The organism is Microthrixaceae bacterium (assembly GCA_023957975.1).
Taxonomy (GTDB): domain Bacteria; phylum Actinomycetota; class Acidimicrobiia; order Acidimicrobiales; family Microtrichaceae; genus JAMLGM01.
Window position 1 is genome coordinate 516,700 of sequence record JAMLGM010000001.1, and the last position, 57,671, is coordinate 574,370.

General features: G+C 63.2%; 48 protein-coding genes and 3 pseudogenes (2 of these 51 only partly in view). 29 read left to right on the forward strand and 22 right to left on the reverse strand.

Features of this window, described 5'->3' with window-relative positions; genetic code table 11:
• The 3 genes from M9952_02520 to M9952_02530 form a co-directional block, all read right to left on the reverse strand.
• Positions 1 to 227, reverse strand: the 5' end (the start) of a protein-coding gene (locus tag M9952_02520) for a DUF2889 domain-containing protein (protein MCO5311794.1). 835 nt of this gene lie to the left of the window's left edge; 227 of the gene's 1,062 nt are visible here — the first part of the coding sequence; its start codon is at positions 225 to 227; the stop codon falls past the left edge of the window.
• Between the two features lie 36 nt (positions 228 to 263).
• Positions 264 to 1,493, reverse strand: a complete 1,230-nt coding sequence (locus M9952_02525; GenBank protein MCO5311795.1) for an acyl-CoA dehydrogenase family protein — start codon at positions 1,491 to 1,493, stop codon at positions 264 to 266.
• Positions 1,494 to 1,607: 114 nt separating this feature from the next.
• Complete coding sequence (locus tag M9952_02530; protein MCO5311796.1) at positions 1,608 to 2,096, reverse strand: glutathione peroxidase; 489 nt, start codon at positions 2,094 to 2,096, stop codon at positions 1,608 to 1,610.
• Between the two features lie 69 nt (positions 2,097 to 2,165).
• Here M9952_02530 and M9952_02535 point away from each other — a divergent pair, with 69 nt between their 5' ends.
• Entirely contained in the window at positions 2,166 to 3,032 is an 867-nt protein-coding gene (locus M9952_02535) for a hypothetical protein (GenBank protein ID MCO5311797.1), read from the forward strand.
• Here the strand turns inward: M9952_02535 and M9952_02540 are convergent.
• Entirely contained in the window at positions 2,992 to 3,822 is an 831-nt protein-coding gene (locus M9952_02540; protein ID MCO5311798.1) for an SDR family oxidoreductase, read from the reverse strand. The genes M9952_02535 and M9952_02540 overlap by 41 nt on opposite strands.
• Positions 3,823 to 3,970: 148 nt before the next feature.
• Here M9952_02540 and M9952_02545 point away from each other — a divergent pair, with 148 nt between their 5' ends.
• Both M9952_02545 and M9952_02550 read left to right on the forward strand, forming a co-directional pair.
• The gene (locus tag M9952_02545) at positions 3,971 to 5,689 is read left to right on the forward strand and encodes an amidohydrolase family protein (protein ID MCO5311799.1); all 1,719 of its coding nucleotides are present in this window, start codon (positions 3,971 to 3,973) and stop codon (positions 5,687 to 5,689) included.
• Positions 5,690 to 5,780: 91 nt separating this feature from the next.
• Positions 5,781 to 7,595 carry an ATP-binding cassette domain-containing protein gene (locus M9952_02550; protein MCO5311800.1) on the forward strand — a complete coding sequence of 605 codons (1,815 nt, stop codon included), beginning with the start codon at positions 5,781 to 5,783 and terminating at the stop codon, positions 7,593 to 7,595.
• A gap of 104 nt (positions 7,596 to 7,699) precedes the next feature.
• Here M9952_02550 and M9952_02555 read toward each other — a convergent pair whose 3' ends face one another.
• On the reverse strand, positions 7,700 to 8,947 hold the full coding sequence (locus tag M9952_02555; protein MCO5311801.1) for an MBL fold metallo-hydrolase: 1,248 nt from the start codon (positions 8,945 to 8,947) through the stop codon (positions 7,700 to 7,702).
• Between the two features lie 231 nt (positions 8,948 to 9,178).
• On the opposite strand from M9952_02555, the gene M9952_02560 reads away from it, so the two are divergent.
• A complete protein-coding gene (locus M9952_02560; protein MCO5311802.1) occupies positions 9,179 to 10,069 on the forward strand; it encodes a hypothetical protein in 891 nt (296 codons plus the stop codon).
• Positions 10,070 to 10,176: 107 nt separating this feature from the next.
• Positions 10,177 to 11,370, forward strand: a complete 1,194-nt coding sequence (locus M9952_02565) for an acyl-CoA dehydrogenase family protein (GenBank protein ID MCO5311803.1) — start codon at positions 10,177 to 10,179, stop codon at positions 11,368 to 11,370.
• 40 nt (positions 11,371 to 11,410) lie between these two features.
• Here M9952_02565 and M9952_02570 read toward each other — a convergent pair whose 3' ends face one another.
• Together M9952_02570 and M9952_02575 are read right to left on the reverse strand one after the other, a co-directional pair.
• Positions 11,411 to 12,673, reverse strand: coding sequence for a magnesium transporter (locus M9952_02570; protein ID MCO5311804.1), 1,263 nt, complete (start codon positions 12,671 to 12,673; stop codon positions 11,411 to 11,413).
• A 56-nt stretch (positions 12,674 to 12,729) separates the two neighbouring features.
• Complete coding sequence (locus M9952_02575) at positions 12,730 to 14,166, reverse strand: hypothetical protein (GenBank protein MCO5311805.1); 1,437 nt, start codon at positions 14,164 to 14,166, stop codon at positions 12,730 to 12,732.
• 174 nt (positions 14,167 to 14,340) lie between these two features.
• Here M9952_02575 and M9952_02580 point away from each other — a divergent pair, with 174 nt between their 5' ends.
• From M9952_02580 to M9952_02605, 6 genes are all read left to right on the forward strand, one after another.
• Positions 14,341 to 15,459 (forward strand): nitronate monooxygenase family protein, encoded by a 1,119-nt coding sequence (locus M9952_02580; GenBank protein ID MCO5311806.1) that lies wholly within the window; start codon positions 14,341 to 14,343, stop codon positions 15,457 to 15,459.
• 42 nt (positions 15,460 to 15,501) lie between these two features.
• Positions 15,502 to 16,236 carry an endonuclease/exonuclease/phosphatase family protein gene (locus tag M9952_02585; protein ID MCO5311807.1) on the forward strand — a complete coding sequence of 245 codons (735 nt, stop codon included), beginning with the start codon at positions 15,502 to 15,504 and terminating at the stop codon, positions 16,234 to 16,236.
• A 94-nt stretch (positions 16,237 to 16,330) separates the two neighbouring features.
• Positions 16,331 to 17,179, forward strand: a complete 849-nt coding sequence (locus M9952_02590) for an SDR family NAD(P)-dependent oxidoreductase (GenBank protein ID MCO5311808.1) — start codon at positions 16,331 to 16,333, stop codon at positions 17,177 to 17,179.
• On the forward strand, positions 17,160 to 18,005 hold the full coding sequence (locus tag M9952_02595) for a DUF3499 family protein (GenBank protein MCO5311809.1): 846 nt from the start codon (positions 17,160 to 17,162) through the stop codon (positions 18,003 to 18,005). Before M9952_02590 ends, M9952_02595 begins: the two co-directional genes overlap by 20 nt.
• A 521-nt stretch (positions 18,006 to 18,526) precedes the next feature.
• Positions 18,527 to 19,384 (forward strand): phospholipase, encoded by an 858-nt coding sequence (locus M9952_02600; GenBank protein ID MCO5311810.1) that lies wholly within the window; start codon positions 18,527 to 18,529, stop codon positions 19,382 to 19,384.
• A gap of 228 nt (positions 19,385 to 19,612) precedes the next feature.
• Positions 19,613 to 20,227 carry a hypothetical protein gene (locus M9952_02605; protein ID MCO5311811.1) on the forward strand — a complete coding sequence of 205 codons (615 nt, stop codon included), beginning with the start codon at positions 19,613 to 19,615 and terminating at the stop codon, positions 20,225 to 20,227.
• A 129-nt stretch (positions 20,228 to 20,356) separates the two neighbouring features.
• Here the strand turns inward: M9952_02605 and M9952_02610 are convergent, their stop codons facing one another.
• The 5 genes from M9952_02610 to M9952_02630 form a co-directional block, all read right to left on the reverse strand.
• Positions 20,357 to 20,695, reverse strand: coding sequence for a transposase (locus tag M9952_02610; GenBank protein MCO5311812.1), 339 nt, complete (start codon positions 20,693 to 20,695; stop codon positions 20,357 to 20,359).
• Positions 20,696 to 20,765: 70 nt separating this feature from the next.
• Positions 20,766 to 21,812: an IS110 family transposase gene (locus tag M9952_02615; GenBank protein ID MCO5311813.1), complete on the reverse strand. Its 1,047-nt coding sequence runs from the start codon at positions 21,810 to 21,812 to the stop codon at positions 20,766 to 20,768.
• Positions 21,813 to 21,963: 151 nt separating this feature from the next.
• Positions 21,964 to 22,899, reverse strand: coding sequence for an ISL3 family transposase (locus M9952_02620; GenBank protein MCO5311814.1), 936 nt, complete (start codon positions 22,897 to 22,899; stop codon positions 21,964 to 21,966).
• 138 nt (positions 22,900 to 23,037) lie between these two features.
• Positions 23,038 to 23,859: an acyltransferase gene (locus M9952_02625; protein MCO5311815.1), complete on the reverse strand. Its 822-nt coding sequence runs from the start codon at positions 23,857 to 23,859 to the stop codon at positions 23,038 to 23,040.
• Positions 23,856 to 24,710, reverse strand: a complete 855-nt coding sequence (locus tag M9952_02630) for a glycosyltransferase family 4 protein (protein ID MCO5311816.1) — start codon at positions 24,708 to 24,710, stop codon at positions 23,856 to 23,858. The genes M9952_02625 and M9952_02630 overlap by 4 nt, the downstream gene beginning before the upstream one ends.
• A gap of 828 nt (positions 24,711 to 25,538) precedes the next feature.
• Between M9952_02630 and M9952_02635 the strand changes: the two genes are divergently transcribed.
• The 4 genes from M9952_02635 (at position 25,539) to M9952_02650 (ending at position 31,543) form a co-directional block, all read left to right on the forward strand.
• Entirely contained in the window at positions 25,539 to 26,054 is a 516-nt protein-coding gene (locus M9952_02635) for a hypothetical protein (GenBank protein MCO5311817.1), read from the forward strand.
• A gap of 766 nt (positions 26,055 to 26,820) precedes the next feature.
• The gene (locus tag M9952_02640; GenBank protein MCO5311818.1) at positions 26,821 to 27,609 is read left to right on the forward strand and encodes a WxcM-like domain-containing protein; all 789 of its coding nucleotides are present in this window, start codon (positions 26,821 to 26,823) and stop codon (positions 27,607 to 27,609) included.
• Positions 27,610 to 27,692: 83 nt separating this feature from the next.
• Positions 27,693 to 28,718, forward strand: a complete 1,026-nt coding sequence (locus M9952_02645; protein ID MCO5311819.1) for a DegT/DnrJ/EryC1/StrS family aminotransferase — start codon at positions 27,693 to 27,695, stop codon at positions 28,716 to 28,718.
• A gap of 1,058 nt (positions 28,719 to 29,776) precedes the next feature.
• A complete protein-coding gene (locus M9952_02650) occupies positions 29,777 to 31,543 on the forward strand; it encodes an ABC transporter ATP-binding protein/permease (protein ID MCO5311820.1) in 1,767 nt (588 codons plus the stop codon).
• A 36-nt stretch (positions 31,544 to 31,579) separates the two neighbouring features.
• On the opposite strand, the gene M9952_02655 is transcribed toward M9952_02650, so the two are convergent.
• The gene (locus tag M9952_02655; GenBank protein MCO5311821.1) at positions 31,580 to 33,139 is read right to left on the reverse strand and encodes a CpsD/CapB family tyrosine-protein kinase; all 1,560 of its coding nucleotides are present in this window, start codon (positions 33,137 to 33,139) and stop codon (positions 31,580 to 31,582) included.
• Positions 33,140 to 33,461: 322 nt separating this feature from the next.
• Between M9952_02655 and M9952_02660 the strand changes: the two genes are divergently transcribed.
• Positions 33,462 to 34,451 carry a glycosyltransferase family 4 protein gene (locus M9952_02660; protein ID MCO5311822.1) on the forward strand — a complete coding sequence of 330 codons (990 nt, stop codon included), beginning with the start codon at positions 33,462 to 33,464 and terminating at the stop codon, positions 34,449 to 34,451.
• Positions 34,452 to 34,497: 46 nt separating this feature from the next.
• Entirely contained in the window at positions 34,498 to 35,934 is a 1,437-nt protein-coding gene (locus tag M9952_02665; GenBank protein MCO5311823.1) for a hypothetical protein, read from the forward strand.
• 454 nt (positions 35,935 to 36,388) lie between these two features.
• Here the strand turns inward: M9952_02665 and M9952_02670 are convergent, their stop codons facing one another.
• From M9952_02670 to M9952_02685, 4 genes and pseudogenes are all read right to left on the reverse strand, one after another.
• Entirely contained in the window at positions 36,389 to 36,631 is a 243-nt protein-coding gene (locus tag M9952_02670) for a hypothetical protein (GenBank protein MCO5311824.1), read from the reverse strand.
• A 5-nt stretch (positions 36,632 to 36,636) separates the two neighbouring features.
• Positions 36,637 to 37,924: pseudogene (locus M9952_02675) on the reverse strand (IS256 family transposase).
• Between the two features lie 272 nt (positions 37,925 to 38,196).
• A pseudogene (locus tag M9952_02680) lies at positions 38,197 to 39,538 on the reverse strand (IS1380 family transposase).
• A gap of 89 nt (positions 39,539 to 39,627) precedes the next feature.
• On the reverse strand, positions 39,628 to 40,002 hold the full coding sequence (locus tag M9952_02685) for a hypothetical protein (GenBank protein MCO5311825.1): 375 nt from the start codon (positions 40,000 to 40,002) through the stop codon (positions 39,628 to 39,630).
• A 172-nt stretch (positions 40,003 to 40,174) separates the two neighbouring features.
• Here M9952_02685 and M9952_02690 point away from each other — a divergent pair, with 172 nt between their 5' ends.
• The 7 genes from M9952_02690 (at position 40,175) to M9952_02720 (ending at position 45,447) form a co-directional block, all read left to right on the forward strand.
• Positions 40,175 to 40,861 carry a hypothetical protein gene (locus M9952_02690; protein ID MCO5311826.1) on the forward strand — a complete coding sequence of 229 codons (687 nt, stop codon included), beginning with the start codon at positions 40,175 to 40,177 and terminating at the stop codon, positions 40,859 to 40,861.
• A 52-nt stretch (positions 40,862 to 40,913) separates the two neighbouring features.
• A complete protein-coding gene (locus M9952_02695) occupies positions 40,914 to 42,164 on the forward strand; it encodes a cupin domain-containing protein (protein ID MCO5311827.1) in 1,251 nt (416 codons plus the stop codon).
• A 95-nt stretch (positions 42,165 to 42,259) separates the two neighbouring features.
• Positions 42,260 to 42,757, forward strand: coding sequence for a hypothetical protein (locus M9952_02700; GenBank protein ID MCO5311828.1), 498 nt, complete (start codon positions 42,260 to 42,262; stop codon positions 42,755 to 42,757).
• A 332-nt stretch (positions 42,758 to 43,089) separates the two neighbouring features.
• A complete protein-coding gene (locus M9952_02705) occupies positions 43,090 to 43,344 on the forward strand; it encodes a 2OG-Fe(II) oxygenase (protein MCO5311829.1) in 255 nt (84 codons plus the stop codon).
• Between the two features lie 71 nt (positions 43,345 to 43,415).
• Positions 43,416 to 43,877, forward strand: a complete 462-nt coding sequence (locus M9952_02710; protein ID MCO5311830.1) for a hypothetical protein — start codon at positions 43,416 to 43,418, stop codon at positions 43,875 to 43,877.
• A gap of 87 nt (positions 43,878 to 43,964) precedes the next feature.
• Positions 43,965 to 44,378, forward strand: a complete 414-nt coding sequence (locus M9952_02715) for a redoxin domain-containing protein (protein MCO5311831.1) — start codon at positions 43,965 to 43,967, stop codon at positions 44,376 to 44,378.
• 88 nt (positions 44,379 to 44,466) lie between these two features.
• A complete protein-coding gene (locus M9952_02720) occupies positions 44,467 to 45,447 on the forward strand; it encodes a hypothetical protein (GenBank protein MCO5311832.1) in 981 nt (326 codons plus the stop codon).
• A gap of 425 nt (positions 45,448 to 45,872) precedes the next feature.
• Here the strand turns inward: M9952_02720 and M9952_02725 are convergent, their stop codons facing one another.
• The 3 genes from M9952_02725 to M9952_02735 form a co-directional block, all read right to left on the reverse strand.
• Entirely contained in the window at positions 45,873 to 46,223 is a 351-nt protein-coding gene (locus M9952_02725; GenBank protein MCO5311833.1) for a hypothetical protein, read from the reverse strand.
• A gap of 38 nt (positions 46,224 to 46,261) precedes the next feature.
• The gene (locus M9952_02730; protein ID MCO5311834.1) at positions 46,262 to 46,885 is read right to left on the reverse strand and encodes a hypothetical protein; all 624 of its coding nucleotides are present in this window, start codon (positions 46,883 to 46,885) and stop codon (positions 46,262 to 46,264) included.
• Positions 46,886 to 47,291: 406 nt separating this feature from the next.
• The gene (locus tag M9952_02735) at positions 47,292 to 47,780 is read right to left on the reverse strand and encodes an IS110 family transposase (protein MCO5311835.1); all 489 of its coding nucleotides are present in this window, start codon (positions 47,778 to 47,780) and stop codon (positions 47,292 to 47,294) included.
• A 305-nt stretch (positions 47,781 to 48,085) separates the two neighbouring features.
• On the opposite strand from M9952_02735, the pseudogene M9952_02740 reads away from it, so the two are divergent.
• From M9952_02740 to M9952_02760, 5 genes and pseudogenes are all read left to right on the forward strand, one after another.
• Positions 48,086 to 49,373 (forward strand): annotated as a pseudogene (locus tag M9952_02740) (IS256 family transposase).
• A gap of 5 nt (positions 49,374 to 49,378) precedes the next feature.
• Positions 49,379 to 49,621 carry a hypothetical protein gene (locus tag M9952_02745; GenBank protein MCO5311836.1) on the forward strand — a complete coding sequence of 81 codons (243 nt, stop codon included), beginning with the start codon at positions 49,379 to 49,381 and terminating at the stop codon, positions 49,619 to 49,621.
• A gap of 227 nt (positions 49,622 to 49,848) precedes the next feature.
• Positions 49,849 to 50,649: a phytanoyl-CoA dioxygenase family protein gene (locus M9952_02750; GenBank protein ID MCO5311837.1), complete on the forward strand. Its 801-nt coding sequence runs from the start codon at positions 49,849 to 49,851 to the stop codon at positions 50,647 to 50,649.
• Positions 50,650 to 51,459: 810 nt separating this feature from the next.
• Positions 51,460 to 52,494, forward strand: a complete 1,035-nt coding sequence (locus M9952_02755; protein MCO5311838.1) for a methyltransferase — start codon at positions 51,460 to 51,462, stop codon at positions 52,492 to 52,494.
• Complete coding sequence (locus M9952_02760; protein ID MCO5311839.1) at positions 52,491 to 54,827, forward strand: hypothetical protein; 2,337 nt, start codon at positions 52,491 to 52,493, stop codon at positions 54,825 to 54,827. Before M9952_02755 ends, M9952_02760 begins: the two co-directional genes overlap by 4 nt.
• 802 nt (positions 54,828 to 55,629) lie before the next feature.
• Here M9952_02760 and M9952_02765 read toward each other — a convergent pair.
• Both M9952_02765 and M9952_02770 read right to left on the reverse strand, forming a co-directional pair.
• Entirely contained in the window at positions 55,630 to 56,409 is a 780-nt protein-coding gene (locus M9952_02765; GenBank protein ID MCO5311840.1) for a class I SAM-dependent methyltransferase, read from the reverse strand.
• An 810-nt stretch (positions 56,410 to 57,219) separates the two neighbouring features.
• Positions 57,220 to 57,671, reverse strand: the 3' portion of a protein-coding gene (locus tag M9952_02770) for a hypothetical protein (GenBank protein ID MCO5311841.1). It continues 241 nt past the right edge of the window; only the last 452 of its 693 coding nucleotides appear in the window; the start codon falls outside the window, past its right edge — the gene reads right to left on this strand; its stop codon occupies positions 57,220 to 57,222.

Consider the following 57,671-nt stretch of genomic DNA (forward strand, 5'->3'; position numbering starts at 1 on the left):
ATCGCGTCGGTCTCGGCACTCAGGGTCACCGTCGCCTCGACGACGGGTTGGCGATCTGTGTCGATTCGCACGGATCGTGCGACGGCCTCGCAGCGCACCGGCGCCGATCCGAGCCCATTGGGTGAACTCGAATCGGCGTGGAACGTCCATCGGGTCCACCCTGGAGCGAGGACAGGGGTGGACCGAAGTGGATTCTGCGGTCCGTTGCGTCCGACGGTGAACCCCATGGGAACCTCCTACCGCCTCGTTGCGGACCCGTGGTTTCAGCTGTTCAGCAACGCGCGGGCGACAGCGATCGTCTGTTGTTCGTCGGTGCCGGCGTAGATCTGCAGGACCTTCGCGTCGCGGGCGAGTTGTTCGACCTGGAACTCGCTCATGTAGCCGTTGCCGCCGAAGAGCTGCACCGCTTCGAGCGCGACGGCGGTCGCCTGCTGGGCCGAATAGAGCTTCATCGCCGAGGCCTCGGCAAAGGTCATGGTCTTACCCGCTTTGGCAAGTTCGATGATGCGAAACACCAGGTTCTGCACGTTCATGCGCGCCACCTCCATGAAGGCCAGCTTCTGTTGGATGAGCTGGAAGTCGCCGATGCGTTGGCCGAACTGCTTGCGTTCCTTGGCGTAGTCGATCGACAGGTCGAGGCACTGCTCGATGATGCCTAGCGCCATTGCGGCGACCCCGGAACGTTCCTGCTGGAAGGTCGCCTTGGCCCCTTCGCGGCCGCCCTTCGCGACGTTCTCGGTCTCGCCGATGAGGCGATCGATGCCGACACGGACGTCGGCGAGGAAGAGTTCGCCGGTGGGGGAGGAATGCATTCCCATCTTGCGCAGCGGCTTGGACTGCTCGAGGCCCGCCATGCCGGAGTCGAGCACGAAACTCAGCACCTTGCGGTCCTTCGGGTCGTTGCCCTCGTCGAGCTTGGCGATAAACACGATCGTGTCGGCGTAGGGGCCGTTGGTGATGAACGTCTTGTTGCCGTTGAGGACGTATTCGTCACCGTCGCGCCGAGCGGTGGACAGCATCGAACCGAAGGCGTCGGAGCCGGCGTTGGGTTCGGTGATCGCCCATGCTCCCACCTTGCGCATCGTCAACAGGTCGGGGACCCAACGCTCCTTTTGCGCGATCGTGCCCTTCGAGCTGATGGCCGCGGCGGTGAGGCCGGTGGAGACCCCCATCGCGGTGACGATGCCGGGGCAGTGCCGACACAGCTCGATGATGGGAATCAGTGTGAACCCGGGATCGCTCGTGGCATCCCGCACCGGCTTGTCGGCCTCGGAGGCTTCGCCGGCTGCCACCTGCCTTTCGAACTCGATGCGCTTGGAGAACGTCGCGTCGGCCATCGCATCCATGCCGAAGGTTGAATACATCTTGCGCATGAACTCGTAGGGGGGCAGGTCGCCGTGTTCGAGTTCCTCTTTGATCGGCAGGAGTTCCTTGGCGAGGAAGTCGCGCATGGCGCCCCGAAGCATGAGGTGTTCTTCAGACCATTCGTACATGCGGGGATTGTACCTGACGGACTTGACCGACCGGTCAAGTCCGTCAGGTCCGTCAGGTCAGGGAATGCCGTCGGCTGGATTCGAGCCGAGGCTCGGGCTGGGCCCAGGTCGGGTTCAGGCGAGTTCTGCTTCGATCGCTGCGATCACCGCGGGGTCGTCGGGGGCCACCGTCGGAGCGAACCGGGCGACGACGTCGCCGCTGGGGTTCACGAGAAACTTCTCGAAGTTCCATCGGACGTCCCCGGTGTGTCCGTCGGAAACATCGGCCGATCGTTCGAGTTCGGCGAACAAGGAGTGCTGCGATTCGCCGTTGACGTCGATCTTTTCCGACAGCGGGAACGTCACGCCGTAGTTCACCTGGCAGAACTCGGAGATCTCATCGGCGGTGCCGGGTTCCTGCTCGAGAAACTGGTTGCACGGGAATCCGACAACGGTGAAGTCCTCGTCGCCGAAGCGGTCCTGAAGGCCCTGGAGCTGTTCGTACTGCGGGGTCAGGCCGCACTTGGACGCGGTGTTCACGAACAATGCCGTCTTGCCGGCGATGTCGCTCATGAGATCGGGCGTACCGTTCAACGCGGAAATGGTGTGGTCATAGGCGGACATCGTGACTCCTCGTGTGGTCATCGGTCGGGCAACGTGTTCCCAACAGCAGTATTCCCTACGCTTGCACCCATGATGTGGCGACACCGAACTGCTCGTCCCCTGGGGGCCACGAACCGAGGGGCAGCGTTCGCGACGGCGCTGGCCGCGATTGCGATCGTGGGCGCTACGGGGTGTGCCAAGAGCCCGATGCAAGCGTTCGAGGACCTGCAGGTCGAGGAGACACCCGTCGAGGTGGTTGCCTCGTCGCTGCTGCGCCTCGATGGACGCGTCGCGCTGGGACCAGATCTCACGCGCACGCTCTTGAAGGTCCAACTCGTTCCGGAGGGGTACTCGTGGGCCGACGCCGACTGCGCGGTCGATGCGGTGATTGGTGTGATGGGAGCCGAAGCCTTCGCGGTGGTCCCGGCGGGAAAGATCCGCGCGATCACCTGGGACTATCCGGGTAGCGACGAAGCCGCGTTGGCGTGTCGCTCGTCGGAGACCGAGGCCCGTCGAAATCACTCGGTCACCAAATCCGACATCACCATCGCCGACCCACAGCCCGGCCCCGACCCGGATCCGGCGGCGGTTCGTGAGCTCCAGGCCCGCGGGTTCTCGTTGGGTGCCGAACGCGCCGGGCTGACGCTCGAGGAACGGGAATGCATCCTCAAACCGGTGATCGGCGATTGGACCGACGCCGACTACGTCCTGCTCGCCCAGCGCTCGAAGCAGATACGCCAAGACGACGTCGTCGCTGCGGTCGACGAGTGTCTCGACGACGACCGCGCCGCCGAGGCGGCGACAACAGCGGTGCCGTCGCTGTTGGCCGCCAACGAATGGGCACAGGAAGAATCGGACCGGGTCGACGCGCTGAAGACCGCCGCAGGTATCGACCCGGACAGCGGTGAACCGATCGTTACAGATCCGGCAGCGGCATCTCCAGATTCGGAGAAGTGAGCCCCCCATCGATCTCGAGGATCTTGCCGGTCATGAACGACCCGGCGGGTGAGCACAGGTAGAGAACTCCGAGTGCGATGTCGAGCGGGTCGCCGAGACGGCGCAGCGGTGTGCCCGACTCGAGCGCAGTCCGCAGGTCATCGTTCTCGATCACCATTTCCAGCGCGCTCGTGGCGGTGGAACCGACGGCGATTCCGTTCACCCGAATCCGCGGGGCGCACTCGGTCGCCATTAACCGGGTGAGGTGACTCAGCGCCGCCTTCGCGGTGCCGTAGGCCGCCATGCCGCGATCGCTCAGCCGGCCGATCGCGGAACTGATGTTGACGATCGACCCGCAAGCCGCATGAGTACCGGGGTCGTTGGCGTCGCCACCGATGGTCGGTTGTTGAAGCATCGCCGGGATCGCCGCCTTGGACAGCTCGAATGCAGTCGTGACGTTGAAATGGAAGGCCTGCTCGAGCATCCGACTCGACGTGTCGAGCAGGGGTTTCGGGAAGCTTCCGCCCACGTTGTTGACGACGATGTCGAGGCGGCCGAACTCGTCGAGCGCGACGTCGACGAGGCCCCGCACGGCGTCGAGGTCGTTGAGGTCGGCGGGCACGCACACCGCGCGCCGGCCGCACGCCGTAATCCGATCTGCAACCTCGTCGAGTTGTTCTGGCGACCGGGCGGAGATGACGACATCGGCCCCGGCCTCGGCGAGTGCCATGGCGCTTGCGGCGCCGATGCCTCGTCCGGCTCCGGTGACGATGGCGACCTGGTCGGATACCAGGAAATGGTCGGTGATCATGATGTCCCCTCTCGTCGCCCACACTTTCGCGCATCGGAGATGCTCGCCCGCTCACTCGCGGCGCCGAGTTGCTTGACCGGTCGAATCGGGGCCGGTCTACTGATGGGGTGCGACCCGGGGGATCGAGGCCGCCGGTCAGGGGTGTGCCATGCATGATGTCGTGATCCGCGACGCCACAATCGTCGACGGCTCCGGAGCCAGGTCGTTCACCGGCGACATCGCGATCGAGGGCGAGCGAATCGTGGCGGTCGGGGTCGTCGAGGGAACCGGTCGACGTGAGATCGATGCAGCCGGGCTGCTCGTCACCCCGGGATGGGTGGACATCCACACCCACTACGACGGACAGGTCACGTGGGATCCGGAGGTCACGCCGTCGGGCTGGCACGGCGTCACCACCGTCGTGATGGGCAATTGCGGTGTCGGTTTCGCTCCGGTCGATCCGGCACGGCGCGACTTTCTCATCCAGTTGATGGAAGGGGTCGAGGACATTCCCGGAACGGCACTTGCCGAAGGGATGAGTTGGAACTGGGAGACCTTCGAGGAGTACCTCGACGAAGTCGCATCGATGCCGCGGGTGATGGACGTAGCGGCGCTCGTTCCTCACGGGGCGGTTCGCGCCTACGTGATGGGCGACGACGCGGCGGTGCACGATGCCGCCACTCCCGAACAGATCGACCAGATGCGTGCCATCGTCGCCGACGCACTCGCCGCGGGCGCGGTCGGGTTCTCGACGACCCGCACGATGCTGCACCGGGCAAAGGACGGCGAACTCGCGGCGGGCACGTTGGCGGAGGTCGACGAACTCGTCGGCATCGGCCAGGCGCTGGCGGACACCGGCGCCGGATTGTTCTCGGTCGCCTCCGACATGTTCGACGCCCGCTCGGAGTTCGAGTGGATGACCACGGTGTCGCGCGAGTCCGGTCGGCCTGTGACCTTCGGGTGTCTGCAGAGCCCGGTGCAGTCGGACAACTGGGTCGAGTTGTTGGATCTGGCCCGAAGCGCCACGGCTGAGGGAGCGCGCATTGTGCCTCAGGTGGCTGGCAAGCCCGCGAGCGTCATGTTCGGTTTCGAGTCGTCGTTGCACCCATTCCTGCATCACCGCGCGTACAAGGCGATTGCGCATCTCCCGTTCGCCGAACGAATCGCCAAGCTGAAATCGCCGGAGGTGCGTGAGGCGATCCTCGCCGAACGGGTCGAGTATCGGGGATTTCAAGCGATCCTGTTCGAGGGGTTCGAACGGCTCTATCCGCTCGGTGATCCGCCGCAATACGAGCCGGAACCCGAGGCCAGCGTCGCGGCGATCGCCCGTCGAACGGGTCGCCATCCCCGCGAGGTGGCCTACGACCTCATGTTGGAATCCGACGGGAGAGCCTTGTTGTATTTCCCGCTGTTGGGTTATGCCGACGGCGACTTTGGAGCCATCGAGGCGATGTTGCGCGACCCGGACACGGTGCTCGGCCTCGGCGATGGCGGCGCCCATTGTGGGGTGCTCTGCGACGCAAGCCTGCCCACCTACATGCTCACCCACTGGGCGCGGGACCGGACCCGCGGAGCGCGGCTGAGTATCGAGGAAGTGGTGCACCATCAGACCCGCCGCACCGCCGCGCTCTACGGGTTCGACGATCGGGGGCTGGTCGCCCCCGGGTACCTCGCCGACCTGAACATCATCGACTTCGACGCACTGAGGATCGCTCCCCCTGAGATGGTCTACGACCTGCCCGCCGGTGGTCGGCGGTTGATCCAGCGTGCGGAGGGATACGTGGCGACCATCAAGAGCGGTGTCGTCGTGCGCGAGCACGACGAACCTACCGGCGAGCGTCCAGGACGCCTGTTGCGCGGCGGCCAACCGGCGCCGAGCCGCATCTGAACCGTCGTCGACGACGGCGCAACGGTTCGGGCAGCGCCCCAAGGCTGAACGGTTCTCGACGGGAAGCCCGCGCCGGTAGCGTGGACTCACGATGATCCTGGTCGACCTCGTCAAGGTGGGCGCCTCTCGCCCCGGAAAACCGCTGTTCGAGGACCTGTCCCTCACGATCAACACCGGCGACCGCCTCGGCATCGTCGGCATCAACGGGTGCGGAAAGTCCACGCTCATGCGGGCGATGGCCGGCATCGAATCGCCGGAGTCGGGCGCAGTTCGCTTTGGCAACGGTGTGCGAATAGCGGCTCTGGATCAAGAGCCGCGGTTCGAGGGCGGAACGGTGCACGAAGCCGCCGGTGCGACATGGGAATCCGACGCGGTGCTCGATCGGCTCGGCATGGGGGCGTACCTCGACGTGTCGGTCGATCGGCTCTCCGGCGGGCAATCGAAACGCGTGGCCCTCGCCCGTGCGCTGGTGGCCGAGTCGGACCTGCTCATCCTCGACGAGCCGACCAACCATCTCGACATCGACGCCATCGCCTGGCTCGAGGAGCGTCTCGAGGCCTACAACGGCGGTCTCGTGATGGTCACCCACGACCGTCACGTGCTCGATCGTGTCACCAACCGGGTGCTCGAACTCGACCGGGGCCGGGCCTATCTTCACGACGGCGGCTACGACACGTATCTGGAGAACAAGGCAGATCGCGCCGCTCAGGCCGCACGAGCCGAGGAAGTGCGTAAGAACCTCGCGCGCACCGAGTTGGCGTGGCTGCGGCGTGGGGCCCCTGCGCGTACTTCCAAGCCGAAGCACCGTATCGCCACGGCAACGGCCATCGTTGAGGGCAGGGCCCAGGCCGAGGCGCGAACCGGAGACCTGCCGCTGCACTTCGGCACGCCGAGGCTGGGCAATGAGGTCGTGGAACTGCATGACGTCGGGCATCGGTGGGATGAGGGCTCGCCGTGGCTATTCGAACACGTCGATCTGTTGTTGGATCCGCGTGAGCGGCTCGGCCTCGTCGGCCCGAACGGCACGGGCAAGTCGACCTTGCTCGAAATCGTCGCGGGCCGAATCGATCCGACTGCGGGACGGGTGAAGGTCGGCCAGACCGCGAAGGTCGGCTATTTCGACCAACGAGGACGTTCCCTCGACCCCGAGGCTCGGGTGCGTGAGGTCGTCGCCGGTCCCAACCGAACGCCGGACTACACCGACGCCGCGTTGATGGAGGCGTTCTGGTTCGACGGGGATGCCCAATACGCCCCGGTTCGCTTGTTGAGCGGCGGCGAGCGTCGCCGCCTGCAGTTGCTCGTCACCCTCGCCGAGAAGCCGAACGTGTTGCTGCTCGATGAGCCGACGAACGATCTCGACCTCGACACCTTGCGGGCACTCGAGGACTTCCTCGATGAGTGGCCGGGGGCGCTCATCGTGGTCAGCCACGACCGTGCCTTTCTCGAGCGCACGGTCGCCGACGTGATCGTCATGGACGGTACCGGCTTCGCTGGCCGTCGTCCGGGCGGGTACGCGGCCTACGAGGAGGAGCGTCGAGCCGCCCCGAGGCGCCGAGGTTCGGTCGCCGCAGCGAGAGCCGCCAGTACGACGGGTGGAGGGGGCAAGGCGAGAGCGTCGAGCGAGACGAAGGCGAGCCGGTCATCGGGCAGCGCCGAAGGTGGCGAGAAACTCCGCAGCCCCTCGACGTTGCGGCATCGGTTCCGAGCGGTGGAACGCGAGACAGAGACGCTTCAGGCGGAGCGTGATCGGATCAACGCCGAACTGGTGGAACATGCATCGGATCACGTGCGTCTGGCAGGGCTGGCGGCCGAGTTGCAGGCGGTCGTCGAGGCCCTCGAACCGATCGAGGAGGAGTGGCTGGAGCTGGCCGCCGAGGCCGAGGAACGAGGGCTCGACCTCAGCTGAACCCCGCTGAACCGCGCCCGCCCCGCCCGCCCCGCCTGTTCTCCGATAACCAGTGGTCGTGATCACGACCACTGGTTATCGGAGAACAGGCGTCTGGGGTGGGCTCAGGTGTCGGGGTTGGACTCCTTGGCCGCCCAGGAGAACACGCCCTTGGCCATGGTCGATCGCTCAACCTCGGCCCGGCGACCGAAGATCGCGGCGCGGGCGCGGCGCACCTCGACTGAATCCGGCGCGGCGAGCGAGGCCGTTTCGATGAGGTGGCTGGCGAGGCGGAACTCGTCCCCTTCAGCGAGTTCGAGCGCTCGCTCCACGAGGCGGTCAGCGCCGCCGGCGAGCGCCGCGATCTCCGACGCGACGGCAGCGTCGGGCGCCGGTTTCAGGTTCGCCGGGTTCCCGTCGTACCAGCCGCCGTAGAGACGCCAGATGTTGCGAACGATGAACTCCGGCTCGTCGTAGACGGGTTGCAGCCAGGGCCGATCCTCCAGATCGGTGGGTGGCCGAACGGTGGCCAGGATGTCGGTGAGGCGCGCCCCGGCGTTCATCATCTCGATCGTCTGATCGAACAGCGACTCGAGGTAGCGGGCGGTGTCCTCCAACACCGTTCGAACCCGTGCGGCTCCGGCGATCGGCAACCCATGGCCGGGAAGCAGATACTCCGGCTCGAGGGCCGCCATCGCCCGAAGCGCAACCGCCCACTCGTCGCAGAAGCGCTGGACCTTCTGGGGGTTTCCGCAGTTGGGGCTGGCCCAGATGAACAGATCGCCGGTGCACAGCACCTTCTCCTCGGGAATCCACACCCAGGTCGAATCGTCGGTCTCGCCGCGATCGTGACGCAGTTGGAGATCGACCGATCCCACCGACGTCGAAGTCGTCGACCGGTAGGTCTCATCCGGATAGCGGTAGTCGCCCGGGAAGAACGGCGCATCGAGCTGGAACTGACGCTGATTGATGACGCCGTTGTACCCGTTGGTGAGGTCGTAGCGACGAAAGCGATCGGCGACGGCCTCGTGTGCGATGACCTTCGCCGACCCGTTGCCCTCGGCCTCGAAGAGCTTCACGGCATAGATGTGGTCGACGTGGCCGTGGGTGAACACCGCGGTGCGTAGCGGGTTGGGTGTCCAGCGTCGGGTTGCGTCGACGATGCCCGGCGCATGCAACGGGCTGCCGGCATCGACGATGCCGAGTTCATCGCCGTCGCGAATGGCGGTGACGTTGGCGAATGTCTCCATGAACGCAACACGATCCGAGATCGGTTCCAGGGTCGTTTTCGAGGCGATCGACACCGGGTGGTGTTCGGCGATCGACAAGCGCCCGTCAAGGATCTTCTCCGACGTCTCGAACAAGCTGGTCATCGTGATACCCCCACGTCGCGTCGTAGCGGTGCCGCGACGACGGTGACCCTAGCGCTGTGGCTGGACACTTGTCTGGCCTCGGAATCAGTACCTGCGCCGCCGGACGAACCTGTGGGCCATCTTGCCTAACGCAGGCCGAACCCTTGAGAGCACGGCGTTCGAACGGTACGGTGGAACCGGCTCGCGTCTGTCCCTCAGGCTTGTGTGCGGGCCCGTTCTGGGAGTTGGTTGATGAAGCAGACACATGCGGCCGTGGCGGGAATCGTTGCGGTGACGGCGTCGTTGGCGTTCGCCGGAGTCGCCGGCGCTCAAGACGGAGACGGGGCGCAGACCGTCGAGAGCACCACCGTCGAGAGCACCACCGTGGAGTCCAGCACGCCCGATACCACGGCACCCGAGCAGTCGACGTCGTCGACGACGCCCGAGTCGACGGTGCCCGAGCCTGCCTCCCCGATCGAGGTGCCCGCCGATGAAGCCCCTCCGGCCGATCCCTTCGAGGTGCTTCGCGGAGTCGATCTCCCAGGTGTGGCGGTGACCTCCGGAACGTTGTCGTTTCAGGTGTCGTTTTCCGACCAGCCGGCCTCGAGCTGCGGTGGCAACCTCGCCATGTCGGGCGGCGGGATGAACGTCGCGTACGACGAAGCTGGCGGAGTGGGCGGAGCCTACGGACTGGTGGAGACCGGGTCTGGCACGTTCGGCACCCTGTTCGTCGGGTTCGGTCCGATTCCGGTCGGCGTCGGCATCATCAGCGTCAGCGACGAGAATTGCGAATTCGACGCCGTCGGCATCGGGACCTACTCGGCCTCGGCTTCGACAGCGGAACTCGCGGGTGTTGGAATCGGGATCCACCCGGGCGCGTATGAGACGGGCGATTACGTGAGCGAGTTCACCATCACCGCAGGCGTCGGCGCCACAGGTGGTGAGGCCACACTCGATGTCGATCGGCTCGGCGCGTTCCTGTTGCGCGATCGTCCTGGACTGAATCTGGCGTTGCCAGGATCGCCCTCGGTTCCTGCCACCCCGCCAATGCCTGAGACCCCGGCTGAAACCCCGGTCGTGCCGGGCGAGCCTCAGACGCCCACGTCGGCCGAGCCGCCAGCCACCGCACCGACCGCACAGTAAATGGTGGGCGCCGCTTCCCGGTGACCCAACGTCTCGACGGGCCAGGGAGCCCGTGAGCCGCACACACGTGCAGGCCCAATTCGGTTTCGCGTTATGGTGCCATCTCTATGGACTTCGATGATTCACCGGAACAGGCGGAGTTTCGTCGAGAGGCCCGCGCCTGGCTCGACGCGAACGCGGAGGTGCGCGATGGCGAGTCATCGATGTGGCGCGCGCTCCGCCCACAGAACGATGCCGACGATCGCTGGGCGTTGCAGCGGGCGCGGCAGTGGCAGGCGACCAAGTACGGGGGCGGCTACACCGGGTTGCACTGGCCGGTTGAGGTTGGTGGTCGCGGGCTGAGCCCCCACATTGCGGGTGTGTTTAAGCAAGAGGAGTCCCGCTACGACGTTCCGGCGAACGCGTTTCAGGTCGGCGTGGACATGGTCGGGCCCACGTTGATCCGCCATGCGTCGAAGGATCTGTGCCGCCGCCACCTCGACACGACGCTGCGTGGCGATGACTTCTGGTGTCAGCTCTTCAGCGAGCCCGGGGCGGGTTCGGATCTGGCCGGTCTGACCACCCGTGCGTTTCGAGACGGAGACCGCTTCATCGTCAACGGTCAGAAGGTCTGGACGACGACCGCCCACTGGGCAACCCACGGTCTTCTGTTGGCCCGGACCAATCCTGAGGCACCGAAACACAAAGGGATCACCGCCTTCGTGGTCGACATGTCGACGCCGGGAATCGACATTCGGCCGCTACGTCAAGCCGACGGCGCGGAGCACTTCAACGAGGTGTTCCTCACCGACGTGGAGATCCCCGCCGACAACGTCGTCGGAGCGGTTGACGATGGCTGGGCGGTGGCCCACACGATGTTGTCGAGTGAACGGTCGGCGATCGCTGGTGGGGGCATGGTCCAGTTCGACGAGATCTTGATGCTGGCGCGAGACCGCGACCGCGGCGAGGACCCGCTCGTTCGACAGGACCTCGCGCGCCTGTATTCATATTTCGAGATCTCTCGATTCCTCGGCTATCGGGTGCAGACGGCGCTGAGCCACGGACGCACACCTGGCCCGGAGAGTTCGGTGATGAAGTTGCACATCAGCCGCCAATACGAATTCGGCGGAGATGTGATGATGTCGATTCTCGGAGCTGCCGCCATGTCCTGGGGCGACAGCGCTCCGTTCGGCGGGTTCTTCCAAGGGGTTTTCATGGCGCAGTGGGCGCCGAGAATCGGGGGCGGAACGGACCAGATTCAACGCAACATCGTCGGTGAGCGAGTACTCGGACTGGCGGGGGAGCCGCGTCGCGATCGTTGAGAGGCGCCCGAGAGGCGCCCCAGATGCGGTCGGCGAAGCGCTACAGCAACCCGAGCGCAACGGCGGACACGACGAGTGCCATCGTTCCGACAAAGTCGACCGAGGCGGTGACCAACGGTGTCCCGTAGGTATCGGGGTCGACGTTGAAGCGCCACGCTCCGACGGTTGAGTAGTACGCGAGGGTGGCGACGAACGCGAGGGTTGCGACCGACGCCAGGCAACTCGTGAGCAACAACCACCAGAAGCCAGGCGCAGCAGCGTGGCCGGAAAGGTTGGTTGCGAGCCAGGCTCCGAACACGTTGAACACGAGCAGCGGCACGGCGAGCCCGAAGATGGAGGAGGCATCGAGTCTGGCCTGTGTGCCGGGCATCAACGTCGGTGAGACGAGGCCGATGTGGAGGTTGGTGGCGATGCGGCCACAGAGAATCCCGCCGAGGGCTCCCGCCGATGACACGAACGCCGGCTGCAGAACGCCGATGGCGGGAACGATGGCCAGCAGGTTCTCCTGGCGCTGCAACACGACGCCGGCGAACGCGCTCAGGATCAGTGCGAAAAACAACACCGGAAGCGACTCGCGAAACACCTGACGGGTCAGGTCGAGCGCCGAGCGCCATGTCCAGATGCCGATAACAACCGCGGAAACGATGATGAGAAGTCCCAGGAACGAGTCGACGTTGTGGCCACCGACGAGTTGTGCGGCGAGCCACAACGCCGGAATCGTGATGCCGTCGCCGAGGGTCGACACCGTCGGCGCGACGAGGTAGTCGAGGTCCCACTCGTAACGAACGGCACCGATGGTCAACAGGACGGTCGCGGCGGCGACGACGATCGACCCGAGCAGTCCACCGATACCCGACACCATCGTGAGCTCGAGCATCGAAATGTCCTGCGATGTACCGAGGGCCAGCCCGAGCACCTTCGCAATCGCGGCCAGCACGACGCTCATCACCAGCGTCAGGCTGAACGACACCAACAGGTTCTGGCCGAGTACGGAATCCCGCTTGAACGACACGCGGAAGGTGCCGGTGTGGATCGCGGTCGACAGACGGTTGCCGAGGGTTGAAAACACGTTGCCGCGAAGCCCGATTGCGGCCGGAACCATGATCAAAAGCGGTGACAGGTTGTGCCAGGTGTCCTGAAAGCCGACGAGCATCGCGCCGGCGGCGAAGCTTGTCGTCGAGTTCAGGGCGAGCGCGGAGACGCTTTGGCGCGCGGCGCCCCCGGTCGGACCGAGTAGGTCGACCAGCCGCCGGGCGAGGCGATCAGGGCGCAACGCCCCCAGTGATCCGTCGGAACGCGCCATGGTGCCGCGATGACGTTAGACCCGGCGCGCCGACCGATCGCGCCAGCGGCGCTTCGTCAGCGCCAAGTCAGCACGGTGGCGCGCTCGGCATTGGAGGCGGACAGAAACAGCGAACGGCCAGGAGATGCTCGCGGGGCTCGAAACTCGACGACGGTGGTGTCGTCGGCCGCTGCTGGAGGGAGGCGACACGCGACGGCATCGCCGGGTTCGGCAGCGGCACACGACGTCCCGTCCTCGCCGGCACCGTCGGTCGCTCCGCTCAATTCGACAGAATCTGCGGCCTGGGTGGCCGATGGCGTCTGCAGACGAACCGAGACGGTTGCGGCGTCGCTCGACGCTGACTCGATGAAGCCGACGACGTTCCACGGGGGCCGCTGGATCACCTCGACGGCCGCAGGGTAACGCTGCTGCCATCCGGCGTCGGCAGTTCCGAACACCCCGGCGCTGGCCTGGGTGCAGGGCCGGTCGGCGAGCGTGATTCCGAGGTAATCCCACCCGATATCGGCGGCGCCCGTGGTGGGGTCGTACCGGTGGGTGGAGAGCCGAGCCAACACCCGATAGGACACGCCTTGGTCCAAATCGAAGGTTCGCTGTCGTGCCTCGCTGTCGTAACCGTCGAGTTCGTAGACCACGTCGTCGTTGACCAGCGCGCTGGTGGTCGGGCCGACTGCGACGTAGGCCGCATCGCCGAGACCGGCCGCGCACACCTTGTAGGTGCCAGAGGTCGCCGGCGTGATTTCGGTCAACCATTCATAGGAGCCGACAGCGCTGGATCGCATCGCGTCGGAAAAGCGCTCCAGCACCCGCTCGGAATTCGGATCGAGCGGGGGACTTCCGCTGGTGCCACAGCCGCTGCTCGGTGATGCCATGTTCGGGCTCCGGGCATCGAGCGCCCAGCAACTCAGGAGCGGGCTACCGGTGATTCCGTACCCGAGTGCCCAAGAGCGCTCGCGGATCTCGCCCGCGTTCAGGTCGGCGAGTTGGCTGACCGGAGCGAGGAAGTAGCTGTCGCGTGCTCCCACGGCTGCGCCGGGGGAGGGCACCGAGAGTCCGACGGTGACGGTGCGTGATTCGCCGCTGCCGAGCGATCCGACCGGACAGATCACCTGCCCGACGTTGAGTTCGCACCCAGCGCTGGACGTTGCACGATCGAACACCACATCGTCGCCGAGCTTGAAACGCATCACGACATCGTCGACGGTGCCTCCGCCGCGGTTCCGCACCACAGCGGAGGCTTGTCGTGTCGCCCCGTCGCGCAGGATCACAGCACCGCTGACGTCTTCCAGGATGAGATCTGACGTGTCGATCGGTGGGACGAACCGTTGGGCGGTGACGCCCCCACCGCCGGTGTCGGTGACGTTGTCCGCGGACTCCTCGGTTGAGGCCGAGTTGAAGGGGCGGGCGAGCACGACCAACGCGAACGTGCCGACGGCGACGGCGGATACGGCGCGTCGGGCTCGGCGGCGCCGACATGAGGTTGAGATTTCGACCACCGGCGCACTCCTCGGGGGCTTCGTCGTGTCGCAGGTTGCAGTCAAGCGTTGTCGAGGTCGATTGACCAGTTCGTTGGGCGATATTGCCTATCAAGTCGGACCAAACGGCGCCTCTTGAACGTGCGTTCAACAATTATGGGAACGCGTTCTAGTTCTGTGGTATTCCTTTTCCATATGAAGAACGAGCTCTGCGAACGCCTCGGGATCGAGTTCCCGATCTTTGCCTTCACTCACTGTCGCGACGTTGTCGCTGCCGTCTCCAACGCCGGGGGTCTCGGCGTGCTCGGCGCCGTGGGCTACACACCTGAACAGCTCGAAACCGAGCTGGCGTGGATCGACGAACACGTCGGTGACAAGCCCTACGGCGTCGACATCGTCATCCCGATGAAGTACGAGGGGATGGACGCCGACATGGATCCCGACGCGCTTCAGGACATGTTGCGCGACATGATCCCCGCCGAGCACCGGGCGTTCGTCAAGAAGCTTCTCGCCGATCACGACGTCCCAGAGCTCCCCGACGGCGAGTATCCCGAACTGATCGGTTGGACCGAGGCGACCGCCGGCCCGCAGGTGGAGATCGCGCTGTCGCATCCCAAGGTGAAACTCATCGCCAACGCGCTCGGAACCCCTCCCGCCGACATCGTCAAGGAGATCCAAGACAGCGGCCGTCTCGTCGCCGCGCTGTGCGGTTCGGTCAAGCACGCGATCGGCCACAAGGAAGCCGGCATCGACATCGTCATCGCCCAGGGCGGCGAGGGCGGCGGGCACACCGGCGACGTCGGTTCGATCGTGTTGTGGCCACAGGTTGCGGACGCGATCGCCCCGACCCCGATGCTGGCGGCGGGCGGCATCGGTTCCGGTCGCCAGATGGCAGCTGCCATGGCGATGGGCGCAGCTGGTGTGTGGACCGGATCGTTGTGGCTGACCGTCGAGGAAGCCGACCTCCCCCCGGCGCAGATGCAACAGCTCCTCGACGCGACCAGCCGTGACACCGTGCGCAGCCGCAGCTTCACCGGCAAGCCGTGCCGGATGCTGCGCAACGAGTGGACCGACGCGTGGGAGAACCCCGAGAACCCGCAGCCACTCGGCATGCCGCTGCAGTTCATGATCACCGGTGAGGCGGTCGCCCGAGGGCACCACTACCCCGAACAGGCGGCGAAGGTGCAGTTCAACCCGGTCGGCCAGGTCGTGGGCATGATGAACAAGGTGCGCCGTACCCGCGACGTCATCTTCGAGATGGTCGAGGAGTACATCGATGCCTCCGGCCGTCTCCAGGAGTCGTTGTCGGAGTAGCCGGGCCGGGTGGCCTCCACGCCGGTGGCTACCATGCGCCTCATGACGTCGCAGCGCCCCGCCCTTGGCAACGTAGCGACCTACAACATCCACCACGGTGCCCCACCAAAGCTGATGGCGGCGCGCCCTGGTTGGCTGCGAGCCGTGCGCGGCCTCGACGCCGACATCCTCGCCGTGCAGGAGGTCGACCGCTTCAACCCTCGGAGCGGATTCGTCGATCAGGTCCGCCTGATCGCGCGCGCCACCGGCCTGTGCCCAGTCTTTGCCCGAACCCGCCGGATGTTCGGCGTTGGGCAATACGGACATGCGCTGTTGTGCCGCGAGGCACCGAGCGCCGTCGAACTCGTCAAGCTGCCGGAGTTCGGCGGGGAGCGGCGGCTGGCGATTCTTGCGGCGCTCCGGCTCGCCGGCGCGCCGATCAGCGTCGCCGCGGTGCACCTCCACAATGAACCCAGGGTGGCCTCAGCCCAACTGGAGGTCGTCGTGGAACGGCTGTTGCGACGCCCCGGACCACATCTGCTGATCGGAGATCTGAACCTCGGCCCCGGTCGGATCGGCGGCCGCCTGCAACTGGCCGGGTTGAGCGCGGTCGGGAGCCCGCACACCTTTCCGAGTTGGGAGCCGAAGCGGCAGATCGACTGGATCGTCGGCTCCGGACTCGACGTCGGACCGGTGTGGGTGGGGGCGGCGGCGACGAGCGATCACCTGCCGTTGCTCGCCGAGGTACGCAAACACGATGCCTCTGACGTGCCCTCAGACCTCCTCGGGGGTCCTTGATCGCGGGGGTGCCCATCTTTATGGTGGGGCTTCGGGCAGGTCGCGCACGCCGCGACGCTGTGATCGAGAGGTGATGATGGGGTCGTCGGAGACGGTGCGCGCAGAGATAGTCGACGTCGTGGAAACGGGCGCGACGCGTTCGTCCGAACGCGTCATCCTCGATCTGCGAAACGAAGGTGGCGCACACACCCCCGAAGCGGTCTCGGCGACCCAGGCCGCGACCCGCGCTGCCACGATGGAACCGGCGACGGGCGCCGATGTCGCGGAGATTCGCCGGCGACCGTCCGCGTTGCGCGGCAAGGTGGCTGTCGTCACCGGGGGGTCGAACGCGACCGGCCGCAGTATCGCGCTGCAACTCGCCGCCGAGGGTGCACGCGTCTGCGTGATCGGAGGCGACGTCGCCGAACTGCGTGCGACCGTGGGGATGGCGGGCAGCGATGCCGCAATGGTGTTCCTGCAGTGCGACGTCGGAAGTGCGGCGGAAATCGACGGCGTCGTCGACTTCATCCACCGGTTCGATCGCCCCGTCGACCTTGTCGTTCACGCCGAGCAGGTGAGCGTTGCCGGTTCGCTCGAGCGGGGGTCGGTTTCGGACCTCGACGAGCAGTATCTGGTCAACGTGCGTGCCCCGTTCCTGTTGACCCAGCGACTGCTCGGGCGTCTGCGTGAAGCGCGTGGCCGAGTCGTGTTCCTGAATACGGCCTGCGGCGACGGTAACGGTCAGCATCGTCTCATCTCGGGCTCGGTGCGAGCGTTGGCCGACGAGTTGCGTGACGAAGTGGGCGACGTGATCGCTGTGACGACGGTGACGAGCGCCCCTGGCGTCGCCGCTGATGATCTCGCCCGGGTCATCGTCGACGCCGTGGCGTCACCGGCACACCTCGAGGTCGGCGAGATTCGTCTCCGGGCCAGGGTGAGTGGCCATGACCTTGTTCCTGGCTGAACCGGTCGACACCGTGCCCTCGCGACGTCGCGGCGACGCGATTCCCTGTCGCCGTCCCGGATGCGGGCGTCCGTCGACCGTATTGATTCGCTACGACGCCGCAGGCGGTCAGGTCGTCATCGACGCGGTGACGAGCGCTCACTCGCAAGCGGAGGTCGAGACGTTGTCGCCGGCCCAACCGCTGTGTGACGAACACGGCGAACGTCTTCGCGCACCGCAGGGATGGGTCGTTGTCGATCACCGACGCCCCGCGCGGTTGTCGGAGGACGGGGCGCCGGGTCGGCCGGCGTCGAGTGCCGCGAGCCCATCGGCGAACTCGGCGAGTTCGGAACTCGGTCCCGACCAGCGGCGCAGGTCGCGTCGGTGGGGGGAGTTCGGACGCATGCCGAGCGAGCGTCAGGTAACGCCGACGGAGCCGGTCTTCATGACCGACGCCTTCGCCGCGGCGCTGGCCGAACCCGCTCCCGAACCCATCCCCGAACCGATGGCGTCTGGCCCACCGAATGCGTCGCCGCAGCCGGCCGGGTCGGAGTCTGCTCCACCCTATGAGAACGCGCCCTATGAGAACGTGCCGGAGCGGATCATGCCCGAACCGACGGTTCAGGAGGCACCGCCTCGCCCGAGCCGTCGCCGACCGGCGGCGAAGCGCTCCGAGCAATCCGGCGACGAGCCCGACATCCTCAAGCCGAAAGGTGGGATGTTGGCTCGGGCGTTCGGGGCGTCGGGGGAGCAACGTTCGGTGCTCACCGAACCCCTGGGCAAGCCGTCGCCCGACGAGGCCGACCAGACTGACCAATCCGACCCGCCAGGCGAGTCTCGGCCGTAGTCGCTGGCGTAGTCCGGCCGGGAGCTTTGCAGGGTATGGGTAAGGGACATGTTCTGAGCGTCTCAGGTTTGGGGGCAGGATCTTTGAACGAACGTCGACCGACCATTCATGGCCCGCTAAATTGTCCAATATTCAGACTTGCGAAAGGGCGGAGTTCCTGAATGATAAAGAAGCCAGCGACTATGCTGGCAGCGTTGGTCACGTGTTTCCTGACGCCGATGGCTAACGCGGCTGCGGAAACAATCCCAACAACAGCGCCACCAGCAATCATAACAACAGCGCCGCGGGCGGGAGATAGCGAACCGATAGCGGAGGAGAGTCCAACGTGCTCGCCGTCGGTCACGTTCAATGGGCCGACCGAATCAGCACGACAGTTTGGAAGGACTGATTCTCAGCGTGGCGCTGTTGCAGCACGCCTAGTCGATCAGACCGAGAAATCTTCTAGCCCGGGCGCAGATGTGCTCAAAGTCGCCCCGTCTGCGCCAGACGATACTTCGTTCGCGACCGTTAGAGGCAATGGAGTGCTTCAGGTTATTGGGCAGGTCGAACCTCAGACTGATTCGCTCCAGGTTGAATTCGCTCATCACTCCACCTGCGGAGCAGAGCCAGAGGTAGTCGTGGCCCCGGATGGGCGATCGGCGACTGTCCGAGTAGCGGACGACCAGCCCGCGGTCTACGTGGGTGCGCCTTGGGCCATCGACGAGACAGGTAAGGAGTTGCCTACGACCTTTACGTCCAAAGGTGCATCGCTGATCCAGACCGTGGACACAAGTCAAGCAATCGGTCTTGTGGTGTTCGATCCGACTTATAGTTCGATTTCATGTTCCGGCCACTGGTCGGCATTGGATGCGTATACTTACCTGGACTTGAATACCGATGGCATGGCACATTGCCCGGTGTTCGCGATGCTCCGGGCTTGGGCGATGGCCTACAACACCGAGGGCGGCGACTACCTACCGGTTTGGGCGCATGAGACTAACGTAGCAAATGATTTCGGCCCGGTCGCAGTCAAACAAGCTGGCGGATGCTCATTCTCCCCTGATACCGGTTGGGCATGGGACTTTCAACTCCCATGCAAGGCTCACGACTATTGTTATGATCTTCGGCGCGCGGCATTTTCAGGCACCGTTTCCGATAAGGACTGCGATGATGCCTTCCTATTTCTTATGGAGGCGCACTGCAATGACCGGGTATTCTATGCTGACTGTCGGATCATACGCGACATTTTCTACGCGTTTGTGAGAGACGCGACGGTGGTTGCCTATGCCAATCCTGGCAAGGTCAAAGTTGTCAATCGACAAACAGGAAGTGTGTCGATGTCGAAGGGCCATCGAGTGCAGACGGCGCACCGCTTCAGCAGTGGTCATGCCTTGCGGTGACCAATCAGATTTACCGAATCTTCCCTGGCGGTCAGGCGGGAATGTTCAACTTCCATATTCCATTCTCGGGAGAATGTGCCGGAGCAGTTTTCACGGTTGGCCAGCTGCCATGCAGTACCCACCGTGATTACTTGGACATGCAGATCCGAGGTGCGCTGAACATAGACAGGTACTCGATCCGGCCAAGGTTCAACACCGGCAGTTGTTGGAGGGTTCCGCTTTCATCTGGTGACGGCGTTGATCTTCAGAATATTGCTCCGTGCGACGATACAAACAATTGGTACCTTTGGAGGATCGATGCGACGCTATAGAGCGATGGCGCTGACTGCCTGCACCCTCTTGCTGTCAGCGGGGTGTGGTTCAGCCGATAACGACATCAACACTGGGTCACCGACGCCTTCATCGGAGACCGCCGTTCCGGCGCAAAGCGTTCCTGATGCGGAGGTTCCCTCTCAACCGGAGGACGACGCGTCCGCCGAAATCGATTGGGGTGCGGTCGTCTCGAGGCCGAACCCCTATACGCCGGATGGTGCGGGAGGAAGTCTGTGTTGGGCCGCGTCCGAGCTTGGCCGGTTGGCGATGACGGTTCAGATGGTCCCCGAGAAGTACGACAGCGCCGCCCTCGCTGCGATTGTTCCGGAGATGCGGGCGCAACTGGAGCGTGCCCGGACGTCGAATGTGATGGAAGACCCGACTGCTGCGCAAATGCTCAACTCGTCCTCCAACGTCGTTGACAATCTCGCCAACGCCGTCCAACAAGGAGCAACGAGCGCTGATCAGATCTTTGAAGTTATGAAGGGCTTCGAGACCCCTTCCACTAATACCGGCTTCCAATGCTCATGATCCTGGCCTCTGCCGGAACCTCGTAGGCAGCGCGATTGATGGCCTTGAGGGCGCTGGAACTCACCGACGTGACGTTCGTTAGTGGCGGTCGAGTGGTGTCAAATCCGGCTCTCCTGACGTAGGTGTGGGTCATGCTGTGGGAACGGTTGTTCGTTCGTGTGGGAGTTTGAGGTGGATGGGTCCGGCTCCGAGCATGACGAGGGCGAGGGCGGCATCGGCGGAGTGGAAGCCGTAGGCCCGTCGGGTGATGAGGCGGACTTTGGTGTTGAGGCCTTCGACTCGGCCGTTGCTGATGCCGTGTTCGATGGCGTTCAGGATGAGGTCTCGGCGGTGACGCATCGTCTTGGCGGACTTGATGAACGGGGCGAGACGGGATCGCTGTGCGCGGGCACACCACCGGTCGAGCAGTTCGGCGGCTTCGTCGCGGGTGAGGTCGCCGGCGAAGATCGCCCGGAACTGTTCCTTCATCTCATATGCCCGCCAGATCCCGCCGCGGGTCCGTCGGATCTTGGCGAGCTGGGCAGCTTGGGTGATGCTCCTATGTCAATCGGGCGAGGTCGTCGAGGAGGATTCGGTGGAATCGTCGGGCGAGTGCTCGTTTGAGGCAGCGCATGATTTCTGTGCGTGAGAGGCTTTCGGCGGTGCGTCGGGCGGCGTAGGTCTTGGTCTCGGGGTGGTGGGCGAGGCGGACGAGTGCGACGGTCCAAAGTGCGTTGTTGGCTTGGCGGTCACTGCCACGGTTGAGGCGATGGCGGGTCGTCTTGCCTGACGAGGCCGGGATGGGGCTGACACCGCATAGGGCGGCGAATGATGCTTCGGTCGCGCAACGACCGGGATTGTCGCCGGCGGCGACAATCAGCTTCGCGGCCACGTCGGGGCCGACACCGAACTCGTCGAGCAGTGTCGGAGTCGCGAGGTGCACGAGGCGGTCGAGTTCGGAGTCGAGCCGGTCGATTTCAGCGGTGAGTTCGAGCCATCGTTTGGCGAGGGACCGGATCGCGCGGCGGGTTGCCGAGACCGGGTCGGTGTCGTCACCGGGACGCCAGCGTGTAGCCCGCTCGGCGCGTTGAGGGGCTTTGAGGTCGCGGAGATCGTCGCGGATCGCGTCGGGCGCGGTGAGGACCAGATCACGGATCTGCAGCGTGGCTTGGGTGCGGGCCTTGATCGCTGAGCGGCGCACAACCTGGGTGACCCGTATCGATTCCACGATCCCGTCACGGGCCTTTGGTGTCGCGGTGGCCTCACCGGACAATACCGCCTTGGCTGCGGCGTGAGCATCAGTGGGGTCACTCTTGCCGTGACGACGTCGGTGTTGACGGTTCGGGCGGTTGACTTCGATCACTTCTATCCCATCTGCAGCCATAGACGCTGCGAGCCCCGCGCCGTAGGTGCCGGTGCCTTCAACCCCGGCCCGCCGGACGTCACCGAACTGGCGGGCCCAGGTGCAGAGTTGGCGGTAGCCACGGCGGGTTGTGGGGATCTCGAGTTCGCCGAGAACGCGACCGACATGGTCGATCGCCACGGCAACGTGGATCTCTGCGTGGGTGTCGACACCGACGATGACTTCGGTGATTGGTTCTGACATTGTGGTGGGGCTCCTTCTGTAACGAGTGGGGGCACCACCGGCCGGGACGGCGGACAAGACATTGATGGCGTAGCTGTCGAGGCTCCTATGAGGTCACGTTCGTCCGACCGGTCGGTGCGCGTTCTGGTTCGGTGCGAGGCCGACAGATCACTCAAAAGGCATCACGCCAGTCAGTGGCAGGGTCAGACCCCGCACCGAACCGGAACCAGGCCATCCTGATCTCAATGTCAGTGAGGTCGTCGGGGTTCTTCAGTAGCGCCCAGCGGGCCCCTTTGAAGTCTTTCGCCCACCGGTCATCGGGTAGGCGGCGGAGCTGTTGCCACAGGTCGCGGCGGACCTCGTCGAGGGCGTCACCGACGAGTTTCACGACATGGAATGGATCGGCGCAGATCACCGCGTTCGGGGCGTGCCCGTCGGCTTTGACGGACTTGATGAACGCGGGGCCGAGATCGAGCGACACGGCCTCGAGCTGTTTGCTGCGCTCAGTTCCGAGCTCGGTGAAGAACTCATCGAGGGTCGCCGAGTCCTTGCCTTTGGCTCCCCACACGACGCACCCTCGGTCGTGATCGATGACCAAGGTCAGGTACTTGTGGTGGCGGCGCCAAGAGATCTCATCGACCCCGATACGAAACAGACCATCGAGACGGTGCGGATCCAGCTCGGTGGCGACCACGCGTTCACACGCCCGCCCGACGGTGCGCCACGACACTCGACACAGCCGGGCCACCGACGTCTTGTCCGTGCGGGTGGCCAACCATGCCAGCAGATCGTCGAAGTCCGACGTGAGATGCGCTCCGGGTCGGGCGAACGGCACTGCTTCGACCACCACCCCGTGGGTCGGGCAACACAACCGACGCAGAGTCGCTCGGATATGAACACGCCACACCCCGAGATCGAGATGACGCCAAGACGACGGAGATGGTCTGGTGTCGTAACGGAAACGTGTCTCGTGGCCACAATGCGGGCACACCAGCCTCCGTCGTTTCAACGCGACATCGACGGTCACGACGTTGATCCCGAAGACGACGGCGGTGACGTTCACCCCGTCGAGGTGTAACAAGCGCTTGAATGCTGTAGTGACGCGCACGGGCACGGACCTCCAGAGTGAGATGGCTTAGACACCTCGAACTCTGGTCCCGTCCCGTGCGCGTCACGCGGACCCCAACAACCAGCCCTGCACCCAAGCGCTACCATGCTTCTCGTCGATCACCCACCCACACCAAGGTCAGGAGAGCCCAAATTCGCCCGTCAGTATCCTGCCCCATCCGAAGGCAAGGAGTAGTATTGTCGCCAGCCCGAACGCTGCAAGGAATGCGGCAGAATTCTGGACGAACCTGAGTACATGATGCGAGCGCCAACGTAGGAGTGCGGCGAGCGACCCGGCGGCGATCGTCTCCGGTCTGTTCCAAAGAAAGCCCGTTGATGTGGGTGCACCGAGAAGGCGGGCAAGCAGGCAGGCGGTAATGAATAAGCCGAGAGACCGCATTAGGACACTCGACTTGCCACGAGAAGTGACTAGAACGAGTACTGCCGGCCAAATTAAGTAATACTGCTCCTCAACGGCGAGACTCCACGAGTGTCCAAGTAGGTTACCGGGTGTTGTCGTTACCCCGATGAGGTTGGTCGTGTAGGTGGCAGTGCCGAGCACAAACTTCGCCCATAATGTCCATGGATAGGGGTCGTCGACGCCAGCCATTCTGAGGAATGAGTCGAGGCGATCTCGTCTCCATACGATATATAGAGCCGTGAATGTGACAGTCGTATAGAGTGCAGGAAAGAGTCGGAGCGAGCGCCGAGCATAGAAGCGGCGGAAGGGATAGGGCCCGGACGTGACACTCAGCTCCTGAAGAAGGAGGGTAGTGATCAAGAATCCGCTCATCGCAAAGAAGACGTCCACACCGAGTGCCCCGCCCTTGAAGAGCGTCGGATGACTGTGGCTGGCGACGACCATGACGATTGCGATGGCCCGGATCCCATCGAGTGCCGGGCGGTAGCCGAGTTCAGGCGGCGCGTGGGTGGAGGCGTGCATTGAGGTTCCGCGGGTCATGTGAATGCCGCCCGCCGTGCCAGGACGAGGAGACGCTCGTTGAAGTCGCGACCGATGGTCGGCCATCCATGATCCGCCTCCACCCATGATCGAGCAGCATTTGCGATTGTCTGTGCTTGCTTTGGGTCATTCAACAGTTGACGGGCGTGTTGGACGAGCTCCCGATCTGAGTTCCCGATGAGCGCGTGTTCTCCCGGAGTTATCGCAAGGCCGGCAACACCCTCACCGGTAGTCACCACCGGAACGCCGTAGGCCATTGCTTCAAGCACCTTTGTCTTGGTTCCAGATCCGGCGAAGATCGGGGCGACCATCAAGGCGGCACTGGAGTAGGCATCCTTGATGTCGGGGACGAAGCCTGCAATACGCACGCCGGGGCAGTCGGCGAGTTCGGTCACCGCGGAGGAACCTGGGCCGATGACGGTCAGGTGAGTTCGTGGATGCGAGGCTCGGAGATCTGGCAGTATTCGTGTGGCCAAGCGGTTCAAGGCTTCCACGTTTGGAGGGTAACCGAGGTTGCCCACGAAGAGGATCTCTTGCGTGCCCGTCGCCCGATGGGTTTGTTCTGGAAGGTCGACTCCGTTGGGAACCACAGCGACTTCGCCACCGGCGTCTCGTCGTGCAGCTGCTGCCTCGACGGCGGAGCAAGCTGTGAGCAAGGTGGACGATCTGAACGCTCTGCGTTCGGCGGAAATCCGCGTCGCCCTATCCGCGAGGAGGAGAGCGATTCGTCTGGCTCCGCGCGGACGTCTTGGGAGGTTTCGGACATCAGACCGAATCTGACTGTCAATCGCCCGACGTTCGGTATGCGCTACGTCAACGACGAGCGGAACCGTGGGTCCTTCGCCGCCCATGGTGCCGTCCGGGGCGATCACGGCTGCCAGTATCGGGGAGGCAACCCACACTACGTCAGGTTGGAAACTCCCGACTTCGGTTGCGACATTGCGACGAAGGAGCTCGACGTCAATACCTCGCCAGCTGCGCGGTAGACGTGGTTCGTGACGTTGCCGAAGCATGCGTGGACTTCTGCGGGTAGGAGCTTGGACGATGACTGCTCCACTCAGCGGCGAATCGTTGAGAGCAGCGCGATCGTCATCCGGTAGCGGCTGGGCGGTGACCAGAAGGATCTGGAGATCGAAGTCACGGTGAGCGGACTGCAAGAGGCGTAGTAGCCGGCGGCGACTTCCCGTGTTGTCCGGCACAGGCGACTTGCCGAGAACGCAGAGCAATCGCGGTCGATCGTTTGGTCGCGTCGACGAGGATGCTGGCCCGGTAGCTGGGTTCCGATCATCGGGCATCGGCCGGGAATATACCAGGGCTCGCGTTCCGCAAGTCTCGGCGTCGCCTCAGATCCGATTCGGAGTTTGCAGCGATCCGTCTGAGTGAACTCCGGTTGCTCGGCGTAGTCTTGTGCTGGTGAAGAACGAGTCGCATGCAGCGAACGGTGGGGACGGGACGGCTTTGAGCGTTGCCTTTGGAACAGACCGAAGGCGCGAGGAGTCTCTTGCCCAGGTTTGTCACCCACGCCCTTCAACGGTCCCCTTGGCCTGGCTGGTACCCTCAGTCCCGTGTTAGCTCGGTTGGCCTCTCGGTACACTCGGTGGAGCGTCGCTCGGGCCCGGATCTCGTTTTACCGTCGGCTGTCTTCCTCCCCGTTGTCAGGCGCACGTTTGGTGTCTCCTGTGCTTGCCATCGGCAATGGAACGTTCGCAGTCGCCGGAAGTCGGCTTGGCTTCTGGCCAAGCCCCTTCCTGTTCGATCGATGCATCCACCTTGAGGCCCGGAGTCTGGGGTCATCCATCACAATTGGTTCGGGGACGACGGTCAACAACGGTGCTGTCTTCATCTCGGATGGTCCGGGGATCTCGATCGGCAAAGATTGCCTGATCGGTCCAGGAGTTCAGGTGTTCGATTCGGACTTTCACCAGTTGGACCAGTCGCAACGCGAACGCGAAGCTCGCAAGGGCGCGGTGAGCGTTGGTGATCGCGTTTTCGTCGGAGCCGGCGTCATCATCTGCAAAGGCGTGACTATCGGGGAGGGGGCCGTTGTCGGCGCAGGGTCGGTGGTGACCTCCGACATACCCGCCCGTTCGGTTGCCGCGGGAAACCCCTGCCACGTGGTCGGGCCAACTGGCGAGGGAGGAGAGGCCACCGCAGGCGTGGACAGTTTCTCGGGCGCTCAGAGGTTGACTGAATGATTCACCCGACAGCCGTCGTGTCCAACGATGCAGAGATTGCCGAAGACGTTGAGATTGGCCCATTCAGCCTGGTCCACGCACGTGTGAGCATTGGTAGCGGCACTGTTATCGGCAGCCACTGTTCGATCGGTGAGCCCAGCGACCTTGCTTCTGACCGCCCGTTGGTTCTCGGATCAGGCAGTATCGTTCGTTCCCATTCGGTGCTCTATGTTGGATCGACGTTCGACGATGCGCTCGAGACAGGGCATCACGTCACCATTCGCGAGGGAGTCACTGCTGGGCCGAACTTACGCGTCGGGACGTTTGCGGATCTCCAAGGAGACTCAACGTTTGGCCGGTACGTTCGTCTGCATAGTGGAGTGCAAGTGCACAAGGGTTGTGAGGTCGGAGATTTCGTTTGGATCTTTCCGTCCGTGGTGCTGACGAACGATCCGCATCCCCCAAGCGATGTCGCTTTCGCAGGTGTGATTGTTGAGGATTACGCAGTTATCGCTGCGATGGCGTGCGTAGTCTCTGGCGTGCGAATCGGGGCACGCAGCTTGGTAGCGGCGTCAAGCACAGTGACCCGCGATGTACCTCCAAACTCGGTGGTCCGCGGGTCACCAGCGCGACGCGTCGGGTCGACCTCCGACGTCAAGCTGCGCGACGGTTCGGGGATGGCCGCATATCCGTGGACGACCCACTTCCATCGCGGGTATCCCCAACATGTGATTGAAGAGTGGGAGGGACTGCATTGAGCGCGCTCTCGGTGGCGGCAGGGGCCGTAGTGTCCGACGATTTCTCCCATGAAGCGAAATGCACGGTCGGGCCGTACGCTTTCATTGGGCCTGGCTGCGTCGCTGGCGCCGGGGTGCAGATCGAGGCGCGGGCTACCGTGATGGCTCCGGACTCTACGCCCGACGGTGGGCGGCGGCGGTTGGTTGTTGAGCCCGATGTCATCGTTGGCGCAGGCGCTGTCGTTTGCGGAGCTGAGGTTATAGGGCGGGGCGCTCGGATTGAGCCGGGTGCCGTCGTCACGTCCGATGTTCCGCCATACGCGGTGGTTGCCGGCAATCCGGCGTATGTGACGGGGTACGTTTCGCCGCCGGCTGGCACCACCCGCGGTCGGCCAGTGGAAATGGTGCACGCGCCTAGCGGAGTGGGCACTGTCGCTTTGCCGAGCGGTGCCTCACTGATCCGCTTCCCGGAGGTCGCGGACTTACGTGGCCTGCTCACCTTTGCCGAAGTCGATGGACAGCTTCCGTTCCCGGTCAATCGGTTCTTTCTCGTACACGGAGTTCCGTCGCAGGAGCTACGTGGCGAACACGCCCACCGACATCTCCATCAACTCTTGATCGCTGTGGCTGGTGCAGTGTCGGTTCTGACCGATAACGGGTCCGAACGTGAGGAAGTTCGCCTTGACGATCCGACGGTCGGTGTACACATCCCGCCGATGGTGTGGGGCGTGCAATTCCGACACACCGCCGACGCTGTACTGATGGTGCTGGCTTCAGATCGTTACGAGGCAGATGATTACATCCGCGACTACGGCGAGTTCCTCAGTGAGGTGTTGTGACGATTCCTACGGTTCCATTCCTTGACGTTGGGGCGACCTACACATCGCTCAGCAGCGAGTTCGATGCCGCATATCGGCGGGTGATGGCAAGCGGGTGGTACTTGCTCGGGCCTGAACTGGAGGCGTTCGAAGCGGATTTTGCTCGATACTCAGGTGCTGTCGCTTGCGCTGGGGTCGGGTCGGGCCTGGATGCTCTGGTCCTGTCTCTTCGCGTGTTAGAGGTGGGCCGAGGTGACGAGGTGATCGTGCCGTCGAACACCTATATCGCCACATGGTTAGCCGTTTCGGCGGTAGGGGCAACCGTGGTCCCCGTGGAGCCTGATGAGCACACGTTCAATCTGACCGCCGAGGCGGTGGGAGACGCCATCACGTCTCGCACGGCAGCTATCTTGCCAGTTCACTTGTATGGATGTCCGGCCGATGTCGTCGGTATTGATGGTGTTGCTCGTCGCCACGGAATCCCGGTAGTTTATGACGGGGCACAATCCCACGGCGCAACCGTCGGGGGGCGGCCCGTGGGAGCGTTCGGCGACCTTACAGCCTGGAGTTTCTATCCCGGGAAGAACCTCGGAGCGTTCTCTGACGGTGGCGCGGTCACCGGACGCGACCCGTCACTCGTTGCAAGGATCCGGCGACTTCGGAATTACGGGTCGGACGTGAAGTACGTCAACCAGGAGCGAGGAATCAACAGTCGTCTTGACGAATTTCAGGCAGCCGCCCTGACCCTGAAGCTTCGGCATCTCGACGACTGGAACGGCCGGCGGGCCAGCCAGGCGAGTCTCTACATGGAGGGGCTCGGCGGCCTAGACCTGCAACTTCCCAACGTCGCAAGCAACCTTGCGTCGGCTTGGCACCTTTATGTCGTACGTCATGGCGACCGTGATCAGCTTCAGGCAGCGTTGGCTGAGCGAAAGATTTCCACCCTCATCCACTACCCGATCCCTCCTCACAGCCAACGAGCGTACGAAGACCTGTCAATGGGTCCGCTGCCCGTGGCGGAACGGTTGGCTAACGAAGTGCTCAGCCTCCCGATTGGACCGCACTTGTCGCCGGAGCAGCATGAGCGCGTGGTTGAGGTGCTCAATCAACTTGTTGAGGAGCGGAGGTAATGCCGCGCGCCACAATTGCATTGCTTAATTGGAATGGCGGCGATTTCGTTCGTCCATGTGTCGAAAGCATTCTGCGACAGAACGAGCAAGACTTTGAGGTCGTGGTTGTCGACAATCACTCTGAAGATGGTTCAGTTGACGTCATTGAAACGCTACTCAGTGATTCTATGGTGCGTCATGAGGTCGTGCGTCTCGACGAGAACCGAGGAATCTGCGGTGGACTTCAGGTGGCACTGAAACGAGCGGGCGGGAAGTACTTCTTCCCGTTCGCTTCGGATGATGAAATGCTGTGGGACCGCGTGCAACGACAGTGTGATCAACTGGACGGTGCGGGGCCGTCTACGCATATTGCTGCTGGCGCGGTTGCACTGATTGGCCCAGACGGAACACCCATCAGGAATCGGATTGGACGGCCAATGACCCTCCGGCCTCCGCGCTACGACCGCATGGACCGTCTCGCAAAGGCGTGGAAGGTGCCACCAGCGCCTGGCATGGCATTTCGAACAGACGGTTTGCGTTCGATTGGCGGTTATGACTCGTCAGCACCGGTCGAGGACATCGACACCTTCATGCGGCTTGTTCTCCTCGGGGGAAGCGAGGTCGTGGCAACTTGTGAGGTCGTATCGCGGTACCGTCGTCATGCATCGAATAGTTCTCGCGACAGCGAACTTACCGGGAATGGTCTTGAGCACACGTTGCGGACGTTATTTGAATCAGGTGTTGATTTTGGAGATGCCGGAGCGGGATGGATCGAGTACTTGGACGCTCGGAGCAGGGGGTACAAGTCGCCATGGGGGCACCTGTTGGGAGCCCTCGCTACATCGCCGCTGGAACGCTCCGAAATACGTACAGCGGGCAGGGATGTTATGAAGAGTTCGATGTCCACTGGCCGACGCCTTAAGGCAGGCATTGCCTACGTGGCACCGACTATAGCAGCGCGTTGGGTTCGTCGCCAGAACCCCAAATAGTTGCCACGCCGTGGCAGGCGCAAGACACTACCGCATGCCTCATAGCTATGCTCGATTGGCGCGCTGGCTGGTTGATGGCGAGGAGATTCTATGGTTACCGAAGCATCAGAATTCGCAAGTCCGTCGCTGGCCGTCGCCGTCCGATCGCTGTACGGACGCCGACTATGGATACTGCCGGCAATAGCAGCCTCAGCGATTGCCGGAGGCCTTGCTGAGGCCGGATTTCTGCTGATTATAACGAAGGTCGGACTAGCCGCGGCCGCGGGTGAACACGCTGTCGTGCTCGCTGGTCAGTCCCGGGTATCGTTAGAAGCAGCCGCATTCGCTGCAGGTCTGCTTGTGCTCGGAAGGATTGGCTTTGGTGTTCTGGGCGGCCGACTAAATGCTGCGAACACGGCGCGCACCGTGGCCCGAGTTCGACGCGACCTTAGCAGCGCCTATTTGCAGGCAACGTGGGGCACGCAACAGACCTCTGGGGTCGGTCAACTTCAGGATCTTCTCACCACCTTTACGGGACAAATCGGCGCGCTTCTCAACGCAATAAGTAGCAGCGTGGTTTCGATATTCAACCTGAGCGCGATGTTATTGCTTTCGGTTGCAGTCGAGCCAGCGGCATCGATTGGCATCATCGTACTGGTAGGGTTGCTAGCGTTGTTGCTTCGCCCGATCCGCGGCGTGGTTTGGCGTCGAGCGGCGCGTGCGGCCGCACTCAACCTGTCGTTCGCAAGCTCTCTTAGTGAGATCTCCGATCTTGGCATGGAATACCACGTCTTCCACGTCCAGGCGGCGGTCGAGGAGCAGGTCGGGAACCTCATATCGATGAGTGAGGAAACAGACGAACGGCTTCTGTTTGCGCAGTCGCTGACTCCGACAATTTATACCGGCTTGGCGTACGTAGCGGTACTTATCGGTCTCGGAGGTGTAATCCTCTACGGTGGCAACGATATGAGTTCCGTCGGCGCGGTTATGCTCGTGATGCTTCGGTCCCTCAGCTATGGACAAGGACTCCAGATCGCGTCAAGTGCGGTGCAGGCGGCGCTGCCATTTCACGCGATGCTTGACCGACGACTTGCTGAATTCCGGGCAGCAGTCCGGGTCGATGACGGGTTGTCTGTCGGTGATGTCGGTCAGATTGAGTTTGACGACGTGGCTTTCGAATATGAACCTGGCACACCGGTTCTCCGCGACCTGGCTTTTTCGCTCGGGCCCCAAGAGGTCGTGGGAATTATGGGACCTTCCGGCGGTGGAAAGTCGACGCTGGTCCAGTTAATGCTGGGATTGCGCGAGCCAACACGCGGCCGGGTGCTGCTTGGTGGCGTTGAGGTGGGAGCGCTTGATCGCTCGCAATTGGCCAGGAAGGTGACGTTTGTCCCGCAAGATGCACATCTATTCAACGGAACTGTTGAAGACAACATTCGGTTTATGCGTTCCCACATTACGCGAGAGGCGATTGTTGAGGCGTGCCGGTCGGCGAATTTGTGGGCGGACGTTGAAGGATTCGCCGAGGGGCTTGATCGGTGGGTAGGTGACCGCGGGGACCACTTGAGTGGAGGCCAGAAGCAGCGTCTAACAATTGCTCGTGCATTAGTTGAGCGGCCCGACGTAATCATTCTTGACGAACCAACGAGCGCCCTGGATGTTCAGAGCGAACAACTTATTCGCGATACGCTAACAAAGCTCTCGGATACGATGTCGGTGATTATTATCGCTCACCGCTTATCAACACTTGAGTTCTGTGACCGGATTATGGTCGTGCAATCCGGGCGTGTCGTTGCATTGGACACTGCGGACGCCCTGGAGCGAGACAATGACTTCTTTCGTGAAGCTCTCGCTATTGCTGGCATGCGATCCAGCTGACCTGGTATCTTTCAATTCGAATCGATTCTGCGGGTTCTACGATCCAGAACCGTAATAGTCGTAATAATAAGCCTGCTGATTGCCAGCCGTTCTGCTCGCGACAAAGACGACGCCGAGTACTGGGCGGTCATGCCGGTTGATTGTGTCCAGAGATTCAAGCAAGCCACGTTGGGTCGTTTGGCCAGCGCGTACGGCCATGATGACGTAGTCGACCACTGGCAGGAGATCGGTTGTGTCGTTCGCGACCTTCAGTGGGCTTGAGTCGACGATGACGGTAGCGCCGCGTCGAGAGGCTTCGGTGCAAACATCACGCGCCGCGCCAAGGAGCGAGGCCGTCTCGCGGGTTGGCGGGCCCGCAGCCGCCACGTACAAGTTGGGCTGGTGTGGCGACTGGATGACGACCTCGTCGATGCTCAGCCGGTCTTCGTCCATGCGGGCCAAGTCATGCAATGACGCTGTCGACTGAATTCCGAGTAGTTGGCTCAGGGTCGGCTTGCGGAAGTCTCCACCGACGACGACGGTCAGCGTGCCTGTTTCGACGAGCGCTTGTGCGAGGAGCGCCGAGGTCGTCGATTTTCCTTCAGCGGGGGCTGGAGAGGTTACCAGAAACACTGCGGGTTCTTGCTTCCCGGCGTCGCGCGCGGTGGCCTGTGCAAACAACACCGCAGATCGAATGGCCCGATATTGCTCGGCCCAGGGGCCCTCGAGATGCACTCGCCCGTCGCCATCGATCGGCTGCTTTGTTGGCGGCAGGTATCCCACCTCGGCGAGGATCGGTAGCGCCACGAGGTCGGCAAGCTCATCGCGGATGTCGATTCGGGGGTTCGTTCGTTCGATCGTCAGCGTGATTACACCGCCGAGCAGCAGTCCGATCATCCCGAGAAGCGCCGCCCGGACTGGTGCGGATGCAGGGACCGCAAGAAGTCCGCCAGCGGCGAGGCTTGGCGGCTCAAGTCCGAGTGACTCGTACGGTGCGCTTCGTTCCAGTTGGCGCTCGAGGTCTCGAATCTGCGACTCACTTTGTTCGATGTTTGAAACGAGCTCGCTACGTTGTTGGAGCAGCGCGGCCTCGATTTCACCGAGCTGGCTCGGGTTGAACCCTGAGAGTTGCGCGATACTGGGGTTTCTCTCGTCGAACGCGGCAAGCGCGTCCGTTGCTCCTGCGAGATCGGTTTCGTTGTCCGAGAGTTGCTGTCGTAAGTCCGACTGTGCAGTCGCGCTTGCCATGTTCATGAATGCGTCGGTGAACGCAACGACAAGGGCCTCAGCTTCCTTCGGGTCCTCGCTTGTTGACGCGATTCGAATTGAACTGCTCTTGTCATCGAAGGTCGCTTCGATTCGTTTCGCGAGTGAGGTCGCGTCGTCAGGGCGGCCGAGAGCTTCGGCTGCCATGGTCGGCACCTCTCCGCGCGTGACACGCAAGACATCTTGGGGGAGAGGCACGCCGTAACCGCTGGAGTTTCGATTGGCGACGAGAGTCTGAGCGACGGTGTACATGGGTACGACATCGCTGGAGGCCAACGCTCCGGAAAATGCCCCGATGACCAGCCCGAGAACGGTAGTCGCCACGATGATCGGCCAACGGCGCGCCAGCACCGCTCGGAGCTTGTTCACTATGGGTCGCCTCGGGGATTAGGGAAAGGGCTCGGGGAACGCTTCGACTGTAGTGGCATCGTTCGCCAGCACAACAGCGCGCTACCGCGACAGCGGCCACCGTCAAGGTAGCCTAGTCAGGTTGAGGTCCTCGGCAGGTTGCCACGACCGATTCCCGGGTGGTTGCGTGCAGCGTGTCTTAGTCGTACTTCCGTCGCTGACTCCAGAAGCGGGCGCCGAGCAATCAACCGCGGCGACCCTCCCAGTTGTCATCGCTGAAGGCACTGACGCGCACGTGGCGGTCCTGACGTCAAGCGTCGGCCTGTTGGGCCAACTTGTGTTGGCCGGTGCAACCTTTCACGACCTGTCGGGGTTGACTCTTGCGCAGCAGGTACAGGCGATTCGCCGTTTGGTGAAACAGGTATGTCCCGACATTGTGCACGCGGCGTTGTTTGACGCTGAGGTGCCCGCACACATGGCGGTGCTCGGAACGAGGGTGCCTTTGGTCGTGACGTGGGCAAATACGCCCGTGCGTTCGGCCGGCGAGGACACCGCGTCATGGAAGCTTCTCGCTGTTCATGGGCTGCAGGTGTTGTTGGCGCATCTCCCCAAGGTGCGTTTTCACGCGGTGACATTGGGGGTGGCGACAACGCAGAGACGGTGGCTCGGCGTCCGGGCTTCACGGGTGCGGGTCGCAGAGCGTGGACGCAACGCCTCCGAATTTCCTCGCGTCGTCCCTGCACAACGCGCCGCTGCTCGGGAGCGGCTCGGCTTGTCCGTGACGGACCTGGTGATTCTCAATATTGGGCGTCAGGAACCGCAGAAGGGGCAGGTGGAACTGATTCGAGCGTTCGATGCGGTGTTGAAACGGTTGCCTTCGGCGAAGCTGCTGATTGCTGGTCGCCTCGGTCGGGCGTCGGAGCAGGTCAACAGAGCACGCGAGGCGTCCATCTGCCCAGACGCGGTTCACCTGTTGGGTCACCGCGACGACATCGTTGATCTTCTGCGAGCGTCGGACGCAGTCGTGTGCGCCTCGCATCGCGAAGGTGCGGCGGGCGCGCTCATTGAGGCGATGGCGGTTGGCGTACCCATCGTTTCGGTTCGCCTCGAGGGTCTGGACGGCATTCTGGAAGACGGGAAGAATGCTCGATTCGTCGGGCGGGACTGCCTGGGAACTGCGATCGTCGAGGCGTTGACCGACCGTGAGGGATCGGCGTTGCTCGCTGACCGCGCCCGGGTGTTGTTTGAGGAACGATTCACGATCCAGGGCGCCGCTCGGCAATTGCTGGAGATGTATCGATGGGCTGTTGCGTGAATGCTCGCAGCGGCGTGATTCTGACGCGTGGCAAGGAGGACGGCTGATGTCACGTCGGCGCGCCGGGGCCATCGGGTCGCCCGATCAGTTGAGTTCGACGGTAGGCCTCGTGCTCGCCGCATGCGTGCTGGCGGTGCTTGGTCTGAGTCTCGACCGCATCACTGATGACCAGTTGCGGGGAATCGTCACGTTCCTAGGGGTGCTTGTCATCGGTGTTCCGATCCTCGGAGTTGTCGCACGTCGAGAGCCCGAGTCGAAAGTCGCCGACCTGCTCGTCGTCGCGTTCATCACGAAGCTCGGGTTCTCACTCGTTCGCTACTTTGTCCTTGCCGTTGTCTACGGTGACAATGCGGACGCTGGGAAGTACTCGGAGTGGGCGACCCCGATCGTTGGTCTGTTTCGTCAGGGGATATTTTCGCTTCCTGAGGGCGGATTCACAGGACGCGATGCGGAGACGGAGCGAATCGCCATTTTCCTGGCGTTTGTGTACCTCATCACCGGAGTCTCTCGATTCGCCGGAACCTTCGTGTTCACGTCTCTCTGTTTCGCCGGCCAGGTGCTCATGTGGCGGGCTTTTCGACGGGCAGTGCCCAACGGGGACGACGTGCGGTACGGCTTGTTGGTGTTCTTCCTTCCGTCCATGCTGTTTTGGCCTTCATCCATCGGCAAGGACGCGCTGATGGTTGGCTGCGTCGGCCTCGTCTCGTACGGCGCCGCCCAAGTATTGGGCGACCGAACGTCGGTGGGTGGGATAGCGGTGTTCGGGGCTGGAGTCGCAGGGTTGATGGCGATTCGTCCACACATGGGGCTGATCGCCATCGTGGCGTTGGCGGTGGGCGCAACAGCTGGTTCTATCGGCGGGATCCGCAAGAAGGGCGCGTCAAAGTCGGCGATGGTGCGCCTCGCCGCGCTCGTCGTCCTTGTGGGGCTTGGGTCGGTCGGGGTTAGTCAGTTCGGCAAGCTATTTGGATCGGATGACGGCGGGGAGGGAACGAGCATCACCTCGGCGTTGGACAAGACGAAGACCATGACCGGTACCGGTGGATCGGAGTATCAGCCGGTCGCCGTTTCCTCGCCCCTCGACCTGCCCGCCGCTGTTGTGACCGTACTCATACGTCCGTTCCCTTGGGAAGCGCGCAACGTCAACGGTTTGATCGCCGCATCCGAAGGCGTCCTGTTCGTCGGGCTGGCAATCGCTGGACGTCGACGCCTGCTCGCATGGCTACAGGAACTCCCGAAGAACCCGTATCTCGTCTTTTGCGCAGTGTACGCGCTCGTGTTCATCGTGTTGTTCTCTTACATCGGGAACTTCGGAATCCTTGCGCGGCAACGCACACAGATGCTGCCACTCGTGCTCGTGGCATTCGCGATGCACCCGAAGCCGAAGGTGTCCCGGCGGTCGCTGTTGCGGGAGCGGTCCGAGCGGCGTCAGGCGGAGAGCCAGGAACCGATGGACGCTCTGTCAGAACCGAACAACGTTTGAGTTGGTCTCGGCACGAAGCGTCGCAAACCGGCCTCAGCCACGCAATCAGAACACGTGCGATCGACGAAGACCGCTCCATGCCGCAGCGCTCGCCTGCAGCGCGGGCAGTCCCGCGTGTTCGCGCTGTCGGTTGTTGTCATCGGCTTGTTCGTGGAGGTCGTACGCCGGGTCGTCTGAGTGCCGCCCACCGCGGAGCCTGTCAATAGTTGGTTGCCGGATGTTTTGGTTACGGGTTGTGGGGTTGGTCGGTTTCGATGGTGGGCGGGTTGATCCACACTCGGGCGAGTTGGTGTGGTGGTGTGGGCTGGCCTTTCGCGAATCGTTCGGGGTGGGCTTGGTAGACAGAGTCCCGTCAGGTGGTGGGATTTCGAGTGTGATGCTCGATGTGTGAGCGGCGGTTGCCGCTACCAACGTTGAGTTTGTCACACGAGCTCAACAGCGCCTGTCGGGGCGGTCACATGGGCAGTGGCGGTTCGTGCCAGGCTTTGCGGCTTGTGGGGTCGTAGCGGAGCCGTCGGAACCGTTTGTGAGCGGCTTGGGGTGTCACACCAAGCTGCTCGGCGATCTCAGCCCAGGTCGCACCCCAATACATCGACCTCGCCACCGCGGTCTCAAGATCGGTTTCGATCCGTCGGAGCTGGCGGGTCGTCTCGGCTGTCTTCGCGAGTGCCGCCGCTTTGTGTTGCGTTCGTGCCATACCGGTTAACCCTCGTTGATAACGGTCGGCTCATCAACCATCGTTGATGAGATTGTTGGTCTGTCAACGATGGTTGAGTCGCCTGGCTCCAACTCGGCGAACGCGGTGCCCAAAAGCACTGCCATCGAACCCTCCGGCAGGTAACGACGCGCAATCGCCCACTCGTCGTGCTGGTCGGCCAACACCGCCCCCGATGAGGCGCAGTACTGCGGGGTCGTTCGGGAAGATCCCCACAACGTTGCTGCGTCGTTTGATCTCCTTGTTGAGTCGTTCCAACGGGTTGTTCGACCAGATTTTGCGCCAATGTCCGGTCGGGAAGCTGCGAAACGCCAACACGTCGCTGCGGGCATCACGCATCGACTCGGCGGCTTTGGGGAACCGCTGTGCGAGGGTGTCGGTCACTTCGTCCCACCGGGCCTCAACAGCGTCGGGATCGGTGAGCGCGAAGATCGACCGGAACGCTGCAGCAACCATCTCCTGGGAGCTTTTGGGGACAACAGCCAACAAGTTCCGCACGTAGTGGACCCGACAACGCTGCCACGACGACCCCGAAAAACACTTGCGGATCGACGCTTTCAGCCCGGCGTGGGCGTCGGAGATCACCAGACGAACACTGTTGAGCCCGCGGTCTTTTAACGAGCGTAGGAACCGGGTCCAAAACGTTTCGTCCTCGCTGTCGCCGATGTCGACACCCAACACCTCGCGTCCACCCTCGGCGGTGATCCCGGTTGCGACGACCACAGCGCGACTGACGACTTGGCCCAAAGCGTCGTCGCGGACGTTCACATAGGTGGCGTCGAGGTACACGTACGGGAACCCAACATGGCCAAGGGTGCGGTTGCGAAACGCGTCGACGCGTTCATCAAGACCCGCGCAGATCCTCGATACTTCGGACTTGGAGATACCGGTGTCGACGCCCATCGCGGCGACGAGGTCGTCGACGCTGCGGGTCGATACCCCGTTCACGTACGCCTCCATCACAACCGCGTACAGGGCCTGGTCGATACGACGCCGCGGTTCCAGGAGCGACGGGAAATAGCTGCCGGCGCGGAGTTTGGGGATACCGACTTGGAGGTCGCCGGCCTTGGTGGACAGGGTCTTGGAACGGGTGCCGTTGCGGTGCGTGACACGCTCACCACAGCGTTCGTAGCGGCCGGCACCGATCTTGTCGGCGGCTTCGACGTCGATCAACGCTTGCAGTGCCCACTGGGCCAGCTCGCGGACAAGATCGGTGCCGTCGCCGACACGAAGCGCGTCGAACAGTTCGGACAGGGCAGAATCGGGTAGAGCCATCGGTGTGAATCCTCTCGTTGTGCACTTGGCGTACACACCGAGCATCACGCCGATGGCTCACCCACAGGTGGACCACCGCCCCCGAATTCCCACCACATGAAGGGACTCATACCCGATCTGGTTCGTGGGTTGATGGTGATGGCCGCTGGTGGCGACCGGTTGAGGACCGGGCCGCGTTGGGGTGGTTTGGGGCGCGTCGAAGCTGACGGTCGTGGGTGTCGGGTTGTCAGCGCTCAGGGCTTTTTCGCGGTGCGCCTGGCCGCTCGGTGTTGTCAGCCCGTCAGGGCTGGCAACGCCCGGAGGGCGGTGAGGGTGGCGGTGAACTGTTGTGCCCATGGCCAGCCGAGCGGGAGCCGCAATGTTGGTTTCCCGGAGCGGTTCACGAGCGTTCCTGCGATCGCGATGAGTCGGGTTCGTATCGTGGCGTGATTCAACATTGCCCGGTCGGCACTGGTGTCGCCCAAAAGACCGGTCCAACGGCTCAGGTTGTGGGCGAGCACAGCACACGCGAGCCACGCGGCGTTCGCTGAGTAGTGCCCGGAGGGGCAGTGCTGCAGTCCGGCGCCTTCTTTGAGATCGCGGATCGCGAGTTCGACAACAGCATGGTTGCGGTGGAACTCATCAGCAGCGACCGCGTCAAGATCGACGTCTACTGCCACACTACGAGGCGTGGTGCCGCCAATCAGGGAACAGTTGGGCTTGTTTGCCGGTGAGTCGGGTACGCCGCACCACCAGTCGCACTGTGCGGGCCTTGTTGCCGCGACCGGTCGTGTAGGCGGTTTCGGCGACTTGGGCTTTCCCGCCGATCGTGTAGTCGATATCAACCCAGGCGTCCTCGGGGATCGCTGCTACCGCTGTCTTGATCGCCTGGTTCTGGGTGACGGTGATTGACCACAACACGCCGTGGCGGTCCAGGGTGTCGACGAGTTTCCAGGACCAGAACCCCGAATCGGCTCGCAATGTGACCTGACCTGTGGCGCCGCAGCGGCGCAGTCGAGCGACCGTTTCGTTGACGAAACGCACGACACCACGCCCGGATCCGGCTGACCCTTTGCGCATGCGGGCATGCACGATTTCGCCGGTTCCGGCGCGGGTCGCGAGCAGCGGGTGATAGCCGAGCTGTTTGGTGTAGCCGTACGCGGCGCCTTGTTTGTGTTTGCCGTGGACCTCGGCGATGGTGGAGTCAACATCGATCACCAACGGCTCCTCACCGGGTCCGGCGCCCAGGTGCCATGCTCGTTGCAACACGCGATCCGCGACGGCGTCGAGTTGTCGGACGTGGCCGAACGTGAAGCACCGCAGGAACGTCCCGATCGTCGAGGGTGCCATCACCCGGAACGGCAACACTCGCTGGGTGGCCCCGGCGCGGAGCACGTTGACGTGGTCGATATGGGTAGCGCCGGCCAGGATCGCGCACACCATGGTCAACACTTTCCGCCCCGGTGACGCAGCCCCGGGCCGTGTCCGGTCGAGTTGGACCCACTCGTTGATCAACGCTTCAAGGCCCAATCGTTTGATCAGTGTGCCGACCAGGATCAGCCCGGCGTTCGCGACCAGATTCGGGTCATCGAAAATGACGTCGTAACGGTCGATGTTGCGCGAAACTCTGCTCACAGAAAGTGCCTTCCGGATCCCGGGTCTTGACGACGTACAACACCGTCATCCTCCCAGACCAGAAGGCACTTTCCGCGGACGCGCACACCTCACCCCACCAGGCGCATCGGTGGATCCAGGCTAAGTACCCGACACGACACCACAACGGGAACCCCGTGGGCGGCGAACTCGGACCCGAGCGGGTACATCATCGTTTTGGGACCTTCGCCTGGCCGAGAAACGCGGCGTAGCACCTCGTTTTCGATCTCCAACAGCCGCACACGCTTGCGTAGCTCGGCGGACTCTGTGGTGGTGACGCCGGGGCGGTCGCCGTCCCCGACAGCGGCTCGGCGGAGCCACTTCGACAACGTCATCGGGTGGATCCCGAAATCGGCGGCGACCTGATCCAAGGTCACACCATCGGGGCGGCTCCGAGCTACCTTCACGACATCGTCGCGGGACTCCTGCGGATAGGGCTTGGCCATGAGGACATCCTTCCGGGCCTGCCCCACAGGCAAACCAGCTCAGATGCCACCTCAACGCGCGGCAGTCCCTCTTGGCGGGCGGGGTCGCGATATCTCCTGTATAATGTCTGCATTGTTGGTGGTGCTGCGAGGTCCTTGCGGCGGTGGCTTGGAATGGAATGTGGGAGTGGGAGTGAACGACGAAGATTCTAACTCTGCCTCGGTTGAGGACGATCTCCGGGTGGCTCGTCGAGACGCGCTGAAGAAGGCGGCGGCTGGAGCGGCCGTCGGCGGCGTCGTCTGGGCGGCGCCGCGCGTGGAGGGCCTGTCGCTGGTCCCGAATTATGCCTCGGCCGGTACCGCCACGGCCGGACCGATCACGTTCGTGATTGAATCAACGAGCCGTTCCGATGGCGGCGGGTATTACGCTGACAGTGACGTCAGCAACTGGGGCACTCTGAACGGTTGCGACAATGGCGACGCGGATTACCACACCGCCATCAACGGCAGGAGTAATCCCAGCGTGTCCATCTCGCCGCTCCCAGCGTCTACCCAGTTCTCGGCCATCACGATGTCTGCTCCGCTCGGAGCTGCGGGTAACGCTGTCGTCACGGTGCCGAACGGCATCGACGCCGACCTCAACGCCAACTACACGATCAACGTAGCGTTCAACATTGACCCGCCGTGGAATAAGTGCCGGATCAACGCCGTGACCTTCAATAAGTGTATCCCTGGGCCCGGTCCGACCTCTGGTACCTTCACCATCAATAACAATCCCGAGCCTGGGGCGACGAACCCGGCGCCATTTACCGCGGGTGTGACCATCGGCCCTCAGCCACAGAACTTCGCCCGCATGGATATTACGGTGCAGTGTAGCTGAGGCGATGGTGACTTTGGCCGGAGCGCGGATTCCTCCTGTCCGCGTGCGTGAGGTGACAGCCGTTCCCAAGCTGCGGTTGACCCCGCGCAGCCGGGACCGTGACGAGATGACGTTGGTCGCTGCTGCTGCCTGCGGGACGCGCCGGGCGGCGGACAGGCTGGCGCAGCGTCTCGGCGGGTTCCGACTCGACGGGCTCACTCAGGTGGTCGACGACGCTCGAGCGCTGGTGTTTGAGGTCGACCAGGCTTTCCTACTGGAACTCGATGCAGCGCGGGGAATCGATGAAGTCATGATGGCCATGGAACCGGTAAGGCCGCGTGTGGGCTTTGCCGATGGCACGAAGCGCACCGAGGTACCACAGCTCTCTCGCATGGTCGACCAACGCCAAGGCTACGGTAATCCCTGGCGACGCCTGCACCCGGTTGGGACCGCTGAGGCGCTGTCCGAGGGCGTGACCGTGGTCTTGAACGACATCTCACCGATTCTTCGCGGCGGGGTGCTTGACCTCGGTCACGATGTCAGCCGGGTGCGTTCGGTCCGAACCCAGATCAACGCCTACATCAGCGAGCGTGAGGCGCCAGGGTTCGGGCGGCACTGGGATGACCATGACGTTCTGATCATTCAGGTGGCCGGACGGAAGCGCTGGGAGATCTTCGCCCCCGCCGCCTTGTCCCCGGCCCGGTCGTGGGTGGCTCCCGAGGCTTGTGGTGCATCGGTCTTGTCGGTTGTGCTCGAACCCGGGTTGGGGCTCTTTATACCGCGCGGCTGGCCTCATGCGGTTCGGGGATTCGCCGATGTTGTGTCAGTCCACCTCACGGTCGGCACCCGTCGACAGATCCTGGCGGAGACGATCTCGGACGTTGAGGTGCGTCCCGCCGTCGGGACGCCGAACGGACGATTCATCACGGGCGCGGTCGACTGGGCAACGCCTGACCGCGATGCCGTCGAGGCCTCCGTGGCGCGCTTCCGCGGGATGATTGAGACGTTGCCATATGACGGCCCGCTGACGACAATGGGACGTTTGGCGCAGCTCGGTTCCGATTCGTTGGTGAGCGCGGCGCTTCCGGGCGGAGCGGTGTTTGCAGAACCGCCCGACCCAGATTCCCTGAGCTTCGCAACCTCAGGGTATGTGTACGAAATCCCTCGTCCTCTGGTGCCTTCACTCGCGTTGCTGCTCGAAGGGCGCACTGAATCAATTCGTATCCTCGCAGAGCGGTCCCCTGGAACCTTGCCCGCCGACGTCGAGCAACTCGTGCGGACGCTCGCTCGTCGAGACGTAGTCCGAATCTTCGATACCGCATGAGTGTCGAGTCGTTAACCGATCAGCGCACTACATACGGGCGTCACGGAGTCTGCACGCTGCCGTCTCTAATCGAGCCAGCTCTCTACACGTTTCTGATGGACTATCTGAACCTGCGCGGTCATGCTGACGCTCTGGCGGCGGACGTTCAGGTTGTCGGTTCGACGGTGCTGTACGGCGATCCAGCTTTTGACACGGTGCTTGGCCGACTGGCCGGTAAACTGTCCGCTGTGGTCGGAGTGCCGCTGCTGCCAACATATTCGTTCGTGCGGGTGTACAGGGCCGGTCAGCAACTTGTTCCTCACACCGACCGGTCCGCCTGCGAGCACAGCGTGACTGTGCACCTCGGCTCGTCGTCGCAGGCGTCGTGGCCGATCTCAGTCACGACGCTTGACGGGTTGACCCACGCGGTGCCACTCGCCCCAGGCGACGGGCTCGGATACCGCGGGTCGGCGGTCCGTCACTGGCGCGACGTCTGTCGTCACGAGTGGTACGCACAACTCTTCCTCCATTATGTCGAGGCCAACGGGCAGCACCGTAGCCAGGTGTTCGACGGTCGTGACTACTTGGGCCTTCCTCGGGAAGCGGAGGCGTGACCGTTTGGCTGCCACCGTGTGGCAACCCAGACTTCATGGCTGTGGAGCAGATTGAGTTGTTCTCTGCCGACGAGTGTGCCGCGTTGATCTCGGCGGCGGACCCAACGCTTTGGACGTCCGCTCGCGTAACTGACAACGGATCTGCGTACGGTTCGGTAGACGCGAACGTTCGATCTGCGCTTACCCAGCCGATTCCCAGCACATACTTCGACCCTGTGGTCCAGCGGATCGTCCGAGCCATCGGAGCGCTCAACTCATCGCGCTGGCGATACGATCTGACCGGACTAGTTGCTTGGGATTTCCCGAGTCTGCTCCTGTACGATGCCGGGGCGATGGATCATTTCACACAACACGTCGACGCTGGGGCCGAGAACTCCACACGGAAGTTGTCGTTTTCGCTGCAACTCAGTGACGGTGCTGACTACCGCGGAGGCGATCTCATCTTCGGTGGAGTTGCAGGACTAGCGAAGCGGGGTCGCGGTTGGATGACGGTGTTTCCGTCGATCTTGGCCCACGAGGTCACACCGACCATTGCCGGTCGTCGGTTTGCCGTTGTTGGCTGGATCCACGGGCCCGCATTCCGATGACGGCGCCTGACGATCCGTCGACTGCTCGAGACATTAGCGGTTTCAAGGCCGAGCCTATCCTCGTCCCGCCGATGGAGAACTCGTTTGTCGTCGGCATAGCGACTGCGCGGGTGTTGGGTCCGGAAGCCGCAGCGGCGGTCTGGAACGAACTGGCCGTCAGCGGATCGAGCGCCGACCTTGACCGAGTCTTGGTAGAGGCCATTGGGAGCGCAAACTCAAACTACTTTCACTTCGAGCTGGCCGCATTGCACGAGGCGACCGGTCCTCGGCTTTTGCATCACCTCGACCGAGGAATGTTGGCGGACGCAGGGCTCAGTCGAGAGGCCTCCACTAGGAAGCTGACCATCCTGCTCCCGCTCGTTGCCGAGGTGGACACCGTGCTTCCCGTCGTGGAGTTTCCCGAGGTCGAAAGGTCGGAGCAGCTTGCGGTTGGCACCGCACTCATGTTCCCGTCCTTCCTTCGCGCTGCGGCGGGTGCAGCGGCCGAGTTCGGGGCTGTATTGTCGTTTGCGCTCGGCGATGCGTTCCGGTGAATCGCCCGAGGCTATTCGCTACAGTTCTGGATCCGAGAAAGGAAGTAAACCGTGCTAGCAGTTGGTGAGGTTATTCCCGATTTCGTGATGACCGATGCCGATGGGGGTCCGATTGAGCGGGCCGACCTCGCAGGACGTTGGACTCTATGGTTCTGGTTTCCGAAGTCGAACACCCCCGGGTGTACTGCCCAGGCAACCGGACTACGCGATCAGGCCGAGGCGTTCGCCGACTTGGACTGTCAAATTATCGGAGCATCGTTCGACCCGACATGGATGCTTCGCACTTTCCGCGATGAGCATTCGCTGCCTTTCATTCTAGTCTCCGATGACACTCGCGAAGTTGCTGTCTCCGTAGGCGCTGCAGCGGACGAAGACGCGCCGACGCCGCGTCGGATTGCTTATCTGATCGACGCGGATCTCATCGTGCGTGTCGTCTATATTGTGGACAACCCTGAGTTCTTTGCCGAGGGGGTGTTGGATGACCTCGACGAGTTCACGTGACGCGGCTGATTTCTGGTCACACCTTGCAGCACGTCGGCCCAGAGCCCGACGCGATCTGTGTCGTGCCGACGTCGACGGTGGTTCCGTCGTGGGTGGGCAGGACGTCGGACGGGTAGCGGCGTTCGACCCTGTGATGACGGTGCTCTGGGACTCCCTCGACGGAGTAACGACGGTCAATGATCTAGCCGTGGATGTCGCATCCTCGCTTGGCCTGCCGATCGATCCGGTGCGCGAACAGGTCGCGTGGTTCGTAGCGTCGTTAGAGCAGGACGGTATGCTCGCTGATGTCGATCAAGCTGACGTAGTCTCCGCCGACCCGTTTCCCCCGATTCCGGCAGACTCTTGCCTCGGAAGACGGCTTGGCTTGGGGCGGATGACTATGGTGCGAATCGAGCGTGCCGATGGATCGTTCCTGGCTGGATCGACAGAGCCCGAGGCAGTCTTGAGTTGGCCGGATCACATAGTGGTCGACAATCCCGACGATTGGGGTGGTGAGACCTATTACCTCCGACTGACGCGAGGTTCGGTCCGAGCACCGCGGGCTCAGCAGGTGTTCGATTCAACCGGGCAACTGATCTACGTATCTCGTGACGTCGATGCGGCGATGGCTGCGTTTCACCGCACTCTCGCCGGTAGGATCGACGCCGCCGAGCGGGTGGCCGGATGGATCGGTGGCCCAGCACTCCTTGGCGATCGTGGGGTAACCCTTGTGCATCCCGCGATGGCCGGTACGGTATTCGGTCCGATTCGTTCGGCACTCGAACGGGGTGGTCTGTCCATGGTTCCAGCGGGGGTTCTTCGAGTCGGCGACGGCTCGGTCATCGCGGTGGGAGGCGGTAACGCCAAAGAAGAGGAGTTCCCGCTCGAGGCAGTTCTTCTGCCAGGCGCTCCAACTGGACCCGTTGCCGTCCGGCGACTGCTCGATTTCTTCCTCTACTGGGATCAGGTCAGCTTTGACGCTGCGAAGCGCGTAGCCACTGCGACGCCGATCTTCGACGTCGACCTCGTGATGTCGCGGGACGACCTCGTGAGACAGATCCTAGCGGTCGGGACTTCCTCATCAAGATGAGGGCCGGCGGCAGTTCCTCGACAACGGCCAAATGGCTCGACCGGTCCCCAGTCGCTGAGTCCTTCCGAGACCTCTCGCTGGGCAGACAGATCGTCAGGTCAGTCAAGTTGCTGCCTGGCCGATGCATCACAGAGCGGGCGTTCCTCGCACTGCCGGTGCCCGTGGAGGAGCGGTTCATCGTCATCTGGCCTCGCCTGGTTTCGCTCGGCCTTCCTGTTGCCGCATATGGTGCGGTCGCGTTCGGGTTGGCCCGATCGGCTCGAGTTCTCGTGGGCTACGAACTCGACCGCCTTGCGATCTCCTGCCGTGTCTACTTCGAGTACTTCGCTCCGAAACGCACTGGCACTCAGGCGGAGTCGCTAACCGCCGTGCGGTGGCTGTGTTCGTCTGATAGGAGTTGGTCCACCGTGTCGTACAGGCGGCCGTCAGATGCCGTTGACGTTGATCTCCTGCTCGATCGAGTCGTTGGACGTGGTCAGTGGAATGCGGCACAACGGCCCTTGCAATCGATCATTCGCCGTACTTGCGGCGCCGACCGACTCGCGGACGTGCTGGAGGTGAGGGATCACCGGTCGCAGCGACGATCGATCGATGCGAGCAGTGCTGGCAGCACCGTGACTTTGGGTGACCTCTTCGTCGATCTTGACGAGTCCGCTCAAGCGTTCGGCGTTGCAGAGCGACCGTCCACGCGAATGGCGGGGTCGCGCGAGCACGTCGTCGGCCGTATTGCCGTGGGCGTCGGGGCGCAGGGAGACCCGTTTCTCACCTTGTATCATCAAATGCCTGTCTCCAGACCTTTTCGGGCGTACCAAGCTCACGACGAGAAATAGGCGACTTTCGTGATGTGGAGGCGATCTTCGCGGATAACGGCATCGATGGCGACGTCAAGTAGGAGGTGATCGAAATCGGCCTGATTCCTGCTTAGGTCCTTGATTGCCGGGTCGGTCAAGTTGCTGCGTTGAGCGAAGGCGAGTACCTGTTTCACATTGAGACCGCCGAAGTAGACACCGGTAGCGTGAGGCTTCGTTGCTAACGCGATGTGACTACACGGGCGAGCTTCGTCCCACAACAAGACATTGGCCGAACTGCCCCAACCGTTTCGATCGAGCCAGTTAGCGGCGGCTGCCCAAGCCGTTCTTCCGTCGAATAGTGTGTAGTCGTTCTCTCGGACCAGACCGGACGGGGTCGTTCCGAAGCTAGTGCACGACGCTGGAACTCCGGTGTTGGTGACGTAGAAATGTAGAGCGCTGTCGCCGATCGGCCGCGGGTCTTCTGCATAAAGGTCTAACGAGATCGAGAACCAGCGTTGATCGACGTCGAGACCGTATGCCGCATCAAGAGCGCCGGGCACGATGCGCTCAAGGAGGCTGAGGGTGAGCGTTTGACGGAGTGAGTGGTCGTAGAGGTAGAGCTCCCAAGACCGGGTACCATCGATCATCTTGACCCCCCAGGCGATCTTGCCAGGCCCGATCAAAGAGTCGGCACGAGCGAGGATCGGGGAGAACCGCTCGTCACACCCGGCGTACTCCCATGACCTTCGCAACAGCTCGGTGGATCGGAACCGACCAGCTGTCGGTTTGGGTGCTCGGTACGGGCGTTGTGCGTAGTCAGCGGGCTTCTCGCCCGGTAGGTACCGACCTGCTAGCCCAGCGCTGTTCCACGGCATAAGACTATTCTGCCAGCCTGTGCCGGATCTGGCCGCATCAGCGTCTACACGAAACGGTGACGGTGTTCAGCGCGAATCGACCAGCGAGTCTCTCGCTCGCCAGTCCCGATCGCCCAGACTCCGGCTTTGGTAGCGAGTTTCGGGCCGATCACGGCTTCGAGGGGCGGGTGGAGCGAGTTCAACGCGTCGCGCATCCGGTTGATATCAGCGCGGAGGTCTTGGTCGTGGCGGCACAACACGGCCAATTCGGCGACCAGTTCGTCGTCGGCAGGGTTGACCCAGCGGAGTTGATCGGTGACGCTCGGGCGACATCGCACAGCACTTGGGCATCGGGTTGGTCGGTCTTGGCTTGCCCGGGAAACAGCTCCGCCGCGCGGTGTGCGACAAGGCCGGGCACGTACGCGATCTGCGCGCCGTGTGCTGCGGCGGCAGCGATCACGAGTCGGGCGTAGGAACCGATCTGGTCGATTGCCAACACCCAGCCGCCATCACCGGCGAGGGTCGCGATCCAGGCGAACAGCACGTCGAGGGACCGCTGGTCGTTGGCGACTTTGGCGCGTTTCACCACGCTGGAGACCGGGCCGAGGCCTATTTCGGTGCCTGTGTCATCGCGGGCGTAGACGCCGTGGTCTGTCTCGCCGATATCGAGGCCGACGGTGACGGTCACTGGTTCTCCTGTTCTCCCGCCCGTAGCGGGTTTGGGTTGGGGAGACCGTCGGATCGCGACGTCTGTGGGATCGCATCCACCTTACGAATGAGCCATCAAGGGCATGTTCCTATCAGCGAGACCACAGCGTCTTCACGGGTCGGTGGCAACACCCCCAGGTCATCGAACGGCAGGGACACAAAGCCATCCCGGCGTATGAGTCCCTTCATGTGGTGGGAATTCGGGGGCGGTGGTCCACCTGTGGGTGAGCCATCGGCGTGATGCTCGGTGTGTACGCCAAGTGCACAACGAGAGGATTCACACCGATGGCTCTACCCGATTCTGCCCTGTCCGAACTGTTCGACGCGCTTCGTGTCGGCGACGGCACCGATCTTGTCCGCGAGCTGGCCCAGTGGGCACTGCAAGCGTTGATCGACGTCGAAGCCGCCGACAAGATCGGTGCCGGCCGCTACGAACGCTGTGGTGAGCGTGTCACGCACCGCAACGGCACCCGTTCCAAGACCCTGTCCACCAAGGCCGGCGACCTCCAAGTCGGTATCCCCAAACTCCGCGCCGGCAGCTATTTCCCGTCGCTCCTGGAACCGCGGCGTCGTATCGACCAGGCCCTGTACGCGGTTGTGATGGAGGCGTACGTGAACGGGGTATCGACCCGCAGCGTCGACGACCTCGTCGCCGCGATGGGCGTCGACACCGGTATCTCCAAGTCCGAAGTATCGAGGATCTGCGCGGGTCTTGATGAACGCGTCGACGCGTTTCGCAACCGCACCCTTGGCCATGTTGGGTTCCCGTACGTGTACCTCGACGCCACCTATGTGAACGTCCGCGACGACGCTTTGGGCCAAGTCGTCAGTCGCGCTGTGGTCGTCGCAACCGGGATCACCGCCGAGGGTGGACGCGAGGTGTTGGGTGTCGACATCGGCGACAGCGAGGACGAAACGTTTTGGACCCGGTTCCTACGCTCGTTAAAAGACCGCGGGCTCAACAGTGTTCGTCTGGTGATCTCCGACGCCCACGCCGGGCTGAAAGCGTCGATCCGCAAGTGTTTTTCGGGGTCGTCGTGGCAGCGTTGTCGGGTCCACTACGTGCGGAACTTGTTGGCTGTTGTCCCCAAAAGCTCCCAGGAGATGGTTGCTGCAGCGTTCCGGTCGATCTTCGCGCTCACCGATCCCGACGCTGTTGAGGCCCGGTGGGACGAAGTGACCGACACCCTCGCACAGCGGTTCCCCAAAGCCGCCGAGTCGATGCGTGATGCCCGCAGCGACGTGTTGGCGTTTCGCAGCTTCCCGACCGGACATTGGCGCAAAATCTGGTCGAACAACCCGTTGGAACGACTCAACAAGGAGATCAAACGACGCAGCAACGTTGTGGGGATCTTCCCGAACGACCCCGCAGTACTGCGCCTCATCGGGGGCGGTGTTGGCCGACCAGCACGACGAGTGGGCGATTGCGCGTCGTTACCTGCCGGAGGGTTCGATGGCAGTGCTTTTGGGCACCGCGTTCGCCGAGTTGGAGCCAGGCGACTCAACCATCGTTGACAGACCAACAATCTCATCAACGATGGTTGATGAGCCGACCGTTATCAACGAGGGTTAACCGGTATGGCACGAACGCAACACAAAGCGGCGGCACTCGCGAAGACAGCCGAGACGACCCGCCAGCTCCGACGGATCGAAACCGATCTTGAGACCGCGGTGGCGAGGTCGATGTATTGGGGTGCGACCTGGGCTGAGATCGCCGAGCAGCTTGGTGTGACACCCCAAGCCGCTCACAAACGGTTCCGACGGCTCCGCTACGACCCCACAAGCCGCAAAGCCTGGCACGAACCGCCACTGCCCATGTGACCGCCCCGACAGGCGCTGTTGAGCTCGTGTGACAAACTCAACGTTGGTAGCGGCAACCGCCGCTCACACATCGAGCATCACACTCGAAATCCCACCACCTGACGGGACTCTGTCATCCCGGCCCGCTCCGACAATCACCGGGAACCTACTTGCATCCGGTGAGAAACACGGTAAGAGGGGAGGCGTCCCCCGAACGCGAGCAGAAGTGCTCTGGTAGAGTCTGGAGCGTGTCTCTGGGTCCTCCCATCAGCAACTCTGCACTCGTACACGACGGCTACTGCGTTGTGGATCGTGTTGGGAGCGGTCTTCTTGATCAGCTGTATGAGCTGTACACAACCCGTACCGGCAATCCGGAGGGGTTTCAGTCGTCTGCAAGGGACGGGGCGCCCGCCGAGCGGCTGCGGTTACATCGCTCAATCCAAGGGATCGTCGAGCCAGAACTCGACCGTCACTTCGGGCCCGGGGTGACAGCGTTTCTTAACGCTTTTCTCGTCAAACATCGCGCTGCTGAAGCAGTGAGCTTTCACCAAGACTTGACCTACACTGACGAGTCCGTCATCCGCAGCTATTCGGCGTGGATCCCGTTGGTTGATGTTGAATCGCGAAGCGGCGCGATGCGAGTTGTGCCCGGGAGTCATCGCTGGACGAGCGGAATCCGCGCTGCTGGTCCGACCGGAACCGTCGAAATGGACGCCATCTCGTCGGTTCTGGACGAGCGCGCTATCACGATCGAGATGTCCGCAGGCTCCATCCTGGTTTGGGATTCGGCGACGATCCACGCCTCCCACCCAAATCGCTCGTCCGCGGAACGTGTTGCCGTTGCCTCAGCATTCGTGGTGGGTGCTGTGCCGTTGCGTTTCTGCTTCGCGGACGCCGCGGAGGGACTCCGCGCGTATGAGTTCGACGAGCGCGTGCTGGCCGGTCGGGCTCCGTTCAGGACTCCTCCCGCCAGCCTGCCACGGGTGGAGCCGTGGGCAGAACTCGTCGATGGACGCGGGCTATTGGGCCGGATGTGTTCAGGCAAGTGACTCCGTGATGTGCTGTCCGTCAGCCAAAGCTCTGCAGATTGCGGGTTGCCTAGCTCTGGTGCTGGGTGGGTGCCGATCGACCTCGGAATCAGCCGGGCCCGATTCGAGCACGTCGTCGACGACCTCGACTGTCGCTCTTCGACCCGCCCTCGATTGCGAGTCGGATACAGGACCACCGGACCTAAGTGCCATGGACTCAAACCCCGGAGCTTCGTCCGCGCAGCAGCACGACCACGTATCAAATGCACCCGGCTCTGACGATTGCAAGCTCTCCGCCGTACGGCAGGCAGCGCTTAATGGAGAGTTGGCGGATGCTGCGCTCGCAGTCCGCTCCATGGGCACGCTGTCGGACGCACTTGCAAAGGGCTTCCTTTCGGATAGGCCGCTCGATGGCTCGGTTGGGACGCTTACACACGCGTATGCGGTAGACCGTGTCGACTCAGTATTCGAAATCGAAGCTCCCGAGATGCTCCTGTACGATGGCTCATCGGGTGACGCTCCCCTAGTGGCCATCGTCTACTTCGTCAGCGCTTCGGACGCAGCGGCGCCGCCGTCCGGGTTCACCGGACCTTTCGACGCTTGGCACTGGCATGGGACCGGTCACTCAGCGTGTGTGGCGGACACGGGGGCAATGATTGACAGCGGCTCGGCCACCGCGTGCGAAGCGGCTGGGGGCCGAGCCGTCGGTGGGAGCGGCTGGATGCTCCACGTATGGGCCGTACCCGGTGTCGTCAACACCTCGGGAGTGTTCGCAGTCGACAACCCCGACGTTTCCGAGGGTCCGTCGGCCAATTCAACCGTGAATGGCTGATGACGGACGATCCAACCGATACGGCAGGCGAGGACGAGGACGTTGACTTTCTCGTTGTCGATGAGTATCTAAGCGGCGCTATCGAGATGCTCGCTCTTAAGGCAGCGCTCGACAGCGGACTGATCGATCAACTGCTCGTAGGCCGACCACCGACCGGTCAAGGGCTCGAAGGGTACGCGCTACACATCGAGATCCTGCGCATTGCGGGGGTGCTGGTCGAGGCCGATGGGGTACCCTCACTCACGACTAGGTTTCGCTCCGCGATGGCGTACCGAGACCTTCTCGAGGTGAAGCTTCGCTTCGCTACGATGTTCCTTCGGGACGTGTTCAACGATCCGATCTCGTTGTTCGACGTCGCCGCCCAGCGTTCGACCGACTACGAGTACCTCCGCCATTTTCGATACGACCTGGCGTCAAGCCGTGATCCGGCAGAACGTCAGTATCTAGCGGACTGGGTGCGATACATGACCACGCTCACGCGGTACGAAGCCGGGGCGGTGCTCCGTCACTGTGAGCTTTCATCGCATCGGCGTGTACTAGACATCGGAGGCAACAGTGGTGAGCTAGCGCATTCGATGTGCGATCGATGCGCCGACCTTCACGTCACAGTGTTCGACCTCCCTGCAGTTGTTGCCCTTGGAACCGAGTGGAATCGTGGGCGCGACAACGCTGACCGAGTCACCTACGTCGGCGGGGACGCGTTCAAAGACCGGATGCCGACAGGATTCGACCTTGTCGTTCTTAAGGGGGTCCTCCATGACTGGCGCGAGCCGGAGGCGGCGCAGCTCATAAGTGCCGCCTGGAACTGCCTCGACCCCGGCGGGACGCTGCTAGTAGCGGAGCGGTCGCGGCCGCACCTGGGCGACCACGCGCCGATCGCGGCGGGAACGTTCAATTTGTCGGCTTGGTTCTGGGCCTTCCGTACACCGGACGACTACCTCGTTCAACTTCGGGCGCTCGGGGCCATCATCGATCAGGCTGACATCATCAACCTCGACCTGCCGTGGATGATTGTCCGCGCGCGGAAACCATGAGCGAGTCAAGCGGCCGGCGCCTGCCGGATGCCTACCAGTTCGTCGTCGAGGCGCTCCTGGCCCGTGTGAAGTTCGTTGGACCGTTCCCGGCAGTCCTTGTAGACGCACTTGCAGACCTGATCGTCCTGGATCCTCAGGAACACCGATCCCCCATCGCGCTTGAGACTGAAATCGTGGTGGAATTCAACGAGGACGATGGGTCGTGGGTGTTTTTGGACCGTTTCGGCTCACCGCGACTTCGGACTCGATCGGCGGACGAGGTGATTGACGCAGCAATCACGAACCTCAACCGGACCGCGCTCGATTCCGACAAGGCGCGCCTACATTTTCATGCAGCGTTCGTTGAGCGCTCGGGCCAGGGGTTGTTGCTCGCAGGGTCCTCCGGCTCGGGCAAGTCGACGCTATGTGCGGGGCTCGTCGAACGGCGATGGAACTACCTCACCGACGAACTCGTGGGCGTCATGATCGGAGATCTTAGTGTTCGACCGTATGCGAAGCCCATCACGCTGAAGGGTTGGTCGATTGGGAGGTTTGCGCCCCACGCAATGGTCCCGACCGACACAGATCGGGTGGTGCTTCCGGTTTCGGCGATCGGACGTGTTGGTGGACGTTCACCGATCGACGTCGTTGTGTTCCCGACCTTCAGCGCTGGCGCCCCGACCGAAGCTGAGCCGCTTGAACCCGTCGTGGCTGCGCACCGCTTGATGGATAACACGTTCGACGCCGAGCGATACGGGCCGATGGCGCTCGACCTAATCGCGGGGCTAGCGACGGGAGCGCCCTGCTGGTCGCTCACGTACGGTAACCTCGAACCCGCCCTCGACTTGATCGATGAGATTCTGGCAGCGTCAAGGGACCGCGAAGCGGTGGGATGGTCGCCCATCGGCCGATGGGGGCCGATCCGGCACGTCGCCGTGGGGCAGAGCATTCTTGAGTTAGGGCTTGGTAGCGGAACGTTGAGGAGCATGGCGCGTGATAACTTGATCGCTCCGATGCCAGATCGTCAGCGGTCTGCAGATTTCACCATTCTGCTGCGGGGGGACACCCTGCAATGGCCGGAGCATGCAATTGTAGTGGGAGATCGCGTGATCGCCTCGGAGTCGGGCTGGCCGGCGATGCCGTTTGATATGGGATCAGAGCGGGTCCTCGTTCGGAGCGACGTCGGGCAAATGCCATCCGGTGTGTCGACCGTCGCCGACCTCTATCGCTCTTTGAGGGATCCGGCATCGGCCGAGGCCGACATCTGGAGAGATTCCGTCCCGATCCGCCTCGGGGGAGAGTGGATCAGGGTGCCGTCGCCGACTCATCGGCTGGTTTTGCGGGCCATCGAGGCGAGCGAGGCTGGCGCCCTGGGATGGTTCGCTTGGGCCGCCGCCGTGGACGAAGCGGTCGCGACGGAGGCGCTCAAGACTGCGGGTCGATGGGGGGTCCTGCCCGCGGTCCTTACCGCGCTCGTCGCACTCCGCCGCGACGGTACGGTCACCCAAGGTGTCGATGCTGCTCTCGGCGATCTGGCTGTCCAGCGACCATTAGGCCTCCTTGAGGCGGGAGCGCGAACCGGAGCAGAGATCGATCCGCTGATGGAGCTGGTGCTGGAAGCGCTTGGTGCCTCAAGTCTCATGTCCGGGTTCCGGCAGGATTTCCGTGAGTTGAGTTCGATCGATATTGCGTGGCGAGTCTCTCGCGGCACTGACGTGGGATACGACCTCACCGCCATCCGCGGGACTGACTCCACGATCTTTGAGCACCTTGCTGGAGCTGCGCTCGAACGGTCGGTTGGCGCTCGAATTGCCGTGCAGCAACTCGTCGCACGCATCCACGCTTTCACGCTTCGGCGAACGCTTGCCTCGCCGGGGCGGACGCTCCTCGTCCTCCGAGCGTTCGGGCCCGATGGGTCGGTTGGCGGTTGCTGGTACGAAGCGACGGAGTGGGGTCTGGCGCTCGACGAGGTGATCACCCATCATCCTGCACCCGAGGACGAGGGGAGGCTCGGCGACTGGTTCGACTCCAGCCTGCACGCTGAGCCCGAGGCGGCTAGCCGGCTCCATCGTTTCGCCCCCGAGTCGCTGGCCGTTCACTTGGGGCAGCGCGGTACATCGCAAATAGCGTACCTTGGCGGTGTGAGTCCTGAGGTTGTCACGACGTTCCTTCTCGAGGCTGGCTGGCCGAAGCGGATCATCGACGCGCTCGATGGAGATCGCAGCAGTGTCGAGAGTGTGCACGGGATTGCATGGGAATCTTCTGGCGTCGTCCGTCCATGGCTGTCTCGCACCTCGATCTTCGGGGTCCTCCGAGCAGCGGAGGACGATGGTGGGACCCCTGTAGCTGGGTAGTTGGTCGTGGACTGTGCGTCGCAGCTCGAAGAGTGTGCAAGTCGGATCGTCGCTGACGGTTGGACCGTTGTCGAAGACGTGGCGCCTGAAGGGCTCCTCGACCGATGTCGAAACCGTCTTGCTGAGCTAGAGCGGACAGAGGACTACACGCGTACCATCGGGCAGTTTGAGATGGGTCAGCGCCGGACGTGCAATCTCATCGCCAAAGGCGAGATGTTCGTCGAACTGGCGGAGTCTCGGATGCTTCTCGAACTCATGCGGAGGGTCTTGGGCGCAGGGTGCCTCCTCAACTCCATGATGGCGCTTCCGCTCGAACCGGGAAGCCCAGAGCAACCGTTGCATTCCGATGACCAAGCGATCGGTCTTCCCCGCGATTTCCGTCGGCCAGCGATCTGCACAGCGATCTTCGCCCTGACCGACTTCACGAATGAGAACGGCGCCACTCGCATAATCCCCGGCAGCCATCGTCTGCCCCGACCGCTCCGATGGGACGAACCCAATCGGCGGCTCGACGCCGCTGTCGCCGTCGAGGTCCCCGCTGGGAACGCCCTTGTCTACAGCGGAGCTATCTATCACGGATCAGGCGCTAACCACTCGGGGGATGTACGGATCGGCCTCGCGCTCAGCTATTGCGCTGGGTACTTGAGGCCGACCGAAAACTTTCAACTTGGTTTGCCGGGTTCAACGCTAGTGAAGCTCTCAGACACCATGCTCACGCTCTGCGGGTTCGACGTCTTCGCAGGGGTGGTGGGCCACGTGGATCGGCGATCACCGAGAGAGCTCATCGATAGATCTGGGTCAATCATGCGCCCAGCATCGCCTCAGACCGAGTGAACCACGTCGCCCGCATCCCATACTGTATGTAATCTCGCCCTGACCACCATCTGAACAGGTCTTCAATGAGGGACGGCGTCAATGGGGCCCCTACGCTCAGTTCGGCCATCGTCACCAGCCAGTGGTGGAGGATGTCCCGTGAGAAGGGTGGCTCACTCGTGATTGCTTGGGCGTGGCTCCACGTCGGAAGGAAGCCGATCTGCTCCCATGCGCTCGCTGTCGTATTCAGCGCCGTTCGGGAACGGCGATCGCGTCGACGTGCTCGAGTGATGTGCAGCACTGCCTCGAAGTCCGCCAGTGAGGCGGGGAATGACAGCAGTGCATCCTCGTTGTCAATCTGCAGCACCGCCAGCCGCACGTGGTCCCGCGCCCAAGACACAACCTCGTCAAGGCGATCTATGAAGAGCAGACAGAACCGAGACATCAGTATGTCGACCGGCGTGCGGTGCGCTGAGATTCGTCCATGCACGTAGGCGATGTTGGGTGCAGCAAACTCTTGTCGGGCGACCTCGATTGCATCGGCGCGGAGGTCGATCCCAGTGAAATGTTTCTCTGGGAATGCGATCGCAAGCCGGTGGAGAAAGGCACCGTTCCCACATCCAAGGTCAACGATCTCATGGGCGCTTGCCCACTCGGTAGCGCCATGGAAGAAGGGCAGTTCAGCGCCGAACGACATCTCGGTCTGCAGGCGGAGGTGAAGGTCATAGACCTCGAACTCAGTACGCTGAATGCGTTCGGGCTTGTTCACCAATTGAACCGTCCCGTGAGCTCGTCGAACTCGCTGGGCGACACTCCTAGACGCCGAGCGGTCGTCCGCAGGTGTTCGTCAGGCGCTATTGCAGCTTGTCCGCTGATACGGTGCGTTGGCTCGAGCCACGCGGGCGTGTACATCACGAGCAGGAGAGTTCGATTTCTGGCGGAGGCCAACGGCGGATCGGTCCGATGCCACAGATTTCCGTGAGCGAGTACGCAGTCGCCGCAGTGCGGGAGCAACGCGATCGATGTTTCGTCGAGCTCGGAATCGTCCGAGGGATGGAATGACCGGTCTCGATGCGAGCCCGGGGCGAGCCGGAGCGCTCCCTCGGTCGGCGTGACGTCGTTCAAGTAGATCAGACACGTCAGGCTGTGGGGTTCGCTGTACCAAGGTGGAAGCGGGTCGAGAGCGCCGGGCATGTGGACGTGCCAGCCGAGTGCCGACATGCCAGATCCTCCGCGAACGGTGCGCCCCTCGACTGTCGCACGTACCCGAGTTCCGAGGAGCGCTCGCGCGATCGGTAACAGCACCGGGTGGGTGATCCAAGCAGCGAACTCCGCCCGCTTCCACGGCAAACGCCGAACGTAGTACTCGCCGTGACGAGCGGAGGCGCCGGGCGTTGCGAGTTCGAGGTCTGCTAGGTCGTCGATTCCCGTGCGGAGCGCCACAGCGTCATCAGAGGTGATCAGCTGCGGAAGGAAAGCGAAACCGTCACTTTCCAATGCATGGAAGTCCGCACGGCTCATTGGGACGCTCACGAGGGAGGTGACCTTGGCGCCTCGATCGAGGTGAGCTCCTGAGCGCTCATGACTGGAGGCCATCAGCTCCCACCGTCGGGATGCGTGCGTCCACGAGACCCAGCATCCCGAGTTGCTCCACAGCGCGGTGCGCGCACCACGGGTCACCGTTGGGACAGTTTGAGGCGAACAATCCAAGGGGAAGCGGTTCGCCTTCGAGGAGCGCGACCAGCACTGGGACAGCGTGGGCCTCGACGCGGAACCGATGGCCAGCGGCAGCGAGCTGGAGGTGGCCTGCATCCTCTGGCCCGAGCTCTGAGAAGCCAGCTGGAATCCGGCCGGTGATCCGCCATCCCTCCCACGCGGCGTAGTCGTCGGGCAACAGGCGGAGCCATGGCGCCGGACCGAGTGTCGGCTGCGCCCGGCTACGCCAAGACGCCACGACATGATCGCCGAGCCCAGCATCCATCAGTTGCCCCACTTGGTCCACGATTAGGCGGAGCACATCGGTCGGGCGGT

Coding starts and splice junctions, on each gene's coding strand:
- M9952_02525 (MCO5311795.1), bottom strand. CDS start 1,493: ATGTACGAATGGTCTGAAGAACACCTCATGCTTCGGGGCGCCATGCGC.
- M9952_02530 (MCO5311796.1), bottom strand. CDS start 2,096: ATGTCCGCCTATGACCACACCATTTCCGCGTTGAACGGTACGCCCGAT.
- M9952_02535 (MCO5311797.1), top strand. CDS start 2,166: ATGATGTGGCGACACCGAACTGCTCGTCCCCTGGGGGCCACGAACCGA.
- M9952_02540 (MCO5311798.1), bottom strand. CDS start 3,822: ATGATCACCGACCATTTCCTGGTATCCGACCAGGTCGCCATCGTCACC.
- M9952_02545 (MCO5311799.1), top strand. CDS start 3,971: ATGCATGATGTCGTGATCCGCGACGCCACAATCGTCGACGGCTCCGGA.
- M9952_02550 (MCO5311800.1), top strand. CDS start 5,781: ATGATCCTGGTCGACCTCGTCAAGGTGGGCGCCTCTCGCCCCGGAAAA.
- M9952_02555 (MCO5311801.1), bottom strand. CDS start 8,947: ATGACCAGCTTGTTCGAGACGTCGGAGAAGATCCTTGACGGGCGCTTG.
- M9952_02560 (MCO5311802.1), top strand. CDS start 9,179: ATGAAGCAGACACATGCGGCCGTGGCGGGAATCGTTGCGGTGACGGCG.
- M9952_02565 (MCO5311803.1), top strand. CDS start 10,177: ATGGACTTCGATGATTCACCGGAACAGGCGGAGTTTCGTCGAGAGGCC.
- M9952_02570 (MCO5311804.1), bottom strand. CDS start 12,673: ATGGCGCGTTCCGACGGATCACTGGGGGCGTTGCGCCCTGATCGCCTC.
- M9952_02580 (MCO5311806.1), top strand. CDS start 14,341: ATGAAGAACGAGCTCTGCGAACGCCTCGGGATCGAGTTCCCGATCTTT.
- M9952_02585 (MCO5311807.1), top strand. CDS start 15,502: ATGACGTCGCAGCGCCCCGCCCTTGGCAACGTAGCGACCTACAACATC.
- M9952_02595 (MCO5311809.1), top strand. CDS start 17,160: ATGACCTTGTTCCTGGCTGAACCGGTCGACACCGTGCCCTCGCGACGT.
- M9952_02610 (MCO5311812.1), bottom strand. CDS start 20,695: ATGAAGGAACAGTTCCGGGCGATCTTCGCCGGCGACCTCACCCGCGAC.
- M9952_02615 (MCO5311813.1), bottom strand. CDS start 21,812: ATGTCAGAACCAATCACCGAAGTCATCGTCGGTGTCGACACCCACGCA.
- M9952_02625 (MCO5311815.1), bottom strand. CDS start 23,859: ATGACCCGCGGAACCTCAATGCACGCCTCCACCCACGCGCCGCCTGAA.
- M9952_02630 (MCO5311816.1), bottom strand. CDS start 24,710: ATGGGCGGCGAAGGACCCACGGTTCCGCTCGTCGTTGACGTAGCGCAT.
- M9952_02645 (MCO5311819.1), top strand. CDS start 27,693: ATGGCAAGCGGGTGGTACTTGCTCGGGCCTGAACTGGAGGCGTTCGAA.
- M9952_02650 (MCO5311820.1), top strand. CDS start 29,777: ATGGTTACCGAAGCATCAGAATTCGCAAGTCCGTCGCTGGCCGTCGCC.
- M9952_02665 (MCO5311823.1), top strand. CDS start 34,498: ATGTCACGTCGGCGCGCCGGGGCCATCGGGTCGCCCGATCAGTTGAGT.
- M9952_02670 (MCO5311824.1), bottom strand. CDS start 36,631: ATGGCACGAACGCAACACAAAGCGGCGGCACTCGCGAAGACAGCCGAG.
- M9952_02685 (MCO5311825.1), bottom strand. CDS start 40,002: ATGGCCAAGCCCTATCCGCAGGAGTCCCGCGACGATGTCGTGAAGGTA.
- M9952_02700 (MCO5311828.1), top strand. CDS start 42,260: ATGGACTATCTGAACCTGCGCGGTCATGCTGACGCTCTGGCGGCGGAC.
- M9952_02705 (MCO5311829.1), top strand. CDS start 43,090: ATGGATCATTTCACACAACACGTCGACGCTGGGGCCGAGAACTCCACA.
- M9952_02710 (MCO5311830.1), top strand. CDS start 43,416: ATGGAGAACTCGTTTGTCGTCGGCATAGCGACTGCGCGGGTGTTGGGT.
- M9952_02715 (MCO5311831.1), top strand. CDS start 43,965: ATGACCGATGCCGATGGGGGTCCGATTGAGCGGGCCGACCTCGCAGGA.
- M9952_02725 (MCO5311833.1), bottom strand. CDS start 46,223: ATGATACAAGGTGAGAAACGGGTCTCCCTGCGCCCCGACGCCCACGGC.
- M9952_02730 (MCO5311834.1), bottom strand. CDS start 46,885: ATGATCGATGGTACCCGGTCTTGGGAGCTCTACCTCTACGACCACTCA.
- M9952_02745 (MCO5311836.1), top strand. CDS start 49,379: ATGGCACGAACGCAACACAAAGCGGCGGCACTCGCGAAGACAGCCGAG.
- M9952_02755 (MCO5311838.1), top strand. CDS start 51,460: ATGACGGACGATCCAACCGATACGGCAGGCGAGGACGAGGACGTTGAC.
- M9952_02760 (MCO5311839.1), top strand. CDS start 52,491: ATGAGCGAGTCAAGCGGCCGGCGCCTGCCGGATGCCTACCAGTTCGTC.